The following is a 46,317-nucleotide window of genomic DNA, read 5'->3' on the forward strand; positions in this document are numbered from 1 at the left end:
GACGTGGGCGCGCAGGGTGTTCAGGGGGATGCCGGCGTTCAGGGTCCGCAGGGTGCTCAGGGCAACGTCGGTGCGCAGGGTGACGTAGGGGTTCAGGGGGCGCAAGGCTTCCAAGGTGCTCAGGGCGAGGCGGGCCTTCAGGGCGCTCAGGGTGCGCAAGGTGACGCCGGTGCTCAGGGTGCTCAGGGTGCTCAGGGTGACGCAGGTGTTCAGGGTGCGCAGGGCGAGCCCGGTACGCAAGGCCCGCAGGGTGACGCAGGTGTTCAGGGCGCTCAGGGTGACGCCGGTGTTCAGGGTGCGCAAGGTTTCCAAGGATTTCAGGGCGACGTGGGCGCGCAGGGTGTTCAGGGGGATGCCGGCGTTCAGGGTCCGCAGGGTGCTCAGGGCAACGTCGGTGCGCAGGGTGACGTAGGGGTTCAGGGTGCGCAAGGCTTCCAGGGCGACGTGGGTGCGCAGGGTGCGCAGGGCGTGGCCGGTACGCAAGGCGCGCAGGGTGGGCAGGGCGACACCGGTGCACAGGGCGCGCAGGGCGAGGCCGGCGCTCAGGGTGCGCAGGGCGTGGCCGGTACGCAAGGCGCGCAGGGTGCGCAAGGTGGGCAAGGTGAGGTCGGTGCGCAGGGACCTCAGGGAGCGCAGGGTGACGCCGGTGTTCAGGGTGCTCAGGGAAACGTCGGAGCTCAGGGCGACGTCGGTGTTCAGGGTGCTCAAGGTTCCCAAGGTTTCCAGGGCGACACGGGCGCTCAAGGTGCTCAGGGCGACAGCGGCGTCCAGGGGGCGCAAGGCGCTCAGGGCTTGCAGGGCATACAAGGACCCCAGGGCGACACTGGTGCACAAGGCGACGTAGGCGCCCAGGGTTTTCAAGGTGTCCAAGGCGCCCAGGGTGCCCAGGGGGAGGCGGGCGCTCAGGGTGCGACAGGGGCTCAGGGGATCCAGGGCCCCCAGGGCGACGCGGGTGCTCAGGGCCTGCAGGGCGTACCAGGACCGCAGGGCGCCCAAGGCGCACAGGGAGTCGCGGGCAACGGGATCCAGGCGGCCTATATTCAGGGCCCGCTGACCGTGATTGCGGATACCCCCGTCAATTTCGGCTGCCAACCCGGAGACATTGCCGTCGGAACCGGTTATCAGCTCTCGGGCGCGGGTGTGAACCCGGTGCTTATCCAGCCACTCTCGACCAGCGGCTACCAGTTCACCTTCACCGGCGGAGGCGCCGACATCTGGGTGTCCTGCATCTCGTTGTCCGCGCCGCTGGCGTTTGCGCCCGCATCCAGCACGTCGGGTCGGGCGACGGCCGACAGTAGCAATGCCATCCGGCCGAACAGCGGGTCGGGCCGCCCCGTTAGCGTCCAGGAGGAAGAATGAGCACACGTCAGATATTCGGGTCACTCGCCTGTGGTGCGGTCCTGTTGACCGGAGTCGCGGGATGCAGCGACAAGCCTGCCGAGAAACCGCAGACGAGCAGCTCCGGCGACAGCGACAAGGCGAACGGCGACACCAGTGCCGCAACCGCACCGGCGGACCTGCTGAAGCTCGGTGTCGAACAGGGCCAAGCCGGCAACTTCGACGCCGCGAAGAGCACGTTCGAGAAGGTGGTGGCGGCGGAGGCCGACAACAAGTTCGCCTGGTTCAACCTGGGCTTCATCGCTCAGTCGCGCAACCAGCCCGACGAGGCGGTCAACAACTACGACAAGGCGTTGGCGACCGACGGCAACTACAAGCCGGCCCTTTTCAACAAGGCGATTGCACTGGAGGGTAAGGCCCCGACGACGTCGATGGACATCTACCGAAAGGTCGTGTCGATCGACAACAAGTCGTCAACCGCCTACCTGCGACTGGGCATTCTGCTGTCCCAGTCCGGTGACGACTCCGCGGCGCGGGACGCCTTCAAGGCCGCGATCCGGCTGGACAAGGAGCTCACCTCGGCTGTTCCAGCGAAGTACCGCCCGGCTCCGGCCGCTCGATCCTCGGCTCCGGCAGGTAGGTGACCGGCCCAATGCACACGCCACGCGTAACGGTCTTCACGGGAAGCAACCGTACCCGTTTCATCGACGAATGTTTCCGCTCGCTTGTCGCGCAGACTTTCACCGACTGGGAGTGGGTGGTCGTCCTCAACCAAGGGTCTCGTTGGCGGCCGGAGAGGCACGACGACCGAATCCGGCTCATTGTTCAGGACAACCTGAACGGCGTCGGAGCCGTGAAGGGACACGCCTGCGCCGAGGCTGCCGGGGACATCCTGGTCGAACTTGACGACGACGATCTACTCAGCAGCGACTGTCTGCAACAGATCGTCGACGCCTTCGACGCCAACCCGGAGGTGGGGTTCGTCTACAGCGACACCGCACAGATCCAGGAGGACGGTGGCCGTTGTGAGGACCGTTTCGCGAGTTCGTTCGGCTGGCGGCACTACGACGAGAAGGTGGACGGCCGCGAGGTGCTGGTCTGTCGGGCGTTGCCGCCGACACCGCACAACGTGAGCTATATCTGGTACGCACCGAACCACGTGCGAGCCTTCCGTCGGGACATCTATGAGAAGGTCGGCGGATACGACGAGTCGCTCGACGTCGCGGACGACGCCGACCTCATGGCTCGGATGTACCAGGTGAGCGATTTCCACCATATCCAAAAATGCCTCTACCTGCAGCGCATGCATGCCAAGAACACGCAGCGCATTCCCGATGTCAACGCCCGCATCCAGCAACGCACGGTGGAGATCTACGACCGGAACATTCAACAGAACGCGCTGGCCTGGTCGCGGCGGCAGGGGCTCCTGGCGCTGGACCTGGGTGCGGCCCACAACAAGCCGGAAGGCTATCTCGGCCTGGATTACCATGACGGGTCTGGCGTCGACATGGTGTGCGACATAACCAAGGGCGTCGACCTGCCGGACAGTAGTGTCGGGGTCATCCGGGCCGCCGACTTCCTGGAACACATTGTGGACAAAATTGGACTCTTCAACGAGTTGTACCGACTGCTCGCCCCGAACGGGATGTTGTTGTCGCTGACGCCGAGCACCGACGGTCGGGGTGCCTACCAGGATCCGACGCATGTGGCGTTCTACAACGAAAACTCGTTCTGGTATTTTACGGACGCCAACTATTCTCGATTCGTGCCCGAGATCAAATGTCGCTTCCAGGCGTCGCGCCTGGTCACGTACTTTCCGAGCGAATGGCACCAGGCGCACAACATCCCGTACGTGTCCGCGAATCTCATCGCGATCAAGGATGACGCCCTACGCAACGGCGGGCCGCTGAACATCTGACGATCGGCGGGGCGGCGGCCGTCCCGCCTGAACTTGGTGCCTAGCCGCCAAAGGCTTCGGCCAGCAGGGCCAACTGGCCTGGGGTTGCTCCCAGATGACGTGGACTGTGTATGCCGAGGCAGACGGGCAGGTCGCCTCGTTCGCCCCAGGCGCAGTCGCCCCAGAACCGATGGCTTGCTCTCAACAGTTCCCGTGCGACGTCGTCCGGTCGGTGCTTGGCTCCGACGGCGACGACGGCCGATGTCACCACATCCAGGGCCTCGGGTGGGATACCGGAATCGCCGACGCCGGGAAGGAGGAGGAGAAGACGCTCAGCCGGGCTGCGCATCGAGTCTGGTTGGCTCGCTGTCCTGACCAACTCGGCCCAGGAAAGCGCCGGGCCCTGGAAACCACCCTCCAGAGCGGCAGCGGTGATCGCCGCGTCGGAGCCGACCGGCTGAACCAGGTAGTCCCATCCCGAGTCGCCATCGAAGTTGCGAAAGAGGATGTGCAGGCGGTGGCCCCGGGCGAGGTCCAGGGAGATGACCGGCCAGGTGTCGTGCTGATGCAACGCCGACACGTAGTCCGCGACATCCGCCGGGTCGGTGCCGAAGGCCGCCGCCGCGGTCGTGGAGCCGCCCGGCGCGAGGAGGAAGGCCGGCCAGAACAAGGGGTCGTCCAGCCACGGTGTGGCGTCCACGAGGACTGACGCGGCAACCGGCGGTTGGAAGCCATCGAGGTAGCCACGCAGCGGCATCCGACCATCCTCGCAGACCGTGGACCGACAGTCCTCGGGCGCCGTCGTCGCCGTGGGCGCTGCCTGCCGGGAGCGGCCCGCTGTGTCCTCCCAGCAATTCCCGCGGTGGCGGACAGGGCGCGCGCGTAGCAGATCAACTGGCTCGGCGGGCGTTGTCCACAACCCACGTGGTTGTCCACAGGCGGCGCGATCGGGGCGGCTTGCCGTGCGATTTCCGAGCAGGGTCGGCGGCATACCAGAGCCCGACCGCTGGAGGCCGCGATGCCATCCCGTACCTCGGTTCCACCGATCCGCCGGCTTCCGCTGGTCGTCACCGGCGACGATGATCTGCTCGACGACCTGCTCCGGCTCGCCGCCGCTGGCGGGGCCGAGGTGGAGCTTGCCCGCGACCCGGCGGCCGCCCGCACTCGCTGGCAGCCCGCTCCGCTGGTGCTGCTCGGCGCCGACCAGGCGCAGTCGTGTCTGCGTGCCCGGATGCCGCAGCGACCCCGGCTGGTGCTGGTCGGCCGAGCCGGACAGTTGGACCCCGGCTGGCAGATCGCCGAGCTGATCGGGGCCGAGCACGTCGCCATGTTGCCCATCGCCGAGCCGTGGCTGGTGGACCGGTTCGCCGAGCAGGGCCCGGACCGCTCGGACGGCGTAGGCGCCCGGATCGTCGCGGTGCTCGGCGGCCGGGGCGGTGCCGGGGCGAGTGTGCTCGCCGGTGGCCTCGCCGTGACCGCCGCTCGGGCCCGGTTGCGCACCCTGCTGGTGGACGCCGACCCACTCGGCGGTGGCCTCGACCTCGTGTTGGGCTGGGAGCAGTTGGAGGGGCTGCGCTGGCCGTCACTCACCACCGCCGACGGGCGGGTGGACGCCCCTGCGCTGGTGCGGGCCCTACCCAACCGGGGTGACCTGGTGGTGCTCTCCTGGGACCGCGGCGAGATGCTGGCGCTGCCAGCGGCGGCGATGGCGGCGACCGTGGACGCTGCTCGGCGTGGTCGGGACTTCGTGGTGGTCGATGTGCCCCGACAGTTGGACGACGCCGCGGTGGTGGCGTTGCAGGCGGCCGACCAGGCGTTCGTCGTCGTCCCCGCCGAGCTGCGTGCCACCGCTGCGGCCGCTCGGGTGGTGGCCGCCGCCGCCCCACACTGCGCTGCGCTCTCGGTGGTGGTGCGTGGGCCCGCGCCAGGCCGACTTCGGGCGACCGAGGTGGCCCGGGCACTTGGGCTCCAACTGGCTGGCACGCTGCGCCCCGAGCCCGGGTTGTGCCGAGGGCTGGAACGAGGCGAGGCGCCGGCCGCCGCGGGTAAAGGCCCGCTGGCCGCACTGTGCCAACGGATCGTCACCGACCTGACCGGTGTGCCGGCGACGGGTGCGGCATGACCGGCCGGCCGCAGGACAGCACCCTCGCTGCTCGGGTACGGCAGCGGATCGCCGCCGCCACCACGCCGGTCACCGCGGCGGCGATCGTCTCCGCCGTACGGGCCGAGCCAACCGCTGCGGTGCTCGGCGACAACGCCCTGCTGCGGATAGCCGACCGAGTGCACGACGATCTGGTCGGTGCCGGGCCGCTGGCCCCACTGCTCGCCGACCCGGAGGTCACCGACGTCCTCGTCAACGGGACCCGGGTCTGGGTCGACCGTGGTTCCGGGCTGCAGCAGGTCGCGGTCCCGTTGGGCTCGATCGAGGACGTCCGCCGGTTGGCACAGCGGCTGATCGCCAGCGCCGGCCGGCGGCTTGACGACGGCTCCCCGTACGCGGACGCCCGGCTCTCCGACGGCACGCGTCTGCACGCCGTGCTGCCGCCGGTGGCGACCGAGGGTCCCTACCTGTCCCTGCGGACCTTCCGACATCGACCGTTCACGCTCGATGAGTTGGTCCGCCACGGGACCGTGCCGCGCCCGGTGGCGCCGCTGCTCGCAGCCGTCGTGGCTGCCCGCCTGGCGTACCTGGTAACCGGGGGAACGGGATCGGGCAAGACGACTCTGCTCAACACACTCTTGGGGTTGGTGCCGGCCACCGAGCGGATCGTGCTGGTGGAGGACGCCGCCGAGCTGCGTCCGGGGCACCCGCACGTGGTGGGGCTTCAGGTGCGTACCGCCAATGTGGAGGGCACGGGCGTGGTCGGCCTCGGCGACCTGGTCCGGCAGGCGTTGCGGATGCGTCCGGACCGCCTGGTGGTCGGGGAGTGCCGGGGCGGTGAGGTGGTCGACCTGCTCGCAGCGCTCAATACCGGCCACGACGGAGGCGCCGGCACGTTGCACGCCAACACCCCCTCCGACGTGCCGGCCCGACTGGAGGCGCTGGGCATGTTGGGTGGGCTGCCGCGCGCCGCGCTACACGCCCAGGTGGCCGCCGCGCTGCAGGTGCTGTTTCAGGTACGGCGCGGCGACCGGGGACGCATCCTGGAGTCGGTCTGCCTTCTCCTGCCCGAGGGGCCGGAACGGTTGGTGACCGTGGTGCCCGCCTGGGTACGCGGCAGCGGGCTCGGATTGGCCGCCCGCGCACTTGGCGCGCTGCTCCGGGAGCGTGGCGTGGCGGTGCCGCCGATCCTGAGTGAGCCGTGGCCCGGATCGGCGGGCCCGGCATGAGCGGCGCGACCATGCTGGTGGCGGCGCTGCTGCTCGTCGTAGCCGCTCTGCTGGCGTGGCCCGTGCACACCATCCGGGCCCGCCGACGTCGGGTGCTGACGACGGGACGCGGGGCCGGCGGAGCTGATCCCAACGACGCACTCGTGGAGTGGATCCGGGAACTCGGCCGCACGCCGGACGGTCTGGCCGACGGGCCCGGCGACTCGCCGACCCCGGACGGCCCGGTAGGCATCCCGTATCGCTCGCGGTCCACCGTGGCTCTGGGCGGGAAACCATCCGCACTCGGCTGGCCCAGCCGGGACGTCGCCGGCAGCCCGGCACGCTGGCCCGGGGCGACGGGCGGGTCGGTGGGGTTCGCCCGTCCCGTAGGCCCGAACCGTCCGCCGACCCGCCGGGATCCCCGACGTCCGGCCGGCACCGTCGGGCCCGAGGCCACGATCCGGGATGCGGAACGACGAGGCGGCGCCTCCCTGGCCGCGACGACGATCGTCGGCGGCGATGCAGGTGTGGGCCATCGGGACGACGTCTCGCACGCGGTGACGGCCTCCGGGCGCGGCGATGTGGCGGACAGCCGGGGTGACACCGCCGGTGCGGCAACGGCCGAGGGACGCCCGGGCAACCGGTTCGTCGGCTCGGCCGATGGGCCGAGTGGGGTGGTGCGGCTGCGCGCACCGCGCTCGTCGAGGCGTGTGCTGCCGCTGGTCGGGGTGCTGGGAGGTGGTGTCGGCGCCGTGGTCGGCGGCCCGGTGGCAGCGGTCGTGGTGGGCGGGTACGCCACACTGGCCGTGCGTGCCGTGCTGCGCTGGCGAGTGAACCGCGGCGCCGAGCGAAGGCGGCGACGTGGGCTCGACCAACTGTGTGGCCTCGCGGCGGACCTTCGGGCCGGCCTGCCCGTCCAACGCGCGATCGAGGCCGCCACCGATGGGCGGGATAACTCGGACCGGCTGCGTCAGCTGACCGCGGCGGCGGTGCGACTGGCCGACCGGACCGGAGCGCCGCTGGCGGACCTCGTCGAGCGGATCGAGGCCGACGCTCGGGCGGCCGACCGGGGTCTGGCTGCCGCGGCGGCCCAGGCAGCCGGCGCCCGGGCCACGGCCTGGTTGCTGGCGGCGTTGCCGGTGGGTGGGATCGGGCTCGGGTACGGGATAGGCGTCGACCCGTTGGCGGTGCTGCTGCACAACAGCGTCGGCGGGTCCTGTGCGGTCCTCGCGGTGGTCCTGCAGGTCGTGGGCCTCCTCTGGGCGGAACGGCTGGGCGCGGCGCCGGGGCGGGCCGGATGAGGTCGCGAAGTCCGGCGAGCCAACGCAGCGTGGTCGGCGGGCGGCGGCCGGACGCGATCCGCCTCGCCGCAGGGCTGGGTGGGCTCGCCGTAGCCGTGGTCGTCGAGGGCTGGCTGGGGCTGCTCGGTGCGGTGCCGACCGCGTTCGTGCTGGATCTCCTGCTGCGGCGGATCGAGTCGCCGGGCGTGCGCAAACGGCGGCTGCAGGAGGCCGTCGAGCTGCCGCTCGCGGTCGACCTGCTGGCCGCCGCGATGCGGGCGGGCGCACCTGTGGATCGCTCGGTGCTTGCCGTCGCCGAGGCTCTGGACGGACCACTCGCCGCGCGGTTGGCGCGGACCGGCCGCACGCTGCTGCTCGGCGGTGGGCCGGCGGAAGCGTGGTCCGCGCTGGACGGAGTGCCCGGTGCGGAGCGGTTGACCGCTGCGGCGTTGCGTTCGGCCAACAGCGGCGCCGCCCTGGCCGGCGCGCTGACCCGGCTCGCCGACGACCTACGCGCCGACCGGGCCACCGCCGCCGAGGCGTCAGCCCGTCGGGCGGGCGTGCTCATCGTCCTGCCGCTGGGGCTCTGCTTCCTGCCGGCGTTCATTCTCGCCGGCCTGGTGCCGGTGATCGTCGCCGTACTCGGCGACGTGCTCTGACCCATCGAGAAGGGAAACAGCCATGCGCAAACTCATCGCCCGCCTGCGCGGCGATGCCGGCATGAACACCGCTGAGTACGCCGTCGGCACGCTCGCCGCAGTCGCCTTCGCCGGGATCCTGTTGAAGGTGCTGACCTCCGGCAACGTCCAGTCGGCGCTGACCGCCGTCATCGACCGGGCGCTGAAGTGATCGGGCGCCGGCAGGCCGGCCGCGATCGGAGGCCCGAGCATCCCGAGCGAGCGTCCGGCGGACGGAAGACCCGTGCTGTCGAGCTGGCCGCCGGCGGGGACCGAGGGTCGTTCACCGCCGAACTGGCGGCCGGCCTGCCGGCGCTGCTTCTGCTCCTGCTGACCGGACTCACCGCCGTCAACGCCGTCAGCGCCCAGGCGAGCTGCCTGCACGCGGCTCGGGAAGCGGCGCTGGCTGCCGCCCGCGGCGCGGACGGCAGCGCGGAAGGCGGACGCGCGGCACCGCCGGGGGCGCAGGTCTCGGTGTCCGTCGACGGCAACCGGGTGCAGACGACGGTACGAGTGCCCGTCCGGACGCTGGGTGGCCGGCTGCCGCGGATCACCGTGGTCGCCACCGCGGTCGCCGCCGTGGAACCCGGCGCTGGCGAGTGGGATCGGTAGTGCGACCGACTCACGGCCCAGATGCCGAGGGACTCGATGGTGACCCGCTGGACGCGCAGCGCGGTGGCGCGACAGTCCTGCTGCTGGCCACGGGGCTGGTCTTCGTGCTGGTCGGGACGTTCGGCGCCGCGGTCGCCGCAGCGCAGATCGCGGCTCAGCGAGCGGCGGTGGCAGCCGATCTCGGTGCACTGGCCGGCGCCGCCCGGCCGCTCGACGGCGAGGCCGTGGCCTGCGCGTCCGCTGCCGACATCGTCGGGCGCAATGCCGCTCGGACGGCCAGGTGTCGCCTCGACGGGCTCGACGTGCTGGTGACCGTCGAGGTGACGTTCACGCCACTTCCCGGCCTGACCCGGGTCGCCACGTCGACGGCCCGCGCCGGCCCGGTGCGCGGTTGAACGACATGGGGCTGGGCGGCGGCCTTCCATCCACGGCGGCTACCCGGTCCAAGGCGGCACCGTCTGTCGCGGTGGCGGCCCGGTTCGCGGCGAAATGGTTCGCGGCGACAGCCTGGTTCGCGGCGGCAACCTGGTTCGCGGTAGCGGCTTGGTTCGCGGGGACGCCGGCGGACTTCCTGTATCTGGAGACGGCCCGCTGGCCGGGATCAGGGCCGAGGGTCTTGTCCCGGCCAGCGGCCGAAGAGCGGGGGCCGGGATTGTCAGCGGGCCTGGAGCGCGTCGAGGGCGACGGCCATGGCGATGACCAGGCGGCGGTCGATCTGCGGGTGCTGCACCTCGACGACGTACTTGTCGCGCAGGCCCCACTTCTTGACCACGGTGAAGACCGGCTGCCCACCGGCGGTGAAGTCGAAGTGGTAGGGCAGCCAGGACAGCGAGTCGACGAACCGGCGCAGCAGTGCGACCGGCAGGCTGCGCTCCTGGCCCGTCACCTGCGGCAGGCCGGCCTGCTCGACGTGCCACGTGGACCGGAGCAGCGACTGGGCGAAGTCCTTCCGGAACAAGCCGATCGGGTTGCCGGCCGCGTCGGTCACGTCGTACGTGGCGCCGAGGTCGATGCGCTGGCGGGCCTTGAAGCCGAGCAGGGGCTGCTGCTTCGAGTCGTCCGTGTAGATCGTCACCTGTTCCTTGAAGGCGAGCCGCTTCTGCTGCGCGAACGCCAGCAGCTCACCCTCGGTGCCGTCCGGGGAGACCGCACGGACCTCGTACTGGTTGACCATCATGCGCAGGCGCTGGCGGACGTGGAACTGGTGCTGGCTCTGCAAATTGTCGAGCTGCATGTGAACTCCTCAGGGGGTTGGTCCGCCGGAGTCTCGCACAGCCGGACGACCATCGCCCTCTCCGCCACCGACGATCGCATGCTGCTGGGCAGCCGTCGGAGACCGTCGGACGACCAGCCCAGCATGCCGTTGCCCGTGCCGGTGAGAGGCGGATCAGCGCCCGTCAGGAGTGGTCGCGGCGCGCATTGCCCAGGTGTTGAAAACCTGGTGGATGACGCGCAGCCGTTCGTTGATCTGCTCCAGGCGCTCGGCCTGAGCCAGGTTGGCCAGCGCCGACCCGAGCGCGATCTGCTGGTCGAGGGTGAGTTGATCCTGGTCAATGCTGTAGAGCAGGTCGACGGTCTCGGCGATGGTGTCGGCCACGGCTCCTCCTCGGACACGGGGGGCGATCGGCAGTATGGGCATCTATGGAAGCGCTCCCACATCATTGTGCCCAGTGGCATGCCGATTCATGCAACCCGCTCAGTCGGGCAGGTTCGCCAGCACCACGTCGAGCACCCGGATCGCGTCGGGCTTGGAGAGCGGGTTGTTGCCGTTGCCGCACTTCGGCGACTGCACGCAGGACGGGCAGCCGGTCTCGCAGCCGCACTCGGCGATCGCGTCCCGGGTGGCCCGCAGCCAGGCCGACGCCGTTCCGTACGCCCGTTCGGCGAAACCCGCGCCACCCGGTTGCCCGTCGTAGACGAAGACCGTCGGTGCCTCGGTGTCCGGGTGGACCGCGGTGGAAAGCCCGCCGATGTCCCACCTGTCGCAGGTGGCCATCAGCGGGAGCAGGCCGATCGCGGCGTGTTCGGCGGCGTGCAGCGCACCCGGCACGTCGGCCGGCTGGACCCCGGCAAGAGCCAACGACTGCGGCGACAGGGTGAACCAGACCGCCACCGTGCGCAGCTCCCGGGTGGGCAGGTCGAGCGGCCGGGTGTCGATCACCTCGCCGGTGGCGATCCGCCGCCGCTGGTACGACACGACCTGACTTGTCACATCGACCTCGCCGAGGAACATGCCGACCGGCCCGGCATCCACGTAGGAGCGCACCGACACGACGGACAGGTCGGTGACGTCGCGGGCGTGGGTGGACCAGTCCGGCTCCTCGGCGTGCACCAGCGCGCAGCCGTCCGCGAGGTCGAGGTCGTCGACCACGTACGAGACGCCTTGGTGCAGGTGGACGGCACCGGGGTGGAGCAGGAAGTGCGAGGAACCGCCGTCGACAGTGCCGAGCAGCCGGCCGGTCGACGACTCCACCACACAGACCGGGGCGCCGCCCTCGCCACGCAGGTCCACCTCGGGCCGCTCCCGGTGCCGCCAGTACCAGCCGGTGGGCCGCTGCCGCAGGGCACCGGCCGCCACCAGCTCGTCGACCGCCTCCTTCGCCCCGTCGCCGAAGAGTGCCAGGTCGGCCGGGGTGAGCGGCGCCTCGACCGCGGCGCAGGCGAGTTGCGGTGCCAGCACGTACGGGTTGGCCGGGTCGAGCACCGTCGCCTCCACCGGAGCACCGAAGATCGCCTCCGGGTGGTGCACCAGATAGGTGTCCAGTGGGTCGTCCCGGGCCACCAGCACCGCGAGGGCCTCCTGCCCGGAACGCCCGGCCCGGCCCGCCTGCTGCCACAGCGACGCCCGGGTGCCCGGGTAGCCGCAGATCAGCACCGCGTCCAGCCCGACCAGGTCCACGCCTAGCTCCAACGCGTTGGTGGAGGCCAGGCCGAGCAGGTCGCCGTGAAGCAGCGCCCGCTCCAACTCGCGCCGCTCCTCGCGCAGGTAGCCGCCCCGGTAGGCGGCCACCCGGTCGCCGAGCCCCGGCACCGCCTCGTCCAGCGACCGGCGCGCGTTGGCGGCCACGACCTCGGCGCCTTTGCGGGAACGGACGAACGCGAGGGTGCGTACCCCCTCGGCGACCGTGTCGGCGAGCAGGTCCGCGGTCTCGCGCAGCGCCGACCGGCGGACCTGCCGAAGGTCGTCGTGCTCACCGATCGCCTGCGGCGGTACCGAGGGGGAGCCGATCGCCTGCGGCGGCACCGGGGCAGCGGAGCCCGCCTCGGGTGGCAGCAGCGGCGGCTCCCAGAGCGCGAAGGTCACCCCGCCGCGCGGCGACGCGTCCTCGGTGACGGCCGTCACCGGCAGGCCGGTCAGCCGTCCGCCCGTGGTCGCCGGGTCACCGGAGGTCGCCGAGGCGAGGACGAAGACCGGGGTGGCCCCGAACCGGGCGCACTGCCGGCGCAGTCGGCGCAGCACGTGCGCCACGTGCGAGCCGAACACGCCGCGGTAGGTGTGGCACTCGTCGATCACCACGTACGCGAGTCGGCGCAGGAAACCGGACCACTGGGCGTGGCCGGGCAGGATGCCGTGGTGCAGCATGTCGGGGTTGGTCAGCACGAACCGGGAGTGCTTGCGGATCCACTCCCGTTCGGCGCGCGGAGTGTCCCCGTCGTAGCAGGCGGGGCGTACCCCCTCCAGTTCCAGCGCGGCGACGGCCCGCAGTTGGTCGGCGGCGAGCGCCTTGGTCGGCGCGAGGTAGAGCACGGTGGCCCGGGGGTCGGCGAGCAGGGTGGCCAGCGCCGGGAGCTGGTACGCCAGTGATTTGCCGGACGCGGTGCCGGTGGCGACGACCACGTGCTGACCCTCGTACGCCAGGTTGGCCGCCTCGGCCTGGTGCTGCCAGGGCGCAACGACGCCGCGTGTGGCGAACGCCGCGCGCAGCTCCGCCGACGCCCACGGCGGCCAGGGCGCGGGCACCCCGGCGCGGGCCGGCACCCGCTCGACGTGGGTGACCGGGTCGGTGGCGCCCCGGGCACGTAGTCGGCGCAGCAGGTCCTCCGGCGCTGGCCCGGGACCAGGACCAGCGGATACGGTGGCCGCGGGCGACGACTCCAGGTCATGGCGCGGCGTGCCCTGCGCCGAGCTGAAGTCGTTGGAGGTCACGCCCTGCACTCTCGCACTGGTGTTCGGAGATGAAAAGTCGGGCCGGGGGGTAAGGGGAAGCCTCCGCTGGCGTCCGCAGGCCGCACCGGCGGTAGTGGTTAGATGCCCACGAGAGTTTACGGCTCTGGCGAGGAGGACCGATGGAGCTGTCGCTGGCGACCCGCACCGTGGGCGAGCACACGGTGCTCGAGGTCGGTGGTGAGGTGGACGTCTACACCGCGCCCCGGCTCCGCGAACGACTCCTTGAATTGATCGACGGTGGCGCCCGTCACGTGGTGGTCGACCTCGATCGGGTGGACTTCCTCGACTCCACCGGGTTGGGCGTGCTGGTTGGCGCGCTCAAGCGGCTGCGCTCGGCAGGTGGTTCGTTCGCCCTGGTCTGTGACAAGGAGCCCCTGCTCAAGATCTTCCGGATCACCGCACTGGACCAAGTGTTCCCGTTGCACCCGACGGTCGACGCGGCGATCAGCGCCGACCCGGCGGGCGCCGGCGCGTGATGGCGACCGTCAAGCTCTCGTTCTCCCCCGCCCCGGTGCACGTGCGCACCGCCCGGCTGGTCGGCGTTGCCGTCGCGCGGCGTGCCGGGGTCCGGGAGGACCTGCTGGACGAGGTGCGCCTGGCCATCGGTGAGGCGTGCACCCGCGCGGTGGCCCTGCACCGGCAGTACGGCCTGGCCGACCCGGTGCTGGTGGAGATGTCCGACGGTGGCTCGTACGCGGTGCGGGTGGTGGACCGGGCGCCGATCGAGGCCGGCATCGGTCTGACCGCACTGCCCCCGGACGAGCTGGCCAACGAGTCGCTCACCGACGAGGCGTTGACCACCGGCGTCGGGTTCGCGCTGCTCGCCGGCTTCGTCGAGGACCTGCAGGTGCGCCCGGTCGACGAGGGCATCGGCACCGAGGTGCGGATGGTGTGGCCGGTCGGCCGCTGACCGAAAACCGTTTCGCAGGCCGCATCCCAGCAGGGGTGCGGCCCTTTCTTTCATGGACCAGTCCCTATATCAGATTTCGTTTCATAACACAGCGACGGAGATCATCGCGACACGGTGCCACCTGCGTGTGACCTCTGACACTGAGGAGGGCTACAGTACCCGGGTTGTCAGCAAGTGATCCATCCCGCAGCCAGCGGGTATGGGTGGTCATCGCTGGTCCGCTGGGGTTGGCGCGCGCTTGCGAAATCCGCATCCAGGCGTCGGTCGGTGCGTCTCCACTCACCGGCGCGAGTGTTCGGTAACAGGAGGACACAGATGTCCGAGACCTTGGCCGTCGACGGCGGCGGGCTTTCCCTTACCGGAAGCAATGTCATCTACGTCGTCATCGCCGCGGTGATCGCGCTGGTGGCGCTCGGCTTCGCCGCCGCCCTGACAAAGACGGTGCTGGCCGCCGGTAAGGGCACCAACAAAATGCAGGAGATCGCGGTGGCGGTCCAGGAGGGCGCCTCGGCCTACCTGCTCCGCCAGTTCCGTACCCTGGCGATCTTCGTCGTCATTGCCGTGGTGCTGCTCTTCCTGCTGCCGGTGCACGACACCGACGGCAGCGAGAACGCGGTGAAGCTCGGCCGTTCGCTCTTCTTCGTGGTGGGCGCCCTGTTCAGCGCGTTCATCGGCGGCGCGGGCATGTGGTTGGCCACCCGCGCCAACCTGCGTGTCGCCGCCGCCGCGAGAGAACGGGAGGGTGGTCGCGAGGCGGCCATGAAGATCGCCTTCCGGACCGGCGGTGTGGTCGGCTTCCTCACCGTCGGCCTCGGCCTCTTCGGTGCCGCGCTCGTCGTCCTGGTCTACCGGGGTGACGCGCCGACCGTGCTGGAGGGCTTCGGCTTCGGCGCCGCGCTGCTCGCGATGTTCATGCGGGTCGGCGGCGGCATCTTCACCAAGGCCGCCGACGTCGGCGCCGACCTGGTCGGCAAGGTCGAGCAGGGCATCCCCGAGGACGACCCGCGTAACGCCGCGACCATCGCCGACAACGTGGGCGACAACGTCGGTGACTGCGCCGGCATGGCCGCCGACCTGTTCGAGTCGTACGCGGTGACGCTCGTCGCCGCGCTGATCCTCGGCCGGGCCGCGTTCGGCGAGGAGGGCCTGGTCTTCCCGCTGATCATCTCCACCATCGGCGTCCTGGTCGCGATCGTCGGCGTCTTCATCACCCGGCTGCGCGCCTCCGACCGCAACGCCCTGACCGCGATCAACCGGGCCTTCTACATCTCGGCGGTGCTCTCCGCGGTGCTGGTGGCGATCGCCGCCTTCGCCTACCTGCCGGCGACCTTCGGTGAGTTCGACGACGGCCTCACCGGCGTCGACGGCAACCCGCGGTTCGTGGCCATCGGCGCCGTGGTGATCGGCATCGTGCTGGCCGCTGCGATCCAGGCGCTGACCGGCTACTTCACCGAGACCAACCGGCGGCCGGTGCAGGACATCGGCAAGAGCTCGCAGACCGGCGCGGCAACCGTCATCCTGGCCGGCATCAGCATCGGCCTGGAATCGGCCGTCTACTCGGCGCTGCTTATCGGTGCCGGCGTCTTCGGCGCGTTCCTGCTCGGCGGCAGCTCCATCACGCTGTCGCTGTTCGCGGTGGCGCTGGCCGGCACCGGCCTGCTCACCACGGTCGGCGTCATCGTCGCGATGGACACCTTCGGGCCGATCTCCGACAACGCCCAGGGCATCGCCGAGATGTCCGGCGACATCGACGAGCACGGCGCCCGGACGCTCACCGAGCTGGACGCGGTCGGCAACACCACCAAGGCGATCACCAAGGGCATCGCGATCGCCACGGCGGTGCTCGCCGCGACCGCGCTGTTCGGGTCGTACACCGACTCGCTGCAGGCCGCGTACGAGGACGCTGGCGTGGCCAACGTCGGCGGCGAGATCCTCAACTCGCTGAACGTGGCGAACCCGCGCAACCTGGTCGGCCTGATCATCGGCGCGGCGGTGGTGTTCCTCTTCTCCGGGCTGGCCATCAACGCGGTGTCCCGCTCGGCCGGCGCCGTCGTGATGGAAGTCCGCCGGCAGTTCCGTGAGCTGCCCGGCATCATGGACGGCACCCAGCGCCCGGAGTACGGCAAGGTCGTCGACATCTGCACCCGGGACGCGCAGCGCGAGCTGATGACCCCCGGTCTGCTGGCCATCCTGGCGCCGATCGCGGTCGGCTTCGGCCTCGGGCCCGGCGCGCTCGCCGCGTACCTGGCCGGGGCGATCGGGGCGGGCACCCTGATGGCGGTCTTCCTGGCCAACTCCGGTGGCGCGTGGGACAACGCCAAGAAGCTGGTCGAGGACGGCGCGTACGGCGGCAAGGGCTCCGAGGCACACGCCGCGACGGTCATCGGCGACACCGTCGGTGACCCGTTCAAGGACACCGCCGGTCCGGCGATCAACCCGCTGATCAAGGTGATGAACCTGGTCTCGCTGCTGATCGCACCCGCCGTGGTGGCGTACAGCGTCGGCGACGACCGCAACGTCGGCCTGCGGGTCGGCATCGCGCTGGTGGCGACGCTGATCATCGTGGCGTCGGTGGTGTTCAGCAAGCGCAAGGGCATCGCGATGGACTCCGACGCCGACGGCAACACCGGCGCGGGCAGCAGTGACCACCGGCCGGAGGCGGTCAACGCCTGACCCGGCACGGGGTCCCCGGTCGACGTCCGCGTCGACCGGGGACCCCGGCCGTCCGGCCCGGTGCCACACCTGGCCAAAGGCCGTACGCTGCAACGCATGCGTAGGTGCCGGGCGTCTGCCGCCGGAAAGCTCACGGTGGTCCTGGCCACGATCGTCCTCGTCCTGGCCGGCTGCGGCGGAGGCCCCAGCCCACGGGCCTGGGCGGCGTCGGTGTGCACCGCGCTGACCCCGTGGCGCTCCGAGATCAGCAAGTTGACAAGCAGCACTGACGAACAGATGACCGCGCAAACCACTCCGGCGCAGGCCAAGGAGAACCTGGTGCGGCTCTTCGGTGGGGCGGAGCAGGCCAGCGAGGCCGCGCGCCGCAAGGTGGAGCAGGCGGGCGTCCCGGAGACCGAGAACGGCGACGCCATCTCCGCCGGTTTCCGCAGCTCGCTGGAGAAGATGCGGGACGCCTACGGCCGCGCCCGGGACACCATCGACGGGTTGGGCACCGGCGAGGCGACCGCCTTCTACGACGGCGTGCGGGCCGCGGTGGACACTCTCAACACGGAGTACGACGCCAGTGCGCTGGACACCAGCAAGCTCAACTCCGAGGAGCTGAAAAAAGCCTTCGACGAGGTGCCGGAGTGTCATTGAGTGGGCTCGACGACACTCCGGCGGCGCAGCCACCGGCGCTGTTCCCCGCCCCAGAGTCCGACGCGCCCGCACCCGCGCGACGGCGGCGTGGGCCGCCCCACAACGGCCCCACCGCAGGTGACGACGCGGGGCGGCAACTCGTCTTCTTCGGCGCGGAGGCGGCCGAGCCGGCGGTCGCCGACCTGGCCGGGCTGCTCGCCGGGCCGGGTGCGGTGGTCCGCATGGGTGGCACCGCCCGTCTCTCGGTGCAGGTGGACGCCGCGTGGCGGGTGCACGTGCTCGTCGCGGAACTGGCGTCGCGTGGGCTGGCGGCGAGCTGGGAGCCGGCCGAGGGCGAGCGACACGCCGTGCGTACGTCGTACACCCGGGTCCTGAAGCCGCTCGCGGCGGCCTGGCTGCACGGTACGGCGAAACGCCCGCCGGCCACCTTTCACCTGACCGGCCGGCGGCTGCGGTTGTGGCTCGCCGCCGCCGGGACGCCGGAGCCACCCGGTGGGTTCCTGTTGCGGCTGGGCGCGGACGACCGGGAGTGCTGGGAGCCGATCGGGGTAGCGCTCGCCGCGGCCGGGCTGGCTGGCACGCTACTCAGCCCCGATGAGGGCGGCCCGGCGTATCGGATCACCGGCCGGCGACGGCTGGGCCGGCTCGCCGAGCTGGTCGGCGCACCACCGAGCACAGCACCCCCAGAAGCCTGGCCAACCTGACCCACCCCCGATCGGCCCCCACCCCACCCCCACACCCCCCCCGGGTCGATCATGGAGTTGTGGTGGTGGAGATACTGCTCGTCCGGGATGAAAACGCCCACCACAACTCCATGATCGACGGGATTGGGCGGTGGGGCGGGGTGTCCGGTGCCGGACAGCGGACAGGTCGTTCCGGGTGGAAAACGGGCGGGTCGGAGCCTGGTCGTTGGCCCGCCATCGTCACAGTGACCCTCTTCGAGCCCTACCCACGGTGTACGGTGGCGCCGTCCGGCAGTGCCGAGCGCGGCGGGGCGAGAGTTGACCGTCGCGCGGTGGCGGTTTGCCGCCCGCGAAACCCGAAACGCGGGCGGCGCGTTACGTTGGACATCCGGACCGCCGGTGCGACGGCGGGGTCGAATGCGGTCGCTGTCCGGGCGCCGGAAGGCCACGAGCAGGAGTGAGGTCGGGGAGAGACGTGCCGAGCAACGCTGGAACCACCCGTCTGGTCATCGTCGAGTCACCGGCGAAGGCCAAGACGATCTCGGGCTACCTCGGCCCGGGGTACGTCGTGGAGGCCAGCTTCGGTCACGTCCGCGACCTGCCGCGCAACGCCGCCGATGTGCCGGCCAAATACAAGAAGGAGCCCTGGGCCCGTCTCGGGGTGGACGTGGACAACGGCTTCCAGGCGCTCTACGTCGTCTCCGCCGACCGCAGGCAGCAGATCAGCAAGCTGGTGAAGCTGGCCAAGGAGGTCGACGAGATCTTCCTGGCGACGGATGAGGACCGCGAGGGCGAGGCCATCGCCTGGCACCTGGTCGAGACGCTCAAGCCCAAGGTCCCGGTCAAGCGGATGGTCTTCCACGAGATCACCAAGCCGGCGATCCAGGCGGCCGTGGCCAACCCCCGGGAGATCGACCGCGACCTGGTCGACGCCCAGGAGGCCCGGCGGATCCTCGACCGCCTCTACGGCTACGAGGTCTCCCCGGTGCTGTGGAAGAAGGTCATGCCGAGGCTCTCGGCCGGCCGGGTGCAGTCCGTGGCGACCCGCATCGTGGTCGAGCGGGAGCGGCAGCGGATGGCCTTCCGCACCGCCGAATACTGGGACATCCTGGCCACCCTCGCCGTGACGAACGCCGGCGAGGGCCCGCGCACGTTCAACGCGACCCTGATCGCCCTCAACGGCGACCGGATCGCCACCGGTAAGGACTTCGAGCCGACCACCGGCCGGGTGAAGCCCGGCGCCGGCGTCGTCCACCTGGACGAGGGTGGCGCCCGGGGTCTCGCGGCCCGACTCGACGGGCGCCCGTTCACGGTCACCCGGGTCGAGGAGAAGCCCTACCGTCGCCGCCCGTACGCGCCGTTCATCACCTCGACCCTGCAGCAGGAGGCGGCCCGCAAGCTGCGCCTGTCGTCGCAGCAGACGATGCGCACCGCGCAACGGCTCTACGAGAACGGCTACATCACCTATATGCGTACCGACTCGGTCAACCTGTCGGAGACCGCCATCTCGGCGGCCCGCCGGCAGATCGTCGAGCTGTACGGCGAGCGCAGCGTCCCGCCGGAGCCGCGCCGCTACACCGGCAAGGTGAAGAACGCCCAGGAGGCCCACGAGGCGATCCGTCCGGCGGGGGACAACTTCCGCACCCCGGGTGAGGTGGCCAAGGAGCTCTCCGCCGAGGAGTTCAAGCTCTACGAGCTGATCTGGCGGCGCACCATCGCCTCGCAGATGACCGACGCGGTCGGCTCCAGCGTCTCGGTGCGCATCCGCGCCGTCTCCACCTCGCAGGAGGAGGCCGACTTCGGCGCGACCGGCAAGACCATCACGGACCCGGGCTTCCTGCGCGCGTACGTCGAGTCCAGCGACGACGAGAACGCCGAGGCCGAGGACGCCGAGCGCCGGCTGCCCACCCTGGTCAAGGACCAGCCGCTGACCGCCGACGAGTTGGCCGCGCAGGGCCACCACACCCAGCCGCCGTCGCGCTACACCGAAGCGTCGCTGGTCAAGGCCCTGGAAGAGCTGGGCATCGGCCGCCCGTCCACCTACGCGTCGATCATGCAGACGATCCAGGACCGGGGGTACGTCACCAAGCGCGGCCAGGCGATGATCCCGACCTTCCTGGCGTTCGCGGTGATCGGGTTGATGGAGCGGCACTACCCCCGCCTGATCGACTACGACTTCACCGCCACCATGGAAAACGAGCTGGACGAGATCGCCGGCGGTGACCACGCCGCTGTCGACTTCCTCACCGCGTTCTACTTCGGCAGCTCCAACGGTGCCGGCGACCAGGACATCGCCCGTTCCGGCGGGCTCAAGAAGCTGGTCACCGAGAACCTGAGCGACATCGACGCGCGCAGCGTCAACTCCATCCCGCTCTTCACCGACGACGACGGCCGTGAGGTCGTCGTGCGGGTTGGCCGCTACGGGCCGTACCTGCAGCGGGAGCTGCCCGGCGGCGAGCAGCCGTCCGCTTCGGGGGCGCCTTCGGCCTCGGGTGAGGGTGAGGAGGGCGGCACCCAGGGCGGTGACCGGGCGCCGATCCCCGAGGGTCTGGCCCCGGACGAGCTGACCCCGGAGAAGGTGCACGAGCTGTTCCTCGGCGGCAGCGGCGAGCGCAAGCTCGGCGACGACCCGGCGACCGGCGAGCCGATCGTGCTCAAGTCCGGCCGGTTCGGCCCGTACGTGTCCAGCGGTGAGCGGAAGTCGTCGCTGCTGCGGACGCAGACCCCGGACTCGCTCACCCTGGAAGAAGCGCTCAAGCTGCTCAGCCTGCCCCGGCTGATCGGTGTCGCACCGGACGGTGTCGAGGTCTTCGCCAACAACGGCCGCTACGGTCCGTACGTGAAGCAGGGCGAGGAGTTCCGCTCGCTCGAGTCCGAGGACCAGATGTTCACTGTCGGTCTGGACGCGGCGCTGGCGTTGCTGGCCGCTCCGAAGACCCGTGGCCGGCGTGCCGCCGCGCCCCCGTTGCGGGAGATGGGTGTCGACCCGGCCACCGAGAAGCCGCTGGTGATCAAGGACGGCCGGTTCGGCCCGTACGTCACCGATGGGGAGTTCAACGCGTCGCTGCGGCGTGGGCAGACCCCGGAGGAGCTGACCCTCCAGGAAGCCTCCGAGATGCTGGCCGAGAAGCGGGCGAAGGGTCCGGCGCCGCGGAAGAAGGCGGCGGCGAAGAAGGCTCCCGCCAAGAAGGCCACGGCGGCGAAGAAGACGGCAGCGGCCAGCAAGTCCACGGCCGCGAAGAAGGCCACCACGGCCAAGGCCAGCACCGCGGCGAAGAAGGCCCCGGCGAAGAAGGCAGCCCCCCGCAAGGCCGCGTCCAGCACGGAGTAAGCCTGGATCCGCGAGATCTTGGAAGAAAAGTGCCCCTCCAGGGGCGATTTCCTTCCAAGATCTCGTCGTTGTCCACAGGGGCTGCCGGCGGGGGTGGTGATCTGAAGACTGCTTGTCATGAGTCTTCGGAGGACTTCGTCGCCCGCTGCCTGGGCTCGGCGGCTGCCGCATGACGACGCGGACGAGCTGAGCTGGCTGCTCTTCCATCAGGAGGACGTGTTGAGCCTCGCCCAGGCGAGGCGGCACCTGTCGCCCAAGGCCATCCGGCACCGGCTGGCCACCGGCAGGTGGCGACAGGTCCATCGCGCCGTGCTGGTCGCGCACAACGGACCGGTCGGCGCCGGCCAACTCCGCTGGGTGGCCGTCCTCGCCGCGGGCCCGCAGGCGATCCTCGGTGGTCTGACCGCCGCACAGGCCGGAGGGCTCCGGGGGTTCCCGGGTCGACCGGTTCACGTGCTACTTCCCGCCGCCTGCCGGCGCGGATCGCTGCCACCGGGCGTGCTGGCGCACCGGACAGCCACGTTGACCGACCGGGACGTCCTGGCCGTCGGGCAACCCCGCAGGATCATGCCGGCCCGTTCGATCGTGGACGCAGCACAGTGGGCCGGTGCAGACCAGGAGGCGCGGGCGATCGTCGCCGCCGCATTTCAACAACGGCTCGTGGCTGCCGACGACCTGCACCGGATCGTCGACCGGCTGCCCCGGGTTCGCCGTCGCCAACTGATTCTGGGCACGGCGGCGGACGCGGCCGGTGGGTCTCACTCGTTGCCGGAGTTGGACTTCCTGCGCCTGACTCGTCGCGCGGGGCTACCCGAACCGACGCGCCAGAAGATCCGTTGTGACTCGGACGGGCGACGGCGCTACCTGGATGCCTACTTCGAGCAGTGGCGGGTGCACGTCGAGATCGACGGCGGACAACACGTCGATCCGCGCGCCTGGTGGGCGGACATGCGCCGGCAGAACGATCTGTGGATCGAAGGCGACCGCCTGCTGCGCTTCCCGGCCTGGGCCATCCGCACCAAACCGGACGAGGTCATCGCCCAACTAAAGGCCACCCTACGGGCGGCCGGATGGCAGGGATAAAGATCTTGGAAGGAAAGTGCCCCTCCAGGGGCACGTTCCTTCCAAGATCTCTGGAGCGCGCGTGTCGTCAGGCGCCGAGGACGTGGGTCAGGTGGGGGCTGGTGAAGACCCGGTTCGGGTCGAGGCGGTTGCGGACGGTTTGGAAGTCTGCGAAGCGGGGGTACGCGTCGGCCAGCGAGGCGACGTCACGATAGTGCAGTTTGCCCCAGTGTGGGCGGCCGCCCAGGCCGGCGGCCACCTGCTCGAAGGCCCGGAAGTACGGCTCGTACGGCATGCCGACGTACTGGTGCACGGCGATGTAGGCGTTGTCCCGACCGTAGCCGTGCGACAGCCAGATGTCGTCGGCGGCGGTGAACCGCACCTCCGCCGGGAAGAGCACCTTGAACGGCAGCCCGTCCACGATCCGCTGGAGCGCGGCGAGCGCCTCGGGCAGCGCCTCGCGGGGCAGGCCGTACTCCATCTCGACGAAGCGGACCCGGCGCGGGGTGCAGAAGACCCGGTCCGAGCGGCCCGTGTACCGGCGTTCGGTGAGGGCGCGGGCGGAGACCGCGCTGATGCCCGGGGCCAGCGCGGGCACGGCCCGGCCGAGTCGGCAGGCACCGGCGAAGACCCGGTTGGCCAGGAAGTCGTCGTCCAGCCAGCCGCGCCAGCGGGGCAGTGGCCGGTCGTTGGCCGGTACCCGGTTGTTGGTCTTGACCTGCACCCGCTGGGTGTAGGGAAACCAGTAGAACTCGACGTGGTCGTGCGAGCCGATCAGGGAGGGCAGGTCACCGAGCACGTCGGCCAGCTCGGCGGGGCGTTCGTGGGCGTGCAGCACGAAGGCTTCCACGCAGCGCAGGGTCACCTCGACCAGGACGCCGAGCGCGCCCAGTGACACCCGGGCGGCGGCGAGCACGTCGGGGTGTTCGTCGGCGGAGCAGCGCAGCACCTCGCCGGTGCCGGTGACCAGGGTGATCGCCTCGACGAAGGTGGACAGGCACCCGTAGCCGGCGCCGGTGCCGTGGGTGCCCGTGGAGATGGCCCCGGCCACCGTCTGCGCGTCGATGTCGCCGAGGTTGGGCAGCGCGAGGCCGTGCCGGGCCAGCAGGCCGTTGAGCGCGTGCAGGGTCATTCCCGCAGGTACGGTGACCAGCCGGCGCGGGACGTCGACGCTGACCAGGGTGTCCAGCTCGGACAGTTCCATCCGCCGGTCGTCGGCGAGCGCGACGGCGGTGAACGAGTGCCCGCTGCCGGTCACGCGGATCCGGGCACCGTCGGCGACGGCGGATCGGACGGCTTCTACGACATCTGTCGGCGAGCCGGGGCGCAGGATCGCGGTGGCGCTGCCACGCTGGTTGCCGGCCCAGTTGGACCATCCAGCGGTGAGCGATGCGGTGCCGACCATGCGGGCTCCTCATTCATGAATATGAAGTGCCTTCATATCAGGAACGTTGTGCCTGGTAAATACCGCAATTGCGATCCGCTCGTTGTACCGGTAGTCACGGACTCGTGACGTGGAGATATGTTCATCCGTCGAAGGGGGGTGGCGCCGAGTGTCCACACCAGCCGCCACGACCGGGCCGCTGCGCCGCGTTCCGGTGCAGGGTCGAAGTGTCGCGCGGGTACAGCGCATGTTGGATGCCTGCGCCGAACTCGTCGACGAGGTGGGGTACGAGGGGCTGACCACCACCCTGCTCGCCGAGCGCGCCGAAGTGGCGATCGGGTCGGTCTACCAGTTCTTCCCGGACAAGCGGGCGATCGTGCAGGCGCTGACCCTGCGGACGATGGAGTCCTACCTCCAGCGTCTCGACGAGCGGTTCGCCTCCGACGAGATGACCCACTGGTGGGACGGCGTCGACGCGGGAATCGACGAATACATCACGATGCACCGCACCGTCCCCGGCTTCCGCACCCTGCACTTCGGCGACGTCGTCGACCTGCACCTGCTCGACGAGCAACGGGACAACAACGGCGTGATCGCCGACCAGCTGGCCCAGGTGCTCACCGAGCGTTTCGGGCTCACCGACGTGCCGAAGCTCCGTTTCGTCCTGGAGATCGCCGTCGAGGCGGCGGACGCGCTGATCAAGCTCGCGTTCCGGCGGAAGTCCGACGGTGACGAACGGGTGCTGCTCGAGGCGAAGGCACTGATCCGGGAGTACCTGCACCGTCAGGTCGACGGCCCGGACAGCGACCTGTCCTCCGTGCGGCAGACCGAGGCGGCCCAGCCGGCCTGAGCTGGCGCGGGGTGCGGGCGCCTCAGAGGAAGGCCTGCCCCTCGCCCCGGTAGGTGGGGACGGTCGCCACGACCGCGTCCCCCTCGACCAGGTGCAGCTCGTTGACTCGTTCACACAGCTCACCGGCCTTGGCGTGCCGGAACCACACCCGGTCGCCGACCCGGAGGGTGGCCGCCGCCGCGCCGGCCAGCGGAGTCTGCACCTCACCGGCACCCTCGGTGCCGACCAGCTTGAGCCCGGCCGGCAGCCACGGTCGGGGCAGTCGGCTGTCGGCCGCCGGACCGGAGGCGATCCAGCCGCCGCCGAGCACCGTGGCCAGCTCCGGTGTCGGCCGGCGGACCACCGCGCAGGCGAAGAACGCGGCCGGGGTCGGTCGCCAGGCGCGGTACGCGTCGAACAACGTCGGCCCGTACAGGCCCGATCCCGCGGTGACCTCGGTGACCGCGGGATCAGCGCTGGTGGCGGCCACGCTGCCGGTGCCGCCGCCGTTGACGAACTCCAGATCGGCGTGCTCGCGTACCGCGGCCACCGCCGCACCCCGGCGGGCCAGCAACTCGCGGTACGACCCACGCTGGGCCAGCCTGATCGCGCCCGCCAGCAGCGTCTGCCCCGGCGGGGCGTCGCCCAGGCCGGCGATCTGGGCCTCGTACGACATGAGCCCGACCAGCCGGAAGCCGGCCCGGCCGGCGACGGTGGCGGCGAGCGCGCCGGCCGCCCGTGCGCTGTGCACCGGTGAGCGGCGGACGCCGACGTGCACCCCGCGCAGCGGTCGCCAGGAGGCGTCCAGGTCCAGGCAGAGTCGCAGCTCGGCACGTTGCCCGGGGGCGCTGACGCCGTCGATCAGGTCGAGTTGGCCGGTGCCGTCGATCATCAGCGTGATCGCGGCGGCGAGCGCCGGGTCGGCGGCCAGCTCGGCGAGCGCCGCGCGGTCCACGCTCGGGTACGCGACAAGCACGTCGTCGCTCACTCCGGCCCGGACCAGCCAGATCGCCTCGGGCAGGGTGAACGCCATCACGCCCTGCCAGCCCGGTCGGGCGAGGGCTCGGCTGATCAACTCGCGGGCGCGGACCGACTTGCTGGCCAGTCGGACCGGTTTGCCGGCGGCGCGATCGGCCAGGGCGGCCGAGTTGGCGTCGAATGCGGTGAGGTCGACCACGGCGTAGGGCGGGTCGAGGTGGGCGGTCGCCCGATCCAGGCGCTTGCGCAGTTTGTCGCTTTCGATGGCCACGTGTGCACGCTAACTGTCCGACGGTAAATGCGAAACACCCTCGCGTACGTCCGGGCTGCGGTCGGTGCCTTCGGCGGCCTAGGCTCAGCGAGCAGGAGAATGTCGTCGGTGGGCCGCCCCCCACCAGGTCTAGAGTGTTCCACCGGAGGCGCCCAGCGATGGGCCGGCACGTGGAGGTACGGCCATCGAAAGCCAGAACAGCGGCGAGTCGCCCGGCGTGTCGCGCTCCGGCGGTCAGTCGGGCAACGCCGCCGACCAGCCCAGCGGCGGTCAGGTTGATCCGTCCGGTTATGCCGCCATCCGATCGGTCCTGCGCATCCGGCCGTTCCGCCGGCTCTGGATCGTGCTCGGCGCGGCCTCCTTCGGCGACTGGCTCGGCCTGCTGGCCACCTCCGTCTTCGCCGCGTCCCAGGTCCAGGGCAGCACCGCCAAGGGTGCGGCCTTCGGTGGCGTCATCGCGATCCGGCTGCTGCCCGCGCTGGTGCTCGGGCCGATCGCCGGTGTGCTGGCCGACCGGTTCGACAGACGCTGGACGATGGTCATCTGCGACCTGCTCCGGTTCGTGCTCTTCGCCTCGATCCCGATCGTGGCGCTGGCCGGCGCCAACGGCGGGCTCGTGGTCCTGTGGGCGACAGTCGCCACCTTCCTGATCGAGTCGATCACCCTGATCTGGATCCCGGCCAAGGAGGCCGCGGTCCCCAACCTGATCCCGCACGCCCGGCTGGAGGCGGCCAACCAGCTCACGCTGATCACCACGTACGGCCTCACCCCGATCCTCGCGGCGCTGGTGGCCGCGGCGCTCGACCGCAGCGTCCGGGCCCTCGTCCCCGGCGGCGACCTCGGCTGGGCGGAGCCCGCCCAGCTCGCGCTCTGGGTCAACTCCTTCTCCCGGCTGGCCACCGCCCTCGTGGTGGCGTTCGGGATCAAGGAGATCAGCCAGGCGCAGACCGGCGAACGGCAGCGCACCGAGCAGGGCATGCGGCGCCAGTTCGCCGAGGGCTGGAAGTACATCGGCCAGACCCGGCTCGTCCGCGGCCTGGTGCTCGGCATCTTCGGCGCGTTCGCCGGCGGCGGCATCGTGATCGGCACGGCCAAGTTCTTCGCCGCCTCGCTCGGTGCCGGCGACGCCGCCTTCTTCCTGCTCTTCGGCGCCATCTTCATCGGCCTGGCCCTCGGCATCGGCCTCGGCCCGATGGTCGTCAAGGAGATGTCCCGACGCCGGTGGTTCGGCATGAGCATCGTGCTGGCCAGCGCCGCGGTGATGACCCTCGCCTTCGCCATCCACCTGTCCATGGCGATCGTCGGTGCGGTGCTTGTCGGTGCCGGTGCCGGGATGGCCTTCCTGGCCGGCACCACCCTGCTCGGCGGCGAGATCAGGGACGAGGTGCGCGGTCGGGTCTTCGCGGTGGTGCAGATCGGCACCCGGCTGGTGCTGATCCTGGCCATCGGGCTGAGCAGCCTGCTGGTCGGCGTCGGCGGCTCCCGCAAGCTGACAATCGCCGACCTGGGCATCTCCGTCTCCTCCACCCGGCTGCTGCTGCTCGCCGCCGGTGCCGCCGGCATCTTCGCCGGCATCAGCGCCTTCGGTCAGATGGACGACAAGAAGGGCGTCCCCGTCCTCGCCGACCTGTGGGGCTCGATCCGGGGCCGGCCGCTGATGCCGGCCGAGCCGTTCGTCTCCGCCGGGCTGTTCGTGGTGTTCGAGGGCGGCGAAGGTGCCGGCAAGTCCACCCAGCTCGCCGCGCTCGCCGACCGGCTGCGCGGCCAGGGTCGCGAGGTCGTGGTCACCCGGGAGCCGGGAGCCACCGCGGTCGGTCAGCGGATCCGGTCGATGGTGCTGGACACGTCCGGCGACGAGGCGCCCTCGCCACGGGCCGAGGCGCTGCTGTACGCCGCCGACCGGGCGCACCACGTGGCCGCCGTGGTCCGGCCCGCGCTGGTCCGGGGCGGTGTCGTGATCAGCGACCGGTACGTCGACTCGTCCCTGGCGTACCAGGGTGCCGGCCGGACGCTGCCCGTCGACGAGGTCTCCTGGCTCTCCTCCTGGGCCACCGGTGGGCTCAAGCCCGACCTGGTGGTGCTGCTGGACGTCGAGCCGCACACCGGGCTGTCCCGGGTGGCCTCGCGCAACACCGGCACCGACCGGCTGGAAGCCGAGTCGGTCGCCTTCCACGAGCGCGTCCGGTACGCCTTCCTCGACCTCGCCGCCGCCGACCCGAAGCGTTACCTCGTCCTCGACGCGTCCCGACCGGCCGACCAGATCACCGGCCAGGTGGTCCGGCGGGTCGAGGAGATGCTCGGCAGCCCTGGCGGCATCGTGCACCCTCGGCCGGCGCAGGGCCCGGACACCTCGGTGCAGCCTGAGTTATCGGACTCGGAGTTGGTGACGATGGAGCACAAGACCTGATGTCGGACGTCTTCGCCGACCTGGTCGGTCAGGACGAGGCGGTCGTCGAGCTGCGCCGGGCCGCCGCCGCGGCGGCCGCCGTGCTGCGCGCTGGCGCGGCCGACCGGGCACCCGCGCTGATCACCGCCGGCCCGGCCAGCGGTGCCGAGTTCGCCGGCCCGGACGGCGGTGCCGAGTTCGCCGAGGTGGACCCGGCCGCCGGCATGACGCACGCCTGGATCTTCACCGGCCCGCCCGGCTCCGGTCGCTCGGTCGCCGCGCGGGCGTTCGCCGCCGCCCTGCAGTGCGTGCACGGCACCGGTTGCGGCGAGTGCCCCGGCTGCCGCACCACGATGGGCGGCACCCACGCCGACGTCCGACTGGTGGTGCCGGAAGGGCTGTCCATCGGTGTCGGTGAGATGCGCGCGCTGGTGCTGCGGGCGGCCAGCACCCCGTCCGGTGGGCGCTGGCAGGTGGTCGTCATCGAGGACGCCGACCGGCTCACCGAGGCCGCCGGCAACGCGCTGCTCAAGGCCATCGAGGAGCCTCCGCCGCGGACGGTCTTCCTGCTCTGCGCCCCCTCCACCCACCCGGACGACATCTCGGTGACCATCCGGTCCCGCTGTCGGGTCGTACCTTTGCGGCAGCCGCCGGCCGACGCGGTGGCCGAGGTGCTGGTCCGTCGGGACGGGATCGCACCCGACGTGGCGCAGTGGGCGGCGGCTGCCGCCCAGGGGCACGTGGGTCGGGCCCGCCGGCTGGCCCGTGACCCGGAGGCCCGCAAGCGACGCGAGGCGGTGCTCGCGGTGCCGCGCCGGTTGACCGGCGTCGGCGCGGCGTTCGACGCGGCGTCGGCGCTGATCGAGGCGGCCGAGGCGGAGGCCGAGGCGTCGGTCACCGAGGCCGACACGACCGAGCGGGCGGCACTGGAGACCGCGCTCGGCGCGGGTGGCACCGGCCGGGGCGCGGCCGGCGCGATGCGCGGCGCTGCCGGGCAGCTCAAGGAGCTGGAGAAGCGGCAGAAGTCCCGCGCCACCCGCGCCCAGCGAGACGCACTGGACCGGGCGCTTGTCGACCTGGCGGGCTTCTACCGGGACGCGCTCACCATGGCGCTGCGCGCCCCCGTCGCCCCGGTGCACACCGACACCGCCGCACTGGCCGGCGCCGGCGCGCAGAAGTGGGACGCCGAAGGATCGCTGCGCCGGTTGGAGGCCGTGCTCGCCTGCCGGGCGGCGATCGAGGCGAACGTCAAGCCGCGGATCGCGGTCGAGGCGATGATGCTCGCCCTCTGGAAGGGCTGACCCGCAGCTTTCGGCGTTATCCACAGGCATCGACAGGCCCGATTGCGGTGCGGTACGGTCCGGTGTGCCGTGGTGACGGTGGGGGCACGCTCAGTTATGGCTCATCCGGGAGGAGTCGGCCAATGCCGCGGGGGGAGATCGACGAAGCCTGGATCGAGGAAGCGGTGCGGCGATACCGCCGGATCGAGTCGCTCCAGGCCGAGTTCGACCAGGCGGTGTCCACCGTCGAGGTGACCGTCCGGTCGCCGGACGGTCTGGTCGAGGTCGTCGTCACCGCCGGGGGGCGGATCACCGACGTCCGGTTCCTCGGCCCGCTGCACACCCGCAGCCCACGGGACGTCGCCGGCTCCGTGCAGGCCGCGGTCACCGCGGCGGCCGACGCCGCCGAGTGGGCGCGGGAAAAGCTGCACAACGAGACGTTCGCCGCCTACCGACCGCTCGCGGGGGCCTGAGATGGACACACTGCGCGCGCTCTCCGCCCGACTCGACGAGGCGAGTGCCACGCTCACCGCACTCGCGCACAGCGTCACCGCCAGCGACCCGGCGCAGGCCGCGTTCGGCGCCGACGCCCCGGGGCGCCCCGGCGAGATCGGGCGCGCGCTGCACCGGCAGTGGGCCACCGCCACCGACGACCGGGCCCGGGAGGCCCGCACCGCCGCCGGTCGGCTGGCCGCAGCCGCCTCGGCGGTCCAGGAGGCCGCCGACCGCTACGCCGAGGTCGACCGGGCAGCCCGCCGCCGGCTCGCCGGGGAGCCCTGATGGACGCACTGGACCGGCTCGCCGAGCCCGGCCTCGACCTGCTGCGCCGGGTGGACCGGCTGATCGCCGCCGGCGTCCCGGAGGGGCACCGGGTCTGGCCGCTGCTGCGCCGGATGCAGGTGCTGCCGGGCGACGCGGTCCGCGGCTTCCTCGACCTGCACCCCGCGCCGCTCGCCGGCGCCGGGCACGCGGTGCGCCGGCTCATCCGGGGGTACGACGACGTCTCCGCCGCGCTCACCGACTCGGTGCTCTGGTCCGGTCCGGCTGCCACGGCGTACGGGCAACAGCGGGCAGCACTGCTGCGCCACCTCGACGAGGGCCCGGAGAGCCTGGTCGGGCGACTCGAATCCACCGCCGGTTACGCGGACGCGCTCGCCGACTGGGTCGAGGGCAGCCGCCTCGCACTGGCCCGGACGCTGGCCGACGTGCTCCGCTCGGCCGAGGCGGTCGCCGTCGTCGCCGCCACCGCCACCGGCCCGCCGACCCGGTTGACGCCGGTCGGGCCGGGCGTCGCCGACGCCGCCGAGATCGCCGCGCGGGTGCTGGCGGTGCTCTGCGTCGCGTACGACGGTGCGGAGACGCTGCTGCGTCAGTGGGCGCCGAGCCTCGCCGAGACCGCGTGGCGGCCGCCGCTGGACGGCCGGCCCCACTACGACCAGCCCACCCGCGTCGGCTGGTAGCCGCCCGGAGCACGCGGCTGCCGCTCGAACGGGCCACGGCGTCGCTCGCGGACACCGGACCGGAGCCGGCGCCCACGGCGACGCCGTGGTCTTTCCCCTGCACCCCCCGCAGGTCTGTCTTCACTCAACGCCGCTCGAACCCGTTTGTCCCCTCCCCGGGCGTGGAATCAACCGTCCGGGCGAGGGGCAACGGCACGACGGGTGACCATGCCATCGGTCAAGTCGACGGCCATGAATGGCATTGGGGTATCGGCCGGTGCGTCCTTTGCGGTTATCCGTCGTAGGGTGGGGGGATGGGCATGCTCTGCGCGGTCAGCTTCAACCGGTACGGGCGCCTCTACTACCTGGATCCCGGCGAGTTGCGTCCGCAGGTGGGAGACAAGGTGCTGGTGCCCACCGACGATGGGCCCGAGGTGGCGGAATGCGTGTGGGCCGCGCAGTGGGTCACCGAGGAGACCGACAGCTTTCCCCGCCTGGTGGGGCTCGCCGGTGACGACGACCTGCGCCGCGACGAGGCGCTGCGGCGGCGCAAGGCCGAGGCCAAGGTGGCCGCGAAACGGTTGATCCGTTCGCACGGCCTGCCGATGAAGGTGGTGGCCGTCGACCACGTGCTCGGCACCGCCGAGAGCGGCGGTGAGCGCAGCACCGTCTACTTCACCGCCCCGCACCGGGTGGACTTCCGCTCCCTGGTCCGTGACCTGGGCGCCACCCTGCACTGCCGGGTCGAGCTGCGCCAGCTCTCCGCACGCGACTCGGCGCGGGTGCAGGGCGGCATCGGCTCCTGCGGTCGCGACCTGTGCTGCGCGACGTTCCTCACCGACTTCGAGCCGGTGACCATCCGGATGGCGAAGGACCAGGATCTCCCCCTGAACCCGCTGCGCATCTCCGGGGCGTGCGGCCGGTTGATGTGCTGCCTCAAATACGAGCATCCCCTGTACGCCAGATTCCAGGAGACCGCCCCGGCGGTCGGCAGCCGGGTCTCCACCCCCGAGGGCGATGGCCGGGTCGTCGGCCACAGCGTTCCCCGCGACGCGGTGACGGTCCGGCTCGACGCCGACGGCTCCCGCTGCTCCTGCTCCCGCGCCTCCGTCTGCGCCCCCCGCCAAGCCCACGACCAGCACTACACCCCCTAACCCCAACCGGCCCCCGCCTCTTGATCAGCTGGTGGGTGGTCACGGTCAGGGCAGGACAATCGGGGGTTCGGTCAGGCGGGGGGTCAGGGGAGCCTTCGGGGTCAGCCAGCTTGCCGTGGCGGACTGGTCGGGGTTGACCTGCCAGTCGCGGGACACCCGGTCCACCCCGATCGGGTAGATGGTCAGCGTGCCGTCCGGGTCGATGCGCATCCGCAGGAACGACTTGGAGTCCTCGATGCCCTGCCCGGCGAACAGTTCGTTGACGTTCACCCCGAGCGAACCCGCCACCAGCAGGTACGCCGCCACCAGTTGGCTGGCCACCAGACCGATGACCGGGCCGTACAGCACCAGCGCGGCGACCGCCGGCAGCGGCCACGGCCATCCGTAGAACGGCAGCGCCAACCAGACCCAGGTGCCGCCGGCGGCCAGCGCCACCTGGGCCACACCGTGGCCGACGCCGAGAAGCCAGTGCCGGGCGTGCCGCTTGCCGCTGGCGTTGGGCGGCTTGGCGAACAGCACCGCCGCCATCACCGTCACGAGCACCATCAACACCAGCGGGACGCTGAACAGTCGCTGGTCGGTGCTGTCGGCCCAGTTTGCCGCCGCGCCAGCCATGGCCAGCATCAGCAGGGTGTGCAGGATGCCGAGCAGCGTGGTGAAGCCGGGGTTGCGGAACGGCAGCCGGGCGAAGATGCCCCAGCCGTAACGGCGGGAGCGGGCCGCGTCCGGATAGCGGGCCACCAGATCGTACGGCTGCGACACGCTGGCCCGCCGAGCCAGCGTGTCGCGTGGCGGCACCTCGATGCGCTCCGGCAGCTTGTGGGTGGGGTACAGGTACGCCCCGCCACCACCACAGGTGATCAACTGACGCTCCGGGCCGGCGTACCGGGCGTAGTGGTGCAGGTCGCCGGAGAGCAGCAGCCGCACCTGTGCCCCGGTCGGGTCGATGATCGTCCGGATGAAGTAGTCGATCGAGTCGTACGCCATCGGGCTGTCGGCCGCCTTCACCCAGGTCGGCGACGGCGCGGCCAGGATCACTTTCGACTCCGGGCCGAGCCGGCGGGCCACCTCGTCGAAGTAGGCCAACTGCGGGTCGTCCAGGTACGAGCCGGACTGGTCGTCCACCCCGAGCAGCCACCAGCCGGCCGGCAACTCCACCGCGAAGTACGACCGCGACTGCCCGGTACGCCAGCCGGCGAAGTTACGGTCCCGGGAGCGGACGAACAGCCGCAGGAACGCCGTCAGTCCGTCGTACCAGTCGTGGTTTCCCGGCACCGCGAACAGCGTGGGACGCTCGGGCGGGGTCGCCGGCAGCGCGGCCTGGTAGGGGCCCTTGCACCGGTTCTCGTACTCCTCGTAGGCCGCCGACGGGTACACCTGATCCCCGCCCATCACCAGGGTCTGCGCCCGGGGCAGCCGGTGCCCGTCCACGGTCAACGCCGGCTGGGCCAGCAGGTACGCCACGGAGTAGGTGGCGTGGAACCCGTCACCGAGGTCGGCCACGTAGTCGAGCCAGAGCCCACCGTCCGGCCCCGCCTGGTGGAAGACGCCGTCGCCGAAGGCGTTCTGCAACTCGCGCTTGTCCAGGTACGCGCCGAAGAGGACCGCCAGCAGCGTCCGGATGCCGGTGCTGATCAGCAGGAACGGTGCCAGCCACGGCACCGGCTTGCGCGGGGTGAAGCCCAACTCCAGCGGATCGGTGGAACGTGGCCGAGGCCGGGCACGCTCGCCGTCGGGGTGATCGTCGGCCGCCGGAGCCGGGTGGTCGTCGCGTTCGTCGCTCACCCGCCGCAGCGTAGTACCGGATCCGGCGAGACGCTGTCCGGTAACGGGTCAGTTGGCAGCCGTTGTCCGGTTGGCGGTGGCGGGAGGGGTGCGGGTATCCCGTTCGGTGCCGGGCAACCGGGTGCCGTACACTTGCTGATCGTTGCCGCCTTAGCTCAGTCGGCTAGAGCGACGCACTCGTAATGCGTAGGTCGACGGTTCGATTCCGTCAGGCGGCTCGGCACGGAAGCCCAGGTCATTGGCCTGGGCTTCGCCGTTTCTCAAGGGTTTACGACAGCGCCGTTGGCCGCGCCGGCATCGGAGCGGCCCCGCTGGCGCTGTAAGCAGCACACGTCACAGCGGCGCGAGGATCATGAGGATCTCGTCCCGGTCATCGCCCGCGCCGAACCGCAGCGCCCCGGGCCACCGGCCGATTTCCTTCCAGCCGAGCCGACCGTAGAAGTCCTCCAGGCCGGCTCCGCCTCGCGCGCAGAGGCGAAGCTGTTCGAGCCCCATCTCGTCACGGCCGATCTGCCGAACCCGATGCATCATCGCTGCGCCGATCCGGCGACCTCGGTGGTCGGGATGTGTTTGGACGCGGCTGACGGTGCCCCAGTGCGCCACGAGCGGATCCACGTGACGGGACAGGTGCAGCCAACCCGCCAGTGCCCCGTCGACCACCGCCAGCAGGAGCCTGCTGCGCTGCGGGCCGAGGTCGGCGATGAGGCGCTCGGCCACGGGAGCGACCTGTTCGGAGTCGACGGGTGGGAACGCGAAGCCCACCGCACCACCCATGTTCGCCACCGCGACCCAGCATTCGACCAACTCGCGTGTCTGGCGGGCACTGATCTCGGACGGGTGGGAGATCTGCCGGAGCTCCACACGATCAAGGCGGATCATGACGGGAAGTATCGCGTATGGGCAGAGACGCCCGCTGGCCCTGAGCGCGCCCGGCTCGACGAAGCATCGAGCCGGGCGCGTCGCGCGAGCTAGGCCACGAAGCGGGACCGGCGTCGGCGTCCGATCAGGTAACCCGCGCCGCCGAGGAGCAGAAGCGCACCGCCGATGCTGGCCACGGTCACGGTGACGGGCAGCCCACCGCCCGCACCGCCGGAGGTGCCCAGGCTAGCGGAGGACGTAGGGGCCCGGTGCAACGGTCGTCGTGGCGCTGGACGTCGCGCTGGGCGTCGAAGGGGGCTGCGACGCGCAGTCAAGCTCACGCGCGACGTACAGGCCGTCGTTCAGGTACGCCAGGTAGGCGTCGACGGACGTGACAGCGAGCGTCTCCTGCGCGGCCTCGTTCACGTTGGCACCAGCACCCGGCAGCGTCCGGTACACCGAGATCCGCAAAGCCACTGACCAGGCACTCTGCATATCCGCCTTGAGGAATGCGCGGAGTTCTTCAGTGGTGCCGTTCAGTCGCTCCGCAATGGCTTTCGGCAGAACGGGCAACTGCTCTTCGGTTGCCCTGTCCAGGATCCGATAGGCCAACAGCCGCAGCTGGGCGGTGTTGGCGGTGTCCAGGTCGATGGTGACGAGCGTGCGAATGTCCGTGTACACCTTGCGCTCGACCGTCTGGCAGGCCTCGTTCAGCCCGGGCGATCCGGCTTGCGCCACCGCCGGTGCCGCCGGAACCAGAAAAGCCAGCGCTATCAGGGCGCCGGCCGGAAACTTCCATCGCATGTGGGTCTTCCTCCCCGTTGTAGATCGAAACATGGAGATCTTAGCGTCGGCCGGCGGGAGAGAAGGGGCGGGCGAAGGGCCGTAAGCCGCAATTCAGATCTGTGCTACGCGGAAGAAGCGGGGACTTCCTGGGAGCTGCGCAGCGCACCGACGGCCGTCAGCCCTGCACCGGCCAGCGCGATCGCCCTCTCCACGGCCGACGACACCTCAAGCGAGTCTCCCGCTGACGTACTCACGGTCATTCCTAGTTGCAGAAAGGCGACGTTCTGGTCCGGATTGACCATGTCCCACCAGCCCGACCACAGTCCGGCGAGGTTCGAGTACACGTCGGCCGTTGCGAGTGACAGCAGGAACAACCCCACCGGGAGTAGCCAACGGCGGTCGGCCCGCCACCCGGACAGCGCGAGTGCCCCCATGGTCACGAGGGCAGCGAGCAGCGCCGGCCACACCGTTGCGAGCAGGTCCGGCAGCGGGTAGTCGACGAACTCCCGGCTGGAGTCCTGCCCGAACCAGGCGAGCAGCGGCAGCGCGAGGACCGCCGTCGCCGCCCCCCGCCGCCTGCCGCGGGCCGGTAGTGCCAGCACGCCGGCGGCGAGACAGACGACGCCAAGCGCCAGACCCAGGGCGGCGAGCCGTTGCCTGTCGATCGAGTCCCGCCATCCTTCCACTATGGACGTCTCCGCTGTCGCTGGCCCGTAGGCCGTCCAGCCCACCTCGACGGCCTGCTCCTGGTGCCAGAACAGCCTCATGGCCGCCACCACGGCAAGGAGGCCGATGCCGGCGGCGACGGCCCACCGCACACGGCGCGCACCGCGACCCAGCACGACGTGGCCGAGCAGTGCGAGCAGCATGACCAGGCCGAACTGCAACGAAGCGGCCGTCATGGCGAGCAGCGCCGCCGCAGCCGAGAGCACTCCGGCCGCGACGGATGCGACGAGCAGGCCGAACGGAAGACGCATGGCCGAGATCGTGACACGCGGGTCCGAATCGCGTGGTCCCGGCCGAGCGGGGTGGGACGGGCGTTGGATCGGCGGAGTGGCCGTCGCCGGCCGCCGACCCGGACCGGGGCCGGTCAGGGCTCGCCGGCCGGCGAGCCGGACCGCGGCCGGTCAGTTCGAGGTGGGGAAGGATCGCCGCCGCGCCGGCTTCGGCAGTACTCGCCCGGCGTGATCCCGAAGTAGGCCCGAAACGCCTGGATGAACGCACTGGGACCGCTGTAACCGCTGGCCGCGGCGGTCGTGGTGACCGACTCACCCTCGGCGATCAACCGCAGCGAGTGGTGCAGCCGCAGTTGGGTCCGCCAGTGCGGGAACGACATTCCGGTCTGCTCCCGGAACAGTCGGCTGAGGGTACGCGCGCCGGCGCCCACGGCTCTGCCCAACTCGCCGAGGGTGCGGCGGTCGGTGGGGTCGTCGAGCAGGATCTCGGCAAGGTCCCGCAACCGGGGGTCGGCCGGGTACGGCAGGCGCAGCCGCAACGTGGCCACCCGTCGTAGCTGGTCAAGAGCCACGCGTTCGAGGTTGTCCCGTTCGTCGTCGGTCCGCTCCTCGCCGTCGGTGAGGCTGACGATCACCTCGCGTAGCAGCGGCGAGACGGCCAGGGCGGTCGGCTGATCCACGCCCAACGGGTTCAGCGGGCGGTCGAACATGATCGCGCGCATGTCGGTGGGCCCGTACGCCCGATGAGCGTGGGCGACGCCGGCCGGAATCCACACCGCCCGGTCCGGTGGCACGGTCCACATCCCCGTCGGTGTCGACACCCCCAACACCCCGTTGCGGGGGCAGACAAGCTGGTGGCGTGGGTGGCTGTGCCAGTCGATCCGATCGCGGTCGGCCAGGGGTACCCGGGCGGGGCCATCGACATCTTGGCTGCTTGGCGACACAAGTCGGCAGGATATCGATAGTCCGCATCCGGGGCGACCGGGCATCCTTCCTGCGACACCCGAACGAGAGAGCTGATGGTGACGGAGACAGGCAGCCGAGTGAACCCGGCCAACCCTGGGACGGTGCTGGCGCTTGACGAGCAACCGTCGGCGTGGCGGCGGATGCGACTGTGGAGCGCCGCCCACGCGGTCGACGACCTCTATCAGGGTCTGGTGCCGGCCTGCGTTCCGTACTTCGTGCTGGACCGTCACTACGGCTACGTGGCCGCCGGCGGTCTCACGCTCGCCGCAACCATGGGCAGCGCCATTCCGCAACCATTCATCGGCGTCGCCGTCGACCGGTACCGGCTCGACTGGCTCGCCGGTGCGGGAGTGACGCTCGCCGGAATCGGGCTCGGCCTCGCCGGTCTCGTGCACAGCTACGTGGCGGTCTGGCTCCTGCTCTGCGCGTCGGGAATCGGCGTGGCGATGTTCCATCCGGCCGCGGGAAAGTCGGCCCGGGTGGCGGCAGGTGACAGCGCCACGGCGATGAGCATCTTCGCCGCCGGTGGCAGTGTCGGGTTCTTCCTGGCACCGGTGCTGGCGACTCCGGCACTCATCGCGATGGGCGTCGGGGCGACGGCGCTCTTCATTCCGCCGGCCGTACTCATGGGTTTCCTGCTCCACCGCAATCGGCTACGGCGGCCGGCCGCGCGCCTCGTCGCGCACGACGGCCGGGACCGCTGGGTTCCCTTCCTGGTGCTGACCTGCATCGAGACCGTCAGATCTGTCGCCTTCTTCGGTGCGATCACCTTCATCGAGTTGTTCTGGATACGCCATCTGGGCGCGGGCAGGAGCCTCGCCGGAGCCGCGCTGGCCTGCTTCCTGGTCGGTGGGGTGGTCGGAACGCTGCTGGGTGGCCGGATCGCCGACCGGGTCGGGATGGTCCGCACCGTGCAACTCGGCGCGATCGTCGCCGTCCCCGCGCTCGTCGGCCTGCGGCTCACCCCCGGGGAGTACCCGCCGCTCCTGTTCGCCGTGCTCGCCGGCATCGCCCTGAACATCCCGTTCGCCGTGCTGGTCAAGCTGGGCCAGGACTATCTGCCCACGCGGCCCGGCACCGCGGCCGGTGTGACGCTCGGGCTCGCCGTGAGCATCGGCGGCCTCCTCGCGCCCGTCCTCGGTCTGGCGGCGGAAACCTGGGGCCCGCAGGGGGTGTTCACCATCATCTGCCTGATTCCGCTGGTGGCGCTGGCTCTCGGCGTGTTCCTCAGCGAGCCGGGCAGGTGAGCCGCCACGCCGGCCCGGGCGACACGGTGATCGAGGCTCGGGACGTCGATGTCGTACGGGAGGCCCGCCTGCTGCTCGCGGGAATCAGCGTCACCATCCGCGCCGGAGAGCACTGGGCACTGATCGGGCCCAACGGTGCGGGCAAGAGCACCCTGCTCAGCGTCCTCGGCGCCCACCAGCATCCCACCCGGGGGCAGGTGGACATCCTCGGTCAGCGCCTCGGGCGTACCGACGTCTTCCAGTTGCGTCGCTCGATCGGCCGGGTCAACCCGCAGCACCCGCTGCGCTCGGCGTTGACCGCCCGCGAGGTGGTGCTCACCGGAGCGACCGGCACGATCGACCTGATGCCCCGGTGGACGCCGCGCCCGGACGAGCTGGAGCGGGCGGACCACCTCCTGCACCTGCTGGGGCTGGGCGGAAGCGCGGAGGCCCGCTGGCACCTGCTGTCCCACGGCGAGCGGGGGCGCGTGCTGCTCGCGCGGGCAGTGCTGGCGCGCCCGCGACTGCTGTTGCTCGACGAGCCAGCCACCGGTCTGGACCTGCGGGCCCGTGAGCAGTTGTTGACGAGCCTGGACCGCATTCGGGACGCGGCGCCGGAGGCGACAAGCATCCTGGTCACCCATCACCTCGAAGAGTTGCCCACGACCACCACGCACGCGCTGCTGTTGCGCGAGGGCCGTGCGGTCTCGTGCGGGCGGGTCGAGAGGGTGCTGACGACCGAGCTGATGAGCGACTGCTTCGACCATCCCGTCACCATCCTGCGACACCAGGGACGGTGGGCTGCGGTCGCCGCCCCCGACCCCGCCACGCCGCACTTCCTCACGAGGTGACCGACCCTGTCGGCTGGCCGGAACTGGCGGACCGGAGCGCCCAGGAGCAAGCTCAGCTGTAGATGTTCTTGGCGTACTCCGGGCCGTAGTGCCGCTCCAGGTCCTCCAGGCTCACCACCGGCGCCTCGACCTCCTTGATCAGGCGGGGGCGGGACGGCAGCACGTCGGGTTGCCAGGTCTCCGGCTGCCACAGCGCGGACCGCAGGAACGCCTTCGCGCAGTGGTAGAAGATCTGCTCGATCTCCACCACCACGGCGAGCACCGGCCGGTGCCCCTTGACCACCATGTCGTCGAACCAGGGCGCGTCGCTGACCAGGCGGGCCCGCCCGTTGATCCGCAGCGTGTCGGTGCGCCCCGGGATCAGGAAGAGCAACCCGACGTGTGGGTTGTCCAGGATGTTGCGGTAACCGTCGGCCCGCCTGTTGCCCGGCCGCTCGGGCAGCGCGATGGTCGTGTCGTCCAGCACCATGGCGAACCCGGCCGGGTCGCCCTTGGGGGAGACGTCGCAGCTGCCGTCCGCACCGGCGGTGGCCAGCAGGCAGAACGGCGATGCGGCGAGCCACTCACGGTCCCGCTCGTGCAGGCGTTGGCGTTCCTTGTTGGCCGCCCGCGCCGTTGGTTCGCCGAGCAGCTCGCGCAGTTCCTCGTGCGAAGTGATCTCCACCGTCACGTGATCCTCCCTCAGGCGTTGACCCGTTGGCGGGCACCGCCATTCGTCAGCCTAGGCCGCCGTGACCAGGGTGAGGTTTGTGCACGGTCGCCGGGGGTACGGCCTCACCCGACGCGCCCGCCGCACGAGACCGTTCCGCAGGACGCCGACAAGTGGAGGCCGGGAGATGGAGAGCCGACTCAAGGTACTGGGTCATCCAGTCCATCCGATGCTCGTCATGTTCCCGGTCGCGCTGCTGGCCACGGCGGTGCTGTTCGACGTGATCGACACCGTCGGGGGCCCCGACCTGCTCGGCGAGGTCGCGTACTGGAACATCACCGTCGGCCTGATCGGCGGTCTCCTCGCGGCGGCGGCCGGCTCGTTCGACCTGCTGGCCATCCCGACCGGCACCCGCGCCAAGCGGGTGGGTCTGCTGCACGCCGCCGCCAACGTCGCGGTGATCCTGCTCTTCGCCGCGGTGTGGGCCGTGCGGCTCAACGCCGACTCCCGGGCCGCGGGCGGCGCCCTGGTCGCCATCGAGGTGGTCGCGGTGGGGATCCTCGGCATCAGCGCCTGGCTGGGTGGCGAGTTGGTCGACCGGCTGGGTGTGGGCGTCGACCGCGACGCCGGCCTGGACGCGCCCAGCTCACTGCGGCCGCAAACTTCCACCCAGCGGATCGGAGAGGTGTGATGAGCGAACAGCAGGCCGGCGGATTCGGTCGGGGCTGGCGGGGCGGCCGGCAGCAGGGCTGGGACCCGATGGGGGAGTTGCAGTCGCTGCGCGCCGAGCTGAGTCGCCTGGTCGGTGGCCGGGCCGGCGCGTCCGACGTCGACTTGGCCGAGACCGCGGACGGCTGGGAGGTCGTCGTCCGGCTGCCCGGGGTGGCACCGGAGGAGGTGGCTGTCGAGTTGGACGACCTCGAGTTGTGCGTACGGGCCCGCTCCGAGGCCGAGGTCAACGCCGACCAGGGCATCCCCGGCGGCTTCGAGACCCGCGGCTTCGAGTACCGCGTCAACCTGCCGTCGCGGGTCGACCCGGAGGCCATCGACGCGGTCATGGACCACGGCCTGCTCCGGGTCCGGTTGCCCAGGGCGACCCGGCCCACGCCGCGCACCATCACCGTCGGTCGCACCGGGCCGCGCTCCGGCGCCCCCTCCACGGGTACGCCGATGCCTGCCGACCCCGCCGCGGACCGGGAGCTGCACCGCCCGGACACCTTCGGCGAAGTGGACCGGACATAGCGGGTTGCGTGGTCACTCCGTCCCTGCTCGGCCCGACCGGCGAGCGGGTCGAAGACGTGCGGCGGATCGCGGTGCTGCGCGCCAACGCACTCGGCGACTTCATCTTCGCCCTGCCGGCGCTTGACGCGTTGCGTGCCGCGTACCCGGCGGCGGAGATCGTGCTGCTCGGAGCGCCGTGGCACGCGAAGCTCTGGCGCGACCGGCCCGGCCCGGTGGACCGGGTGCTGGTGGTGCCGCCGGCTCCCGGCATCCGTGCGCCGGACCCGGGCGAGGCGGAGTCGTCGATGGACGACTTCGTGGCCGCCGCCACGGGTGCGGGTTTCGACCTGGCGGTGCAGATCCACGGTGGCGGCGCGAACTCCAACCCGCTGATGGGTCGGCTCGGGGCCCGGGTGACGGTTGGTCTGCGCGCCGACGACGCGCCGCCACTGGACCGGTGGCTGCGGTACGTCTACTACCAGCACGAGGTGATCCGCTACCTGGAGGTGGTGGCGCTGGTCGGAGCACCGGCGACCACCATCACGCCGACGCTCGCGGTGACCGACGCCGATCGCGCCGAGGCCGCCCGGGTGCTCGGCCCGGCGCGGCGGCCCCGGGTGGCGTTGCATCCGGGCGCCACCGACACCCGCCGCCGCTGGCCTGCCGAGCGCTTCGCCGAGGTGGCCGGTGCGCTGTACGAGGACGGCTACGAGGTGCTGGTCACCGGTACGCCCGCCGAGCGGGAGGTGGTGGACCGGGTGGTCGATGCGGCACCGGTGCCGGTGCGTCCGCAGGTGGGCACGCTCAGCCTGGGCGGGCTGGTGGGCTGCTACGCCGACTGCGCGTTGGTCGTCTCGAACGACACCGGCCCGCTGCACCTGGCCGCCGCGGTCGGTGCGCCCACGGTGGGGATCTTCTGGGTCGGCAACCTGATCAACGGGGCCAGCCCGCTGCGGGGCCGGCATCGGCCGATCAGCTCGTGGACTGTGCACTGCCCGGTGTGCGGGGTGGACTGCACGCCGGGCATCTATCCGCACCGGCCCGGCGACGGTGAGTGCCCGCACCGGGATTCCTTCGTCACCGACGTCCCGGTGATCGAGGTGGTGGAAGCTGCCCGGGAGCTGCTCACCCCGTAGTTCAGGCCGGCTGCGGGGTGTCCTCGTCGGCGAGGACGACCTCCCACGCCTCCACGTCCCGGTCGGTGACAGTGGTGGGAGATTCCAGGTGGTAGGCGCCGCTGGGCAGGATGCCCGCACCACCATCGCGGGCCAACACCGCGAGCTGCGCGGCCACGTCCTCGCCCTGGTGCTTCTCCTGCACCCGACGCCAGAAGTCGAAGCCACCGGCGGCGACGAGCTTGGCCCGGTCGTACAGCACGCACCCGCCGATCCAGGACACCTTGTACGCCCGCCAGGCACCCGGCGGCAGCGCCAGGTGTTCGGTGATGTGCAGCAGGTTGGCCGCCGAGTGGATCCGGGCCCGGTTCCACTGCGGGGTGTCGGGTCGGATCCGCTCCGGCGTGGGCGAGCCGGTCCACTCCTCGTAGTGCCCGTGCGAGTCCGGCCGCACGTCGTCGGCGTACGAGAGGCCGTGCACCCCGTTGCCGACGAAGCCGCAGCCCAACTCGCCGATCGCCGTCACCAGCCGGCGCAGTGTCCCCGGTTCCAGCCAGATGTCGTCGTCGAGGCTGAGGACGTACCGGGCGGTCGAGGCGGCGAGCAGGTACGCCCGGTGCTCGGCCAACCCCCGGCGGGGCAGCCGGCGGGTCAGCAGCACCGGGTGACCGCGATGCCGCAGCGCCCGGACCATGGTGGCCGCGGCGGGATGCGCGTACGCCGGGTCCCCGTCGGACTGGTCGCTGACCACCACCCCGAAGCCGGGTACGCCGTCCTGGGCGGCGAGCCCGCCCAGGGTGACCGCCAACTCGGCGGGCCGGTTCCGGGTCGGTATCAACACGTCGACCAACCGGTCGGCGCGAAACTCCGCCGGGGTGCCGAGGTCGAGGGGGCGGTTCACGACGCCTGGGTGCGGGAGCTGAGTGACGGGTCGGGCTCCCGGTCCGGGGTCTGCGGCGACGGGTCCTGGCTGTGTGACCGGATCCGCTCGATGATCGCCGACGTGGACCGGTCCGGCACGTACCCCAGGGTGTGCACCTGGCCACCCAGCCGGCGCACCAGCGGCGCCTCCGGCACCAGCTCCGGCGGGTAGTCCCCGCCCTTGACGTAGATGTCCGGCCGGACCGCCTCGATCAGCGCGGCGGGCGAGTCCTCCTCGAAGACCACCACATGGTCCACACAGGCGAGCGCGGCGAGCAGGGCTCCCCGGTCCTCGACCGGGTTGACCGGCCGGTCCGGGCCCTTCAGGCGGCGTACGCTGCCGTCCGAGTTGACCGCCACGATCAGCAGGTCACCCAACGCGCGGGCCTGCTCCAGGTAGCGCACGTGCCCCCGGTGCAGCACGTCGAAGCAGCCGTTGGTGAACACCACCGACCGTCCCGCCTCGCGGTACTCGGCGACGATCGCGTCCAACTCGTCGCTGCCCACCAACGCGGGATGGCTCACTGTCTCGGTTGGTTGGTCGAGCGCGGCGAGCAGATCCTCCCGCCGGCACACGCAGGTGCCGGTGTCGGAGACGGTGATGGTGGCCGCCAACTGGGCGAGCTGCGCGGCGGTGGGCAGCGGCGCGTCGGCGGCCAGGGCCAACGTCATCGCCGCCAGGTACGCGTCGCCGGCACCCACGGCGTGGCTCGCCGGGACCGGGGTGCTGTGGCTGCGCCGTGGCTCCCCGTCGGCGCCACCGACCACCGCCCCCTCGGTGTCCAGGGTTACCGCGACCACGTCGGCGCCGGTGTGCGCGCGCAGCTCCGCGAGGCGCGACTCCGCCAGGACCGCCCGGTCGACGCCCTCACCGGCCCGGGTGTTCACGGTGACGCCGGTGCCGGTGACGCTGAGCCCGTCGCCGGTGAGAGCCACCCGGCCCTCGCCCGGGGTGGGCTCACCGACCGGCCCCGGGTGGTTCTCGGTGACCTCGTCGGTGCGTACCCCGCCGGGTGCCGCGCCCACGCTCAGTTCGGACGGGCCGTCGGACGGGTCGCCGTGCGGGTGTTCCAGGTGCAGGTCGATGCCGGTGGTCGGTCGGGTCGCGCCGCCGGCTCGGGCCAGCAGCCGGGTCGCCTCGGCGAAGCTGGGCGTGACCACCGTCGGCGCGAGGCCCCGCCAGTCGGCCAGGTCGTGGGCGTCCAGCGCGACAGTGGCATACCGCTCGCGTTGCTCGACCAGCCACGCGCGCACCGGGGCGGGCAGCGCCCCCAGGCCGTAGTCGCAGACCACCAGGGTGGGCGCCTCCCCACCGGCGGCGGCGCGCAGCTCCTCGGTGGCGCAGCTCAGGGCGGTGAGCAGCCGGGTCACGCCCTCCGGGTCGAGCGCGTCGTCCGCGTCGCCGGAGTCCTCCCGCAACAGGATCTGGTTGCCGGCCAACATCCGCCGCTTCACCGGGGTGGGCCGCCCGGGCTGGTTCACGGTCCGGTCCCAGACGCCCGCGCGGTCCAGACAGTCGTGCAACTCGTCGCCGGCCACGTCCGCGCCCACCGGTGCCACCAGCACCGCCCGGCCGCCGAGAGCGGCGACGTTGACCGCGGTGTTCGCGGCCCCACCGGCGGCGGAGATCCGTCGGCGCAGGGTGAGGACCGGTGCGGGCGCCTCCCGGCAGAGCCGCTCGGAGTCGGCGAAGCGCCACTCGTCCAACATGGCGTCACCGACGATCAGGACTGGGCGTTCCAGCCAGCTCTCCACGACGGTGGCGAGCCGGCGCTGTTCCGCTGCTGCTCCTGCCATGCCTCCCCGGGTCCCCAGCGCCCCCCGGGCCAAACCTGGCCCGTGCCTGACCTGCGGCTGTGTCACCACCGTGCCGTTGCTGCCCGGCTGGGTCGTTTCGGACGTGCGGAGCCGGGAAGGAAATTGCGGTATCCCCGGAAAGGAGACGTACCGAGATGGCAACGACACTGCAGGGCAAGCGGATCGCCTTCCTGGCCGCCGACGGCGTCGAGGAGGTCGAGTACGTCCAGCCGCGTGCGGCGGTCGAGGACGCCGGCGCGACAGTCGAGCTGGTCTCGCTCAAGCCCGGGTCCATCCAGTCCTTCAACCACCTGGACCAGTCGAAGACGTACGACGTGGAGGTGACCGCGGACAAGGCGGACGCCGCCGGCTACGACGCGCTGGTGCTCCCCGGCGGCGTCGCGAACCCGGACTTCCTGCGCGGCGACCCGGACGCGGTGCGCTTCGTGAAGGCGTTCTTCGACGCGGGCAAGCCGGTCGGGGTGATCTGTCACGGTCCGTGGACGCTGATCGAGGCGGACGTGGTGCGCGGCCGACGAATCACGTCCTGGCCGACCCTTCGTACCGACCTGACCAACGCCGGCGCCACCTGGGTCGACGAGGAGTGCGTAACCGACGGCAACCTGACCAGCAGCCGCAACCCCGACGACCTCCCCGCCTTCTGCGCCCAGATCACCAAAACCTTCGCCGCCTAACAGCGCCCCCTGTCCCCTCCCTGTCCCCACCCCCCACCCCCACCCCCTCCCCCCTCCCCGCCACGCCCCGTTGATCATGGGGTTATAGCCCTCCAGCTCGGCTTGGGGTCAAGGGGTGAGTGCAATCGTTAGGTAGCGATGAGGTGGTCCAGGCGTTCGGCTGGGGTTGCCCAGTCGAGCGTCTGGCGGGG

44 protein-coding genes, 1 tRNA gene and 1 pseudogene are annotated in these 46,317 nt (G+C 71.6%); 31 read left to right on the forward strand and 15 right to left on the reverse strand.

What is annotated here, in order from left to right; genetic code table 11:
- The coding region (locus AB0B14_RS32105; RefSeq protein WP_357525830.1) for a hypothetical protein at positions 1 to 870 on the reverse strand (870 nt) is incomplete at its 3' end.
- A 186-nt stretch (positions 871 to 1,056) separates the two neighbouring features.
- On the opposite strand from AB0B14_RS32105, the gene AB0B14_RS32110 reads away from it, so the two are divergent.
- From AB0B14_RS32110 to AB0B14_RS32120, 3 genes are read left to right on the forward strand one after another with little or no spacing between them, the layout of a single operon-like run.
- The gene (locus tag AB0B14_RS32110; RefSeq protein WP_357068571.1) at positions 1,057 to 1,359 is read left to right on the forward strand and encodes a hypothetical protein; all 303 of its coding nucleotides are present in this window, start codon (positions 1,057 to 1,059) and stop codon (positions 1,357 to 1,359) included.
- Positions 1,356 to 1,982, forward strand: a complete 627-nt coding sequence (locus AB0B14_RS32115) for a tetratricopeptide repeat protein (protein WP_357525832.1) — start codon at positions 1,356 to 1,358, stop codon at positions 1,980 to 1,982. Before AB0B14_RS32110 ends, AB0B14_RS32115 begins: the two co-directional genes overlap by 4 nt.
- An 8-nt stretch (positions 1,983 to 1,990) precedes the next feature.
- The gene (locus AB0B14_RS32120) at positions 1,991 to 3,256 is read left to right on the forward strand and encodes a glycosyltransferase (RefSeq protein WP_357068569.1); all 1,266 of its coding nucleotides are present in this window, start codon (positions 1,991 to 1,993) and stop codon (positions 3,254 to 3,256) included.
- Between the two features lie 40 nt (positions 3,257 to 3,296).
- Here the strand turns inward: AB0B14_RS32120 and AB0B14_RS32125 are convergent, their stop codons facing one another.
- Positions 3,297 to 3,992, reverse strand: a complete 696-nt coding sequence (locus tag AB0B14_RS32125) for a hypothetical protein (RefSeq protein ID WP_357068567.1) — start codon at positions 3,990 to 3,992, stop codon at positions 3,297 to 3,299.
- A 261-nt stretch (positions 3,993 to 4,253) separates the two neighbouring features.
- On the opposite strand from AB0B14_RS32125, the gene ssd reads away from it, so the two are divergent.
- From ssd to AB0B14_RS32160, 7 genes are all read left to right on the forward strand, one after another.
- Entirely contained in the window at positions 4,254 to 5,357 is a 1,104-nt protein-coding gene (ssd, locus tag AB0B14_RS32130) for a septum site-determining protein Ssd (protein WP_357068565.1), read from the forward strand.
- Positions 5,354 to 6,565, forward strand: coding sequence for a TadA family conjugal transfer-associated ATPase (locus AB0B14_RS32135; protein ID WP_357068563.1), 1,212 nt, complete (start codon positions 5,354 to 5,356; stop codon positions 6,563 to 6,565). Before ssd ends, AB0B14_RS32135 begins: the two co-directional genes overlap by 4 nt.
- Entirely contained in the window at positions 6,562 to 7,845 is a 1,284-nt protein-coding gene (locus AB0B14_RS32140; protein WP_357525834.1) for a hypothetical protein, read from the forward strand. Before AB0B14_RS32135 ends, AB0B14_RS32140 begins: the two co-directional genes overlap by 4 nt.
- A complete protein-coding gene (locus tag AB0B14_RS32145) occupies positions 7,842 to 8,483 on the forward strand; it encodes a type II secretion system F family protein (protein WP_357068559.1) in 642 nt (213 codons plus the stop codon). The genes AB0B14_RS32140 and AB0B14_RS32145 overlap by 4 nt, the downstream gene beginning before the upstream one ends.
- Positions 8,484 to 8,505: 22 nt before the next feature.
- Positions 8,506 to 8,673, forward strand: a complete 168-nt coding sequence (locus AB0B14_RS32150) for a DUF4244 domain-containing protein (protein WP_081883916.1) — start codon at positions 8,506 to 8,508, stop codon at positions 8,671 to 8,673.
- Between the two features lie 83 nt (positions 8,674 to 8,756).
- A complete protein-coding gene (locus AB0B14_RS32155; protein ID WP_357068947.1) occupies positions 8,757 to 9,113 on the forward strand; it encodes a TadE family type IV pilus minor pilin in 357 nt (118 codons plus the stop codon).
- Positions 9,113 to 9,508, forward strand: a complete 396-nt coding sequence (locus AB0B14_RS32160) for an Rv3654c family TadE-like protein (protein ID WP_357068557.1) — start codon at positions 9,113 to 9,115, stop codon at positions 9,506 to 9,508. Before AB0B14_RS32155 ends, AB0B14_RS32160 begins: the two co-directional genes overlap by 1 nt.
- A gap of 260 nt (positions 9,509 to 9,768) precedes the next feature.
- On the opposite strand, the gene AB0B14_RS32165 is transcribed toward AB0B14_RS32160, so the two are convergent.
- From AB0B14_RS32165 to AB0B14_RS32175, 3 genes are all read right to left on the reverse strand, one after another.
- Entirely contained in the window at positions 9,769 to 10,347 is a 579-nt protein-coding gene (locus tag AB0B14_RS32165; RefSeq protein ID WP_357068555.1) for a hypothetical protein, read from the reverse strand.
- A gap of 153 nt (positions 10,348 to 10,500) precedes the next feature.
- The gene (locus AB0B14_RS32170) at positions 10,501 to 10,710 is read right to left on the reverse strand and encodes a hypothetical protein (RefSeq protein ID WP_357068553.1); all 210 of its coding nucleotides are present in this window, start codon (positions 10,708 to 10,710) and stop codon (positions 10,501 to 10,503) included.
- 99 nt (positions 10,711 to 10,809) lie between these two features.
- Positions 10,810 to 13,260, reverse strand: a complete 2,451-nt coding sequence (locus AB0B14_RS32175; RefSeq protein WP_357525836.1) for a DEAD/DEAH box helicase — start codon at positions 13,258 to 13,260, stop codon at positions 10,810 to 10,812.
- 140 nt (positions 13,261 to 13,400) lie between these two features.
- Between AB0B14_RS32175 and AB0B14_RS32180 the strand changes: the two genes are divergently transcribed.
- From AB0B14_RS32180 to AB0B14_RS32210, 7 genes are all read left to right on the forward strand, one after another.
- A complete protein-coding gene (locus AB0B14_RS32180; RefSeq protein ID WP_357068548.1) occupies positions 13,401 to 13,757 on the forward strand; it encodes an STAS domain-containing protein in 357 nt (118 codons plus the stop codon).
- Positions 13,754 to 14,191 (forward strand): ATP-binding protein, encoded by a 438-nt coding sequence (locus AB0B14_RS32185; RefSeq protein WP_030334228.1) that lies wholly within the window; start codon positions 13,754 to 13,756, stop codon positions 14,189 to 14,191. Before AB0B14_RS32180 ends, AB0B14_RS32185 begins: the two co-directional genes overlap by 4 nt.
- A gap of 315 nt (positions 14,192 to 14,506) precedes the next feature.
- Positions 14,507 to 16,864: a sodium-translocating pyrophosphatase gene (locus tag AB0B14_RS32190; RefSeq protein ID WP_357068545.1), complete on the forward strand. Its 2,358-nt coding sequence runs from the start codon at positions 14,507 to 14,509 to the stop codon at positions 16,862 to 16,864.
- 96 nt (positions 16,865 to 16,960) lie between these two features.
- Positions 16,961 to 17,503 carry a hypothetical protein gene (locus AB0B14_RS32195; protein ID WP_357068543.1) on the forward strand — a complete coding sequence of 181 codons (543 nt, stop codon included), beginning with the start codon at positions 16,961 to 16,963 and terminating at the stop codon, positions 17,501 to 17,503.
- On the forward strand, positions 17,494 to 18,207 hold the full coding sequence (locus AB0B14_RS32200; RefSeq protein WP_357525838.1) for a hypothetical protein: 714 nt from the start codon (positions 17,494 to 17,496) through the stop codon (positions 18,205 to 18,207). Before AB0B14_RS32195 ends, AB0B14_RS32200 begins: the two co-directional genes overlap by 10 nt.
- A gap of 454 nt (positions 18,208 to 18,661) precedes the next feature.
- Complete coding sequence (gene topA, locus AB0B14_RS32205; RefSeq protein WP_357525840.1) at positions 18,662 to 21,517, forward strand: type I DNA topoisomerase; 2,856 nt, start codon at positions 18,662 to 18,664, stop codon at positions 21,515 to 21,517.
- A gap of 117 nt (positions 21,518 to 21,634) precedes the next feature.
- Positions 21,635 to 22,600 (forward strand): DUF559 domain-containing protein, encoded by a 966-nt coding sequence (locus AB0B14_RS32210; protein ID WP_357525842.1) that lies wholly within the window; start codon positions 21,635 to 21,637, stop codon positions 22,598 to 22,600.
- 67 nt (positions 22,601 to 22,667) lie between these two features.
- On the opposite strand, the gene AB0B14_RS32215 is transcribed toward AB0B14_RS32210, so the two are convergent.
- Positions 22,668 to 23,984: a D-arabinono-1,4-lactone oxidase gene (locus AB0B14_RS32215; protein WP_357525844.1), complete on the reverse strand. Its 1,317-nt coding sequence runs from the start codon at positions 23,982 to 23,984 to the stop codon at positions 22,668 to 22,670.
- A gap of 226 nt (positions 23,985 to 24,210) precedes the next feature.
- Between AB0B14_RS32215 and AB0B14_RS32220 the strand changes: the two genes are divergently transcribed.
- Positions 24,211 to 24,813, forward strand: a complete 603-nt coding sequence (locus tag AB0B14_RS32220) for a TetR/AcrR family transcriptional regulator (RefSeq protein WP_357068945.1) — start codon at positions 24,211 to 24,213, stop codon at positions 24,811 to 24,813.
- A gap of 22 nt (positions 24,814 to 24,835) precedes the next feature.
- Here the strand turns inward: AB0B14_RS32220 and AB0B14_RS32225 are convergent, their stop codons facing one another.
- Positions 24,836 to 26,041: an amino acid deaminase/aldolase gene (locus AB0B14_RS32225; protein WP_357525846.1), complete on the reverse strand. Its 1,206-nt coding sequence runs from the start codon at positions 26,039 to 26,041 to the stop codon at positions 24,836 to 24,838.
- A gap of 316 nt (positions 26,042 to 26,357) precedes the next feature.
- On the opposite strand from AB0B14_RS32225, the gene tmk reads away from it, so the two are divergent.
- The 6 genes from tmk to ricT all read left to right on the forward strand — a co-directional run bounded on the left by tmk (position 26,358) and on the right by ricT (position 32,300).
- Positions 26,358 to 28,448, forward strand: coding sequence for a dTMP kinase (gene tmk, locus AB0B14_RS32230; protein WP_357525865.1), 2,091 nt, complete (start codon positions 26,358 to 26,360; stop codon positions 28,446 to 28,448).
- Positions 28,448 to 29,728 (forward strand): DNA polymerase III subunit delta', encoded by a 1,281-nt coding sequence (locus tag AB0B14_RS32235; RefSeq protein ID WP_357525848.1) that lies wholly within the window; start codon positions 28,448 to 28,450, stop codon positions 29,726 to 29,728. The genes tmk and AB0B14_RS32235 overlap by 1 nt, the downstream gene beginning before the upstream one ends.
- A 122-nt stretch (positions 29,729 to 29,850) precedes the next feature.
- Entirely contained in the window at positions 29,851 to 30,180 is a 330-nt protein-coding gene (locus AB0B14_RS32240) for a YbaB/EbfC family nucleoid-associated protein (RefSeq protein WP_007454690.1), read from the forward strand.
- Between the two features lies 1 nt (position 30,181).
- Positions 30,182 to 30,487, forward strand: a complete 306-nt coding sequence (locus tag AB0B14_RS32245) for a hypothetical protein (protein WP_357068528.1) — start codon at positions 30,182 to 30,184, stop codon at positions 30,485 to 30,487.
- On the forward strand, positions 30,487 to 31,167 hold the full coding sequence (locus AB0B14_RS32250) for a hypothetical protein (protein WP_357525850.1): 681 nt from the start codon (positions 30,487 to 30,489) through the stop codon (positions 31,165 to 31,167). Before AB0B14_RS32245 ends, AB0B14_RS32250 begins: the two co-directional genes overlap by 1 nt.
- Positions 31,168 to 31,460: 293 nt before the next feature.
- Positions 31,461 to 32,300, forward strand: a complete 840-nt coding sequence (ricT, locus tag AB0B14_RS32255) for a regulatory iron-sulfur-containing complex subunit RicT (protein WP_357525852.1) — start codon at positions 31,461 to 31,463, stop codon at positions 32,298 to 32,300.
- Between the two features lie 45 nt (positions 32,301 to 32,345).
- On the opposite strand, the gene AB0B14_RS32260 is transcribed toward ricT, so the two are convergent.
- On the reverse strand, positions 32,346 to 34,085 hold the full coding sequence (locus AB0B14_RS32260) for a metallophosphoesterase (protein WP_357525854.1): 1,740 nt from the start codon (positions 34,083 to 34,085) through the stop codon (positions 32,346 to 32,348).
- A 144-nt stretch (positions 34,086 to 34,229) separates the two neighbouring features.
- Here AB0B14_RS32260 and AB0B14_RS32265 point away from each other — a divergent pair.
- Positions 34,230 to 34,303, forward strand: a tRNA-Thr gene (locus AB0B14_RS32265).
- A 115-nt stretch (positions 34,304 to 34,418) separates the two neighbouring features.
- On the opposite strand, the gene AB0B14_RS32270 is transcribed toward AB0B14_RS32265, so the two are convergent.
- The 4 genes and pseudogenes from AB0B14_RS32270 to AB0B14_RS32285 all read right to left on the reverse strand — a co-directional run bounded on the left by AB0B14_RS32270 (position 34,419) and on the right by AB0B14_RS32285 (position 37,506).
- Positions 34,419 to 34,964 carry a GNAT family N-acetyltransferase gene (locus tag AB0B14_RS32270; RefSeq protein ID WP_357068522.1) on the reverse strand — a complete coding sequence of 182 codons (546 nt, stop codon included), beginning with the start codon at positions 34,962 to 34,964 and terminating at the stop codon, positions 34,419 to 34,421.
- Positions 34,965 to 35,053: 89 nt separating this feature from the next.
- Positions 35,054 to 35,747, reverse strand: a pseudogene (locus AB0B14_RS32275) (cell wall anchor protein).
- 104 nt (positions 35,748 to 35,851) lie between these two features.
- The gene (locus AB0B14_RS32280; RefSeq protein WP_357068520.1) at positions 35,852 to 36,706 is read right to left on the reverse strand and encodes an aminopeptidase; all 855 of its coding nucleotides are present in this window, start codon (positions 36,704 to 36,706) and stop codon (positions 35,852 to 35,854) included.
- A gap of 113 nt (positions 36,707 to 36,819) precedes the next feature.
- Positions 36,820 to 37,506, reverse strand: a complete 687-nt coding sequence (locus AB0B14_RS32285; RefSeq protein WP_357525856.1) for an AraC family transcriptional regulator — start codon at positions 37,504 to 37,506, stop codon at positions 36,820 to 36,822.
- Positions 37,507 to 37,704: 198 nt separating this feature from the next.
- Here AB0B14_RS32285 and AB0B14_RS32290 point away from each other — a divergent pair, with 198 nt between their 5' ends.
- Together AB0B14_RS32290 and AB0B14_RS32295 are read left to right on the forward strand one after the other, a co-directional pair.
- On the forward strand, positions 37,705 to 38,898 hold the full coding sequence (locus AB0B14_RS32290; RefSeq protein ID WP_357525858.1) for an MFS transporter: 1,194 nt from the start codon (positions 37,705 to 37,707) through the stop codon (positions 38,896 to 38,898).
- On the forward strand, positions 38,895 to 39,728 hold the full coding sequence (locus AB0B14_RS32295; protein WP_357068514.1) for an ATP-binding cassette domain-containing protein: 834 nt from the start codon (positions 38,895 to 38,897) through the stop codon (positions 39,726 to 39,728). The genes AB0B14_RS32290 and AB0B14_RS32295 overlap by 4 nt, the downstream gene beginning before the upstream one ends.
- Before the next feature lie 52 nt (positions 39,729 to 39,780).
- Here AB0B14_RS32295 and AB0B14_RS32300 read toward each other — a convergent pair whose 3' ends face one another.
- Positions 39,781 to 40,398 carry a pyridoxamine 5'-phosphate oxidase family protein gene (locus tag AB0B14_RS32300; protein WP_357068512.1) on the reverse strand — a complete coding sequence of 206 codons (618 nt, stop codon included), beginning with the start codon at positions 40,396 to 40,398 and terminating at the stop codon, positions 39,781 to 39,783.
- A 166-nt stretch (positions 40,399 to 40,564) separates the two neighbouring features.
- Here AB0B14_RS32300 and AB0B14_RS32305 point away from each other — a divergent pair, with 166 nt between their 5' ends.
- Genes AB0B14_RS32305 through AB0B14_RS32315 form a run of 3 tightly spaced genes read left to right on the forward strand, consistent with a single transcriptional unit; the run spans position 40,565 to position 42,734 of the window.
- Positions 40,565 to 41,068, forward strand: coding sequence for a DUF2231 domain-containing protein (locus AB0B14_RS32305; protein ID WP_357068510.1), 504 nt, complete (start codon positions 40,565 to 40,567; stop codon positions 41,066 to 41,068).
- A complete protein-coding gene (locus AB0B14_RS32310; RefSeq protein ID WP_357068508.1) occupies positions 41,068 to 41,619 on the forward strand; it encodes an Hsp20/alpha crystallin family protein in 552 nt (183 codons plus the stop codon). Before AB0B14_RS32305 ends, AB0B14_RS32310 begins: the two co-directional genes overlap by 1 nt.
- 8 nt (positions 41,620 to 41,627) lie before the next feature.
- A complete protein-coding gene (locus AB0B14_RS32315; protein WP_357525861.1) occupies positions 41,628 to 42,734 on the forward strand; it encodes a glycosyltransferase family 9 protein in 1,107 nt (368 codons plus the stop codon).
- Between the two features lies 1 nt (position 42,735).
- On the opposite strand, the gene AB0B14_RS32320 is transcribed toward AB0B14_RS32315, so the two are convergent.
- Complete coding sequence (locus tag AB0B14_RS32320; RefSeq protein WP_357068504.1) at positions 42,736 to 43,614, reverse strand: glycosyltransferase family A protein; 879 nt, start codon at positions 43,612 to 43,614, stop codon at positions 42,736 to 42,738.
- Positions 43,611 to 45,431: a D-glycero-beta-D-manno-heptose 1-phosphate adenylyltransferase gene (gene rfaE2 / locus AB0B14_RS32325; protein ID WP_357068502.1), complete on the reverse strand. Its 1,821-nt coding sequence runs from the start codon at positions 45,429 to 45,431 to the stop codon at positions 43,611 to 43,613. The genes AB0B14_RS32320 and rfaE2 overlap by 4 nt, the downstream gene beginning before the upstream one ends.
- 155 nt (positions 45,432 to 45,586) lie before the next feature.
- Between rfaE2 and AB0B14_RS32330 the strand changes: the two genes are divergently transcribed.
- The gene (locus tag AB0B14_RS32330; protein ID WP_357068500.1) at positions 45,587 to 46,126 is read left to right on the forward strand and encodes a type 1 glutamine amidotransferase domain-containing protein; all 540 of its coding nucleotides are present in this window, start codon (positions 45,587 to 45,589) and stop codon (positions 46,124 to 46,126) included.
- Positions 46,127 to 46,317: the final 191 nt, after the last annotated feature.

Origin of the sequence: Micromonospora sp. NPDC049171 (assembly GCF_040648275.1) — a bacterium.
Classification (GTDB): Bacteria; Actinomycetota; Actinomycetes; order Mycobacteriales; family Micromonosporaceae; genus Micromonospora.

What these genes read in the sequence shown, in the direction of transcription:
- AB0B14_RS32115 (WP_357525832.1), top strand. Translation starts at nt 1,356, where the DNA reads ATGAGCACACGTCAGATATTCGGGTCACTCGCCTGTGGTGCGGTCCTG.
- AB0B14_RS32120 (WP_357068569.1), top strand. Translation starts at nt 1,991, where the DNA reads ATGCACACGCCACGCGTAACGGTCTTCACGGGAAGCAACCGTACCCGT.
- AB0B14_RS32125 (WP_357068567.1), bottom strand. Translation starts at nt 3,992, where the DNA reads ATGCCGCTGCGTGGCTACCTCGATGGCTTCCAACCGCCGGTTGCCGCG.
- ssd (WP_357068565.1), top strand. Translation starts at nt 4,254, where the DNA reads ATGCCATCCCGTACCTCGGTTCCACCGATCCGCCGGCTTCCGCTGGTC.
- AB0B14_RS32135 (WP_357068563.1), top strand. Translation starts at nt 5,354, where the DNA reads ATGACCGGCCGGCCGCAGGACAGCACCCTCGCTGCTCGGGTACGGCAG.
- AB0B14_RS32140 (WP_357525834.1), top strand. Translation starts at nt 6,562, where the DNA reads ATGAGCGGCGCGACCATGCTGGTGGCGGCGCTGCTGCTCGTCGTAGCC.
- AB0B14_RS32145 (WP_357068559.1), top strand. Translation starts at nt 7,842, where the DNA reads ATGAGGTCGCGAAGTCCGGCGAGCCAACGCAGCGTGGTCGGCGGGCGG.
- AB0B14_RS32150 (WP_081883916.1), top strand. Translation starts at nt 8,506, where the DNA reads ATGCGCAAACTCATCGCCCGCCTGCGCGGCGATGCCGGCATGAACACC.
- AB0B14_RS32165 (WP_357068555.1), bottom strand. Translation starts at nt 10,347, where the DNA reads ATGCAGCTCGACAATTTGCAGAGCCAGCACCAGTTCCACGTCCGCCAG.
- AB0B14_RS32180 (WP_357068548.1), top strand. Translation starts at nt 13,401, where the DNA reads ATGGAGCTGTCGCTGGCGACCCGCACCGTGGGCGAGCACACGGTGCTC.
- AB0B14_RS32190 (WP_357068545.1), top strand. Translation starts at nt 14,507, where the DNA reads ATGTCCGAGACCTTGGCCGTCGACGGCGGCGGGCTTTCCCTTACCGGA.
- AB0B14_RS32195 (WP_357068543.1), top strand. Translation starts at nt 16,961, where the DNA reads ATGCGTAGGTGCCGGGCGTCTGCCGCCGGAAAGCTCACGGTGGTCCTG.
- AB0B14_RS32210 (WP_357525842.1), top strand. Translation starts at nt 21,635, where the DNA reads ATGAGTCTTCGGAGGACTTCGTCGCCCGCTGCCTGGGCTCGGCGGCTG.
- AB0B14_RS32215 (WP_357525844.1), bottom strand. Translation starts at nt 23,984, where the DNA reads ATGGTCGGCACCGCATCGCTCACCGCTGGATGGTCCAACTGGGCCGGC.
- AB0B14_RS32220 (WP_357068945.1), top strand. Translation starts at nt 24,211, where the DNA reads ATGTTGGATGCCTGCGCCGAACTCGTCGACGAGGTGGGGTACGAGGGG.
- AB0B14_RS32235 (WP_357525848.1), top strand. Translation starts at nt 28,448, where the DNA reads ATGTCGGACGTCTTCGCCGACCTGGTCGGTCAGGACGAGGCGGTCGTC.
- AB0B14_RS32240 (WP_007454690.1), top strand. Translation starts at nt 29,851, where the DNA reads ATGCCGCGGGGGGAGATCGACGAAGCCTGGATCGAGGAAGCGGTGCGG.
- AB0B14_RS32245 (WP_357068528.1), top strand. Translation starts at nt 30,182, where the DNA reads ATGGACACACTGCGCGCGCTCTCCGCCCGACTCGACGAGGCGAGTGCC.
- AB0B14_RS32250 (WP_357525850.1), top strand. Translation starts at nt 30,487, where the DNA reads ATGGACGCACTGGACCGGCTCGCCGAGCCCGGCCTCGACCTGCTGCGC.
- ricT (WP_357525852.1), top strand. Translation starts at nt 31,461, where the DNA reads ATGGGCATGCTCTGCGCGGTCAGCTTCAACCGGTACGGGCGCCTCTAC.
- AB0B14_RS32270 (WP_357068522.1), bottom strand. Translation starts at nt 34,964, where the DNA reads ATGATCCGCCTTGATCGTGTGGAGCTCCGGCAGATCTCCCACCCGTCC.
- AB0B14_RS32280 (WP_357068520.1), bottom strand. Translation starts at nt 36,706, where the DNA reads ATGCGTCTTCCGTTCGGCCTGCTCGTCGCATCCGTCGCGGCCGGAGTG.
- AB0B14_RS32290 (WP_357525858.1), top strand. Translation starts at nt 37,705, where the DNA reads ATGGTGACGGAGACAGGCAGCCGAGTGAACCCGGCCAACCCTGGGACG.
- AB0B14_RS32305 (WP_357068510.1), top strand. Translation starts at nt 40,565, where the DNA reads ATGGAGAGCCGACTCAAGGTACTGGGTCATCCAGTCCATCCGATGCTC.
- AB0B14_RS32310 (WP_357068508.1), top strand. Translation starts at nt 41,068, where the DNA reads ATGAGCGAACAGCAGGCCGGCGGATTCGGTCGGGGCTGGCGGGGCGGC.
- rfaE2 (WP_357068502.1), bottom strand. Translation starts at nt 45,431, where the DNA reads ATGGCAGGAGCAGCAGCGGAACAGCGCCGGCTCGCCACCGTCGTGGAG.
- AB0B14_RS32330 (WP_357068500.1), top strand. Translation starts at nt 45,587, where the DNA reads ATGGCAACGACACTGCAGGGCAAGCGGATCGCCTTCCTGGCCGCCGAC.